Here is a 56,174-nt window from a genome sequence, read left to right as displayed (position 1 = left end):
CGATGCAGCAGCGCCGGGTCCGGGCTCTGGACGACCTGCGGGCAGCCCTGCTGGAGGCCGTCGCCGCGGACGCCGCGGACCTGCCCGTGGACGTCGTCGCCGCGTGCCTCCTCGGCTCGGGGATCGCCGAGCAGGTGTCCTTCCAGGTGATGGCCCTGGACGACGCGGTCACCTGCCGGGTGCGGGTCTGGCCAGACCACCACGCCGAGCAGCGGCTGCTGGTGCTGGCACCCGCGGAGTGGGCGAGCGCCCACCCCGTGGCGCGCTGGCAGCTGGGCGGCGGTGCCCCGGCGGTCCTGGGACCGGAGGAGCTGTCCCCGCGGTGGCGCCGCTCGCACCCGTACCAGGTGGTGCGGCAGGCGGTGGGCATCACCGAGCAGCTGTGCTTCCCCGTCGAGGTGCGTCCCGGCCGCGCCGTGACCGGGTTCGGGGTCGGACGCGACGGGCGGGCCTTCTCCGCCGGCGAGCGCGAGCACGTCGAGCGGGTGCGGCGGGCGGTGGCCGCCGCCCAGACGACCCTCGCCCGCACCCGCCGGCTGCGCCGGGAGCTCGAGCGCGCGCTGCGGACCGGCAGCGGTCCACGTCCCGGCGAGCACCCCGGCCCCGCCCGCCAGGACGCCCCGGCCGCCGCCGCGCTGACGGCCCGGGAGCGGCAGGTGGTCGCGGCCGTCCTGAGCGGGGCCGGGCGACGCGCCGCGGCGCGCGAGCTGGGCGTCTCCCCGCGCACCGTCGACAAGCACCTCGAGCACGTCAACGCCAAGCTCGGCACCACCTCGCTGCTCCAGGCGGCCCACCGCCTCGGCGTGGTCCTCGGCCGGGCGGGGGACGACGGTGAGCGGTGGGGGCCCGGCGTCGACGACCGGTGAGCCGCCGCCTCGTCCCTGGCACGCTGGTGGCGTGATCCTCCCGGCGGTCCGCGACCCGCGGCTGGTGACGGTCCGCCGCGGCGGGACGCTGACCGACGAGGACCACCGGCTCCTGGCCCTGTGGGCCGCCGACTGCGCCGAGCACGTCCTGCACCTGTTCGAGGACGAGCACCCCTGCGACACCCGGCCGCGCGAGGCCGTCGGGGCGGCGCGGGCGGCGGCCGCGGACGGTCCCGCTGCCGGGCTGCTGGAACGCGACTGGCAGCGCGACCGGCTCCCGGAACGGGTCCGGGCCCTGGTGCTCGAGGACCAGGCCCGGCGCGACGCGATCTGCTGGTCCGTCTTCGGCGGCTGACGGGACCCGGCGGTGGTCCACCACCGCGAGGCGTCGGGGACTCCCCGCGCCCGGCAGCGCCTGCGGCTCCCGGGGGTCCTCAGGCGGGTGGGGCGCCGGCGCGGCCGGCCGTCGTCTCGCGGACCACGAGCCGGTGCCCGACGACGACGCTGCGCGGGCCGGGGTCCTCGCCGTCCCGCACGTCGATGCGCTCGGCGAGGCAGCGCACGGCTTCCCGCACGAGCGCCCGCTTGTCCGGCGCGACCGTGGTCAGCGACGGGGTGGCGTAGCGGCCGTCCTCGACGTCGTCGAAGCCGACGACGGCCACGTCCTCCGGCACGCGCAGGCCGTGCTCGTGGAGGACGCGCAGGGCTCCCAGCGCCAGCTGGTCGGTGAAGCAGAAGAGCGCGTCCACGGGCGGCCCGCCGGCGAGCAGTCGGCGCGCGGCCGCGGCGCCGTCGGCCCGGTGCAGGGCGTCGACGGGCAGTTCCAGGCGGGGGTCGTGGTCCACGCCGGCCGCGGCGAGGGCGCTGCGGTAGCCGTCCAGGCGCAGCCGCGCGGTGTCCTCGCCGACCCGGGAGCGCGCGCCGACCGCGGCGACGCGGCGCCGGCCCAGCGCGAGCAGGTGCGCCGTCGCTCCGGCGGCGGCGGCGACGTTGTCGACCACCACGTGGTCGGCGACGCCGTCGCCCACCCGCTCGCCGAGGAGGACGAGGGGGGCGGTGTCGCGCCGGTGCGCCAGGTCCTCGCCCCGGAGCGACCACGGGCTGAAGACGACCCCGTCCACGAGCTGCGCGCGCACGCCGTCGAGCAGGTGCCGCTCGCGCTCGCGGTCGCCGGAGGTCTGCTCGATGAGCAGGGTCCACCCCCGCTCCTCGGCGGCGGCGCTGAGCAGGGCGGCGATCTCCCCGAAGTAGGGGGAGTCGACCTCCGGCACGACGAGCGCGACGAGGCCCGAGCGGCCGCGGCGCAGGCTGCGGGCGGCGGCGTTGGGCCGGTAGCGCAGCGCGCGCAGGGCCTCCTCGACGCGCGCGCGGGTCGCGGGGGCCACGGGCACCGCGCCGCTGACGACGTTGGAGACGGTGCGCGGGGAGACGCCGGCGAGCGCCGCGACGTCCTTCATGCTCGGCCCCACCCGACCTCCTCCCCGCTGCCCGGCGGCCCATCGTGCCAGCTCCGGTGCCCGGTGCGAGGTCGGCCGCGTCCCTGTTGCCACGTGGCAATGCCACGTGGCAAGGTGGTCCGCGCCCGGACCACGACGTCGAGGAGGACACCGTGACGCTGACCGTGACGCGCACCACCGACGAGCTGCCCGTCCCCCCCGGGGCGGACGAGGAGACCGCCGAGGTCGTCCGCGGCCTCTACACCGACGGGATCGTCGCCCGCAGGGGGGCGTTCTCCCGCGAGTGGGTGACGCAGGTGCGCGAGGACCTCGAGGCGGCGTTCGAGGAGGCCCGCGGCCGCGAGGGCGGGACGGTCGGCCGCGGCCCGAACCGCTGCTACGTCGAGATCCACCCCGAGCAGCTGCGCGGGTTCGTCGAGCTCGTCGACCACCCGTGGGTCCGCACCGTCTGCGAGGCGGTCCTGGGACCGGACTACCAGGTCGTCGAGCTCGGTTTCGACGTCCCGTTCGCCGGGGCGGTCGACCAGCCGTGGCACCGGGACTTCCCCATGCCGGAGGAGACCCGCGCGGGCGGGCGGCTGACGTCCCTGGCCTTCAACCTCACCGCGGTCGACACCGAGGAGGACATGGGCCCCTTCGAGGTGGCGCCGGGGACCCAGTGGGACTGGTCGGAGGAGTTCGACCACGGGATGTTCCCGCCGAAGTCCCTGTACCCGCGCTACCAGGAGCGCGCGGTGCGCAAGTACCCGCGGATGGGCGACATCTCCGCGCGCTCCGCGCTGACGGTCCACCGCGGGACGCGGAACCTCTCCCAGCGGTCGCGGCCGGTCCTCGTCCTGGGCGTCGACGCCCCCGGCGCCGGCAACGCCGAGCACCACGACATGGCCGTGACCCGTGAGTTCCACGCGCAGCTGCCCCAGCGAGTGCGCGACCACCTCGGGTGCCCGGTCGTCGACGAGCTGACGCCGATCGTGCAGAAGCACACCATCGAGGGCCTGGTGATGGGCGAGGCCTGAGCGCCGCGGCGCTGGGCCCGTCCACCGGACCACGTCACAGCGCGGCGCCGCGTCACTACACTCCCGTGCACAGCGGGGGAGCCGGTCCTCCCGGGGCCGGGACCTCCCGCACCGCCACGGAGGGGGAGCCCCATGACGTCGGCCGCGCGCACGTTCGCCGCGATCTCCTCTCCCGCCCCGCCTCCCGGGAACCCCGTCCGCCTGGGGCGGGCCGTCGTGCTGGGCGGCAGCGTGGCCGGTCTGCTCGCCGCCCGGGTGCTGGCCGAGCACGCCGAGCGCGTGGTCGTGGTCGAGCGCGACCCGCTGGACACCGGTCCGGTGGCGCGGCGCGGCGTCCCGCAGGGCCGGCAGGTGCACGCCCTGCTGCGCGGCGGCGCGCAGCAGCTGGAGCGGTGGTTCCCCGGTTTCGCCGACCGCGCCGTCGCGGCCGGCGCCCAGCGCGTCCTGCCCGCGCAGCAGGCGCTCTACACCGACGGCGTGGGCAAGCCCGGTGTCTCGCAGGTGCTCTGCGCGACCCGGCCCTTCGTGGAGCACCAGGTGCGCGAACTCGTCCGGGACCTGCCGAACGTCGAGTTCCGCACCGGGCGCGCCACCGGGCTGGACGTCTCCGGCGGCGCGGTGCGGGCGGTGCGCGGGGAGTCCGGCGGGGTGGGGTTCCGCGAGCCGGGCGACCTCGTCGTCGACGCCAGCGGGCGCGCCAGCCGCGTCCCCGACCAGCTCGCCGCGGCCGGCTGGGACGTGCCGCCGCTGACGCGGCAGGCCACCGGCATCGACTACGCGACCGCGCTGTTCCGGCGGCCGCCCGGTCAGCACGACGAGCACGGGGTGCGGGTGGCGGCGGCGCTCGTGAGCCCCGGCACCGGCAGCGTCCTGGGCGGTGGCGCGTTCACCCCGGTCGAGGGGGACCGGTGGATCGTCCTGCTGGCCGGTTACGGCACCCGCCCGGGCGGCACCGCCGAGGAGTTCGTCCGGCTCTGCCGCCGCGACCTGCCCGCGCCGTTCGGGCGGGTCGCGGCGAACGAGCTGCTCGGCGACGTCGTCACCCACCACCAGGGTGACAGCCGCCGCCGGGACTGGACCGCGGCCGCGCGCCTGCCCGCGCGGCTGCTGGCCGTGGGGGACGCGGTGTCCTCGTTCAACCCGGTGTACGGGCAGGGGATGTCCTCGGCGGCCCTGCACGCGTCCTGCCTGTCGGCGTTCCTGCGCTCCGGCGCCGACCTCGACGACCCGGCCCGCCGCTTCTTCGCGCTGCAGCGGGTGGTGGTGGACGCGGCGTGGACGGTGTCCACCGGCGGCGACCGCGCCCGCACCGGCGTCCCGCCGCGCGGCCCGGAACGCCTGGCCGCCGGACTGCTCGGCCTCGTCGTCGACGCCACCGTCGTCGACCCCGTGGTGGCGCGCGCCTTCGACGACGTCACGCAGATGGTCGAGCACCCCGCGACGCTGCTGTCGCCGGGCGTCGTGTGGCGCTCCGTGCGGGCGCGGCGCCGACCCCGCCCCCGACCCGTCCCGCCGCTGGAACCCGCGGTCCTGCTCGGGCCCACGGCGCTCCCGGCGCGCGGGGCGGGGTGACCCCTCTCCGGTGAGCGCGGTCGCGGCCGACGGTCCCCGCGCGGGTCAGCGGCCGACGAGCCCGTTGTCGTGGGCCAGGACGACGGCCTGGACGCGGTCGCGGAGCCCGAGCTTGGTGAGGATGCCGGTGACGTGCGACTTCACGGTCGTCTCCGCCAGGTGCAGCTCACGGCCGATCTCCGCGTTCGAGGCGCCCCGCGCGAGCACCAGGAGGACGTCCAGCTCCCGGGGCGTCAGCGCGTCCAGCCCCGGTGCCCGCGGACGCTGCCCGGCGGGCGGGTGGGCGACGTAGCTCTCCGCCAGCCGCTGCACCACGCTGGGTGCGAGCTGCAGCTCGCCCGAGGAGCACGCCCGGACGGCGCGCACGAGCTCCGACGGCGGCGCCGTCTTCAGGAGGAACCCGGACGCGCCCGCCCGCAGCGCCCGGAACACGTACTCGTCCAGGTCGAAGGTCGTCAGCACCAGCACGCGGGTCGCCGGGCCGTCCGCGAGGATCCGGTCGATGGCGCTCAGGCCGTCCCCGCCGGGCATCTGCACGTCCAGCAGGACCACGTCGGGGCGCAGCTCCCGCGCGGCGCGCACCGACGACGGCCCGTCGGCGGCCTGCCCGACGACGCGCACCCCGTCGGCGGCGCCGAGGAGCGCCACGAGACCGGCGCGCAGCACCTCGTGGTCGTCGACCACCAGCACCCGCAGCGCGCCGCCGCTGCCCGCGGGGGCGCTCACGCCCCGACCTCCGCAGGCAGCCGGGCCCGCACGCGGAAACCCCGTCCGCCGGGACCGGGGCCCGTCTCCAGCCGGCCGCCGACGCGCTCGACGCGTTCGGCGAGCCCGACGAGGCCGTAGCCGCGGCGCGCGCCCGCACCCCGCCCCGGCCCGTCGTCCACGACGTCCACCAGGACCTCGCCCGGCCGGGTGGTGACCTCCACGGCGACCGACGAGCCGGGGGCGTGGCGCGCGACGTTCGTCAGGGACTCCTGGACGACCCGGTAGACGACGGTCGTCAGCGCCGCCCCCACCCCGGGCCCCAGCGGCTGCACGGTCAGGGAGACGTCCAGCCCCGCGCCGCGCACGCGCTCGACGAGGGCCGTCACGTCGCCCGGGCCGTGCTCCACGGCGCCCGGTGGTGCCGGGGACCCCAGCGCTCCGCGGTCGATGACCGCCGTGAGCTCGTCCAGCTCCCCGAGGGTCTCCGCCGTCGTGCGCCGCACGACGTCCAGGGAGGCGCGGGCCGCCGCCGGGTCCTGCTCCCGCAGCGCCTCGGCCGCGCCAGAGTGGACCACGACGACCCCCACCGCGCTGGAGACGAGGTCGTGCAGGTCGCGCGCGACGCTGAGGCGCTGCGCGCGCACCGCCTCCTCCGTCGCCCGCGCCAGCTGGTCCGCGCGCTCGCCGGCGCGCCGGCGCGCCCGCTGACCGCTGCGCGTCGCGCCGCGGACCGCGAGGCCGCCGGCGGCGCTGCCCACGAGGGCGACGACGACGACCGGTGCGTTCGACGGGTCGTCCGCGGCGAGGGAGGCGCCCGTCCCGGCCAGCAGGAGGACCACTCCCGCCAGGCCCTCGGGGAGGCGCTCCTGCCGCGCCGCGCAGGCCCAGGCCAGGACCCCCACGACCGCCAGGACCCACAGGCCGGGGGAGACGGGCGAGCCGGTGAGGTGCCCGGCGGTGAACACCCCTCCGCACGCGGCCGCCCCCAGCGACGGCCGCGCCCGCCGCGCCAGGACCGTCCCCGCCGCCAGCGCGGTCAGCACGGCCCCCGCCGCGCCTCCGGCGACCTGCACGCCGTAGAGGGTCCGCTCGGCCAGCGCCAGCGCCACCAGCGCCGCGGCCAGCGGCACGTCCCCGCGCGGGAGCGCCGTCGCGGGCGCCGGGCCCGCCACCGCGGCGGGGTCCGCCTGCTCGGACTCCCGCAGGAGCCCGAGCAGGCGCCGCAGCTCCAGCGCCGCCCGCTCGCCCTCGGCCTGGACCTCCCGCAGCGCCGGGCGGGGGTCGCGGTCCCAGTCCCGCTGCGCCACCTCGGCCGAGGCGGTCATCCGCAGGACGGCCGAGCGGACCACGGCCTCGATGTCCGCCGCGAGCCGCCCGCGCTCCACGACGACCGCCCGCCGGGCCACCTCCTCCGCGGAGGTCCCCGCCAGCCGGCGCGCCCGCCCGCGCTCGTCCAGCGCCCGCGCCCCCGCCCGCAGCGCCAGTCGCAGCAGCGTGAGGAGGCCGGCGAGCAGGCAGGCCCCGAAGACCACGTCCCACGGGGCGGAGGCCGCCGGGTCGAGCGCGACCCCCGCGGCGGCCCCCGCCACCGAGACGCCCACGACCAGGGCGTGCCCGCCCCGAGACCCCATCCGGCGACGGTAGCCAGCCCCGGTCGCCCCGCGCCTCCTCCTCGAGGAGGAGGCCGGTCCCGACGTCGCGCAGCACGACCGTGTCCGCCGCGGACGAGGCGGCCGGGGCGCGCGCCCGCCTAGCGTCCGCGGGACAGACGGCCGGCTCCGGGCCGCCGTCCAGGACCGGGAGAAGATCGTGGACGCACTCGGACGGGCTGCCCTCACCGCAGCGGTCTGCGCCTCCGCCGTCGCCGTCGGGGACGCCGTCGTGCTCGGCCTGACCGGCGACAACCTCGTCGACGACGACTCGGTGCGCTGGTGGTCGGGCGTCGTGGACGTCGTCCACGCGGCGGCCTACGCGCTGCTCGCGGCCGGTCTCGTCCGCGCGGGCGCCGCCGCCGACGCCGGCTCGCGCGCCCGCCGGGTGCTGCGGCGGGTGGTCACCGCGGCGCTGGTGGTGCTCGCCGTCTGCTTCGCGGTCGGCGCCGTCGCCGGCGGTGCTCCGGCGCTGCTGGAGGTCCCCGGCGGGACGGCGTTCCTGCTGCTGTTCCTGGCCGGCGCGGTGCTGGGGGTGACGCTGCTGCGCGTGCCCGGGGCCGGGACGGCGGGCGCGCTGATGGCCGCGCCGGTGCTCCTGCTGGGACTGGCCGTCGCGGCCGGCGCGCTGGCCCCCCGGTGGGCGCACCCCGGGTACGCCGAAGCCGCCCTGTACGTCGGCCTCGCGCTGCTCGGCGCCCGCCGCGCGGACGCGGTCGTCGCGGGCCGCGGCGCCGCGACCCTCAGGAACCCGGCAGCAGCACCGTGACCCCGGCGGCGGCGGCCGTGCCCACCTCCGCGAGCGCCCGGGGCCCGTCGGCCAGCGGCAGTTCCCGCGTCACCAGCTCCGCCAGCGGGAACGCGCCGCCGTCGACGAGCTCCAGCAGCCGCGGGTAGTCGTGGGCGGCCATCCCGTGGCTGCCCAGCACCCGCAGCTCGAACGCGACGACGCGGTCCATGGGCACCAGCGGGCGCCCGGACGCCGCGGGCAGCAACCCGACCTGCACGTGCCGCCCGCGCCGGCGCAGGGACCGCACCGACGCCTCGCACGTGGCCGCCAGGCCCACCGCGTCCAGGGAGGCGTGCGCGCCGCCGCCGGTCAGCTCGGTGACGGCCTCCACGACGTCGACGGCGGCCGGGTCCACGACGTGCGCGGCGCCGAAGCGGCCGGCCAGCTCCCGCGCCGCGGGCGAGGGGTCGCTGGCGACCACGCGCGCCCCGCACGCGGCGGCCACCGCGACGGCGGACAGGCCCACCCCGCCGCAGCCGTGCACGGCGACGGTCTCCCCGGCGCGCACCTGCGCGACGTCCACGACGGCGCGGAACGCCGTCGCCACCCGGCAGCCCAGCGCCGCGGCGGACGCGGCGGGGCGCTCTCCGAGGGTGACGAGGTTCGTGTCGGCGTGGTCCAGGGCGACGAGCTCCGCGAACGAGCCCCACCCGGTGAAACCCGGCTGGGTCTGCTCGCGGCACACCTGCTGCTGCCCGGCCGCGCACTCCGGGCACGTCCCGCACGCGGTGACGAACGGCGTCGTCACCCGGTCCCCGGCGCGCCAGCGGCGCACGTCGCGCCCGGCGGCGACGACCCGACCGGCCAGCTCGTGCCCGGGCACGTGCGGCAGGACGACGTCCTCGTCGTGGCCCTGCCAGGCGTGCCAGTCGCTGCGGCACACCCCGGTCGCCTCGACGGCGACGACCACGCCGTGCGGGGCGGGGGAGGGGTCGGGCACCTCGGCCACGCGGGCCGGGGCGCCGAAACCCTCGACGAGGACCGCGCGCACGTCAGCCGCGGGGTGCGTCGAGGACGTCCACCAGCGCGGCCGCGTCGCCCGTGTACGCGCCGGGGGTCAGGTCCGCCAGGCGCGCGGCCTCGTCGGCGGGCAGGCCGAGACCGGCGACGAACTCGCGCAGCTTGGCCTGGTCGACCCTGCGCCCGCGGGTGAGCTCCTTGAGCCGCTCGTACGGCTCGGGCAGCCCGTGCACGCGCATCACCGACTGCACGGCCTCGCCGAGCACCTCCCACGTGGCGTCCAGGTCGGCGGCCAGCGCCTGCGGCACCGCGTCCAGCCCGGCCAGTCCCTTGCGGGCGTTCTCCACCGCCAGCAGCGAGTGCCCGAACGCGACACCGATGTTGCGCTGCATCGAGGAGTCCGTCAGGTCGCGCTGCAGGCGCGAGGTCGTCAGCGTCTCCTCCAGCACCCGGAACAGCCCGCCGGAGACCTCCAGGTTCGCCTCGGCGTTCTCGAACCGGATGGGGTTCACCTTGTGCGGCATCGTCGAGGACCCCACGGTGCCCTGCCCGCGCACCTGCGCGAAGTACCCGTAGGAGATGTACGTCCAGACGTCGGTGCACAGGTTGTGCAGCACGCGGCCGTAGCGGGCGACGTCGGCGTACAGCTCCGCCTGCCAGTCGTGCGACTCGATCTGCGTCGTCAGCGGGTTCCACGTCAGGCCCAGGGAGGTGACGAACTCGCGCGAGACGGCCGGCCAGTCGGTGCCGGGAACGGCGGCGCGGTGCGCGGCGTAGGTGCCGGTGGCGCCGTTGAACTTGCCCAGGTACTCCGCGCGCGCCACGCGGTCCAGCTGGCGGCGCAGGCGGTGCGCCAGGACCGCGAGCTCCTTGCCGAGGGTGGTGGGGGTGGCCGGCTGCCCGTGGGTGCGGGCCAGCATCGGCAGGTCGCGCAGCTCGTGCGCCATCCGCGCCACGTCGTCGGCCAGCGCGCTCGCCGCGGGCAGCCACACCAGGCGCACGGCGTCGCGCACCATCAGCGCGTAGGAGAGGTTGTTGACGTCCTCGCTGGTGCAGAACAGGTGCGTGAGCTCGGCGACGTCGGCCAGCGACGTGCCCTCCAGCCGCCGCTTGACCCAGTACTCCACGGCCTTGACGTCGTGCACGGTGACGCGCTCGATCTCGGCGAGCTCGGCCACGGCCGCGGCGTCGAACGCCAGCGGCAGGGAGCGCAGGAACGCCACCTCGTCGCCCGTCAGGCGCCGCACGCCGGGCACGACGTCGTGGGTGCCCAGGTGCACCAGCCACTCGACCTCGACGTGCACGCGGCGGCGGTTCAGCGCCGCCTCGGACAGGTGCTCGGCCAGCGGGGCGACGGAGCGCCGGTAGCGGCCGTCGAGGGGGCCGAGGGCGGGTCCGCCGAGGTCGGCGGGCCGCGGGTCGGTCGGGACGTCGGCGGTGGTGGGCTCCGTCACGCGCGTCATGGTCCCACGCGGGCCGGGGCGCCCCCGCCGCCCGGGCGGCCCGTCGGGGGCCGTCCGGGCCGCGCTCGGGCCCCGCTCAGGCCTTGTCGACCGAGGACTCCTTGTGGGCGGCCTCCTTGCCGGACTTGTCGCTCTCCACGACGACCTGCGGGTCGTCGTCGGAGGCCCGGCGCTGCTTGCCGTCCAGCTCGAAGTCGTCGGTCTTCCGGTCCACGACCTCCCCCTCGGTCTTGCCCTGGGAGGTGTTCCACTCGACGTGGTCGCCCTTCTTCACCATGGACCCACCCTGGCGCCGCCCACCCCGGTGCGCACCCCGGCGCGGGCGGGCTTCACTGCAGCGGTACCCGCCGCAGGACGGCCTCCCCGGCGCGGGCGGCGTCCAGCGGCACGGACGAGCGCAGCGTCGCCGGCCCGCGCGACAGGCGCCCGCTCGTGAGCGGCGTGCAGCGCAGCCCGCCGCGCCCGCGCAGCGCCCGGTGCGCGCCGGGGGCGACCACCCGGTCCATCCACGCGCACGGGTTCGCCGGGCGTCCGCCGTGGAAGAGCACCGACCCGGCCGCCGTCTCGAGCAGGAAGTCCGTGCCGCGCAGCGGGTCCAGCTCCAGCCCGCGCACCACGAGGTTGCGCCGCGCCAGCAGCGGGTCGGGCACGGCGCCCAGCCGCAGGTCCGCGGCGACCGCCTCCCACGCCTCCACCGCCAGGAACGTGACGGCGGCGTCCATGTGCGCGGCCTTGCCGAAGAACCGGTCCCCGACGATCCCCTTGCCCGCCACCACCTCCACCTCGTCGGCGTCGGTGGTCGGCACGTCGGCGGCCCCGTCGCGGGGACGGCCGAAGTAGGCGTGCTCGGGCGAGACGAGCAGGTGCAGCAGCTCCACCCGCGCCGCGTGCGGCAGCTTGGCCGCGGCCGGGTGCCCGGCGGCGTTCACAGCGCCGCGCAGGCGCTCGCCGCGCGCACGGCCTGCGCCGCGTACCCGCCGCCGAACAGGACGGTGTGCACCAGCAGCGGGTGCAGCTGGTGCAGCGGCACCCGCTCGCGCCAGCCGTCCGGGGTGCCGGCGGCCTCCGCGTGCGCGGCCAGGACGCGGTCCAGGTGCGGGGCGCCGAACAGCGCCAGCATCGCCAGGTCCGTCTCCGGGTGCCCGCCGTGCGCGGCCGGGTCGATGAGCACCGCGCCGCCCGCCGACCACAGCACGTTGCCCGACCACAGGTCCCCGTGCAGCCGCGCCGGGCGCTCGCCGCCGGCGACCAGGGCCCCGTCGCCGTCCTCCAGCCGGGCGCAGACCCGCTCCACGACCGCGACGTCGTCGGCGTCCAGGGCGCCCGCGTCGCGCGCGGCGCGCAGGTACGGCTGCAGCCGGTGCCGGGCGTAGAAGGCGCCCCAGGGCAGGTCCTCGCCCTCGCGCGTCATCGGCAGCCGCAGCGCCGCGATCCACGCGTCGCCCTCCACCCCGGGCGGGGGCGCGCCGAAGCGGGGCGCGCCGGCGGCGTGCGTGCGGGCCAGGTCCCGCCCGAAGCGCTCGGCGGCGGCCGGGGTGGCCCGGGTCTCGACGACCCGGTCGAGGACGAGCTCGTCCTCGTCCACCGCGTGCACCCGCACCACGGCCGCGCCGCCCGCGGCGGCCAGCCAGCGCAGCCCGGCGGCCTCGGCGGCCAGCGCGCCCGGGGCGCGGTGCGCGGCGGGCAGCCGCTTGACGTGCAGGTCCGGGCTCGCGCTCACGGCGCCCATGCTGCCCGGCGCCGCCCGCTGCCGCCCGGTCGCGCCGCGGGACCCACAGGCCGGCCCGGTCCCGCCCGTCCACAGGCCGCGACCGCGGGCGGAGTCCCGCACCGGCCCGCTGCCTAGCGTCCCGCGGGTGTCGGGACCGGGTCGGGGTGCGGGAGGTGCGGGCGGATGCCGGTGGGTGTGACGGGCGTGGAGGTCGCGGCGGGTGCCGGGGCGGGGCTGCGGGGCGAGCTGGCCGAGCAGGTGCGGGAGCTGGCCGTGCGCGCCGACGGCGGCGCCCACCGCGCCGACGTCGTGGCGCAGCGGCTGCGGGCGCTCGCGGCGGACGGCGGCACCGGGTGGCAGGGACGGGCCGCGGCCGCCTTCGCCGGGCGGGCCGCGGAGCGCGAGGGTGCGGCGCGCGCCCTCGCGCGGGCGTGGGAGGACGTCGCGGCGGCCGCGCGCGCCCACGCCGCCGCGGTGGAGACCGGCGCGTGAGCGCGGGCGGCGCAGGGGCGCTGCACGTCAGCACCGGTGGCCCGGCGGTCGTGGACCTCGCGCTGCTGGAGGGGACGGCGGCCGCGCTGGGCGCGGCGGCCGAGGAGCTGGTGCTGCTGGGCGCCGACGCGGTCCGCTGGGCGGCCTCCCCGCAGCTGCTCGTCAGCGCCCCCGCGGCACCGGCCTCGGCGTGGACGCTGGCCGCGGCGGTGCACGACCTGCTGCTCGGCCCGCGCAACGCCGCCGCCGTCGCGGCGGAGACGATCGCGCTGGCCGGCCGGCTGCGCTTCGCGGCGCTGCGCTACCGCGTCGGGGACGAGGCCGCAGAGGCGGTCGTGGCGGCCGCCCGGCGCGCCACCGCCGGGCTGGTCGTCGAGGCGGCGCCGGGCCTGGCGGCCGGGGCCGCCGCCGTCGTGGCCGCCGACGCCCTGCGCCGGGTCGACGTCGTCACCGGCGCGGTCGCGGTCGAGGCGGTGCGCCAGGCGCGGACGGGCGACCTGGACACCGCCCGCCTGGAGCGGGTCGCGGCCGACACCGCCCGCGAGCAGCTGGCCGACGCCGAGCACGACGCGCGCGCCCTGGCCGTCGACGTGTTCGCCGCCCACCCGGGGCTCACCCGCGAGGTCGTCGCGCTGACCCCGCACCTCCTCGCCGCCGCCGGGCAGCGCCAGCCGCTGCTCGGCGCGGCCGCGCAGGTGCTCGCGCCCGGCGCGGACGACGACGTCGCGGGCGTGGCCGGAGCCGTCGTCGCGGCCGGCGGGCTGGCCGGCGCCCTCGGCGGCGGGCGCCGCACCGACGCCGTCACCGTCCGCCCCGTGGCCGGTCGCGCCGCGCCCGTGCGGCCCGCGGCCGGGCTGGCGGAGCTGCTCGACGGGGTGGCGCAGCAGTCGACGGGCTGGCCGCCGGGCCGGGAGAGCCTGGGCGGGCGGGTGCCGGGGGCGACGACCCCGCCACCGGGGTCCCTGCGCGTCGAGCGCGTCACCGGCGCCGACGGGCGGGTCGCCTGGGTCGTGGCCGTGCCGGGCACCCAGGAGTGGAGCCCGGTGCCCGGCGCCAACCCGATGGACCTGACGACGAACGTGCGCGCGGTGGCCGGGCAGGAGACCGCCACCGCGGGCGCCGTCGTGCAGGCGCTGCGGGCCGCCGGCGCCGCACCGGGGGAACCGGTGCTGCTGGCCGGGCACAGCCAGGGCGGGCTGACGGTGTCCGCCGTCGCCGCCGACCCGGCCGTCCGCGAGGAGTTCACGGTCACCCACGTCGTCACCGCCGGCGCGCCCACCGACACCACCGCCGTCCCGGCGGACGTGCGCGTCCTGTCGCTGGAGCACGTGGACGACGTCGTGCCCTCCCTCGACGGGGCCGACGCGCCGTCCTCGGACAGCCGCACCGTCGTGCGCCGCGACACCGGCGCGTCCGGCGGCCTGGACCCGCTGGCGGCGCACGCCTCCTCGGCCTACGTGGCCACCGCGGCGCTCGCCGACCGCAGCGACGACCCCGCCCTGGTCGTGTTCCGGGCGTCGGCCGCCCCCTTCCTCGACCGCCCCGGCGCCCGCGTGGAGGTCTTCGACTACACCGCCGAGCGGCTGCCGCGAGCGGCCGCACCGTGAGCGGCCGCCGCCCGCAGCACCGGTCCCCAGCGCTCGGCGTAGGCCTCCAGCGCGGGCGAGCCCGCGCCCTCGGTGTCGAGCAGGTACAGCCCCGGCGCCGGCAGCGCGGCGCCCAGCTCGGCCAGGACCGGCTTGAGCAGCAGGTCCGCGGCCAGCGCGTGCGCGGGACCCGCCCCGAGCATCAGCGGCACCGCGGTCACGTCGCGCAGCCCCTCCCCGCCGGCGAAGCGGTCCAGGAACAGCTTCAGCAGCCCCGTGTAGGTGGCCTTGTAGGTGGGGCTGGCCACCACCAGCAGGTCGAGGGCACCGACCTCCTCGACGGCGCGGCCCACGGCCTCGTCGCCCCAGCTCAGCAGCCCCGGGCCGAGGGTGGTCACGTCCACGACGAGGTCGGGCGCGCGCCCGGACAGCAGCTCCACCGCCCGCACGGCCGCCGCCAGCGTCCGCGAGGCGGGCTTCGGGTTGCCGACCACCACGCCCGTGCGCGGCGCGGGCGCCTCCCGCCCGCCGGCCGCGCTCACGCGCCCACCCGCGGCTGCAGCGCCCGGAACCCGCTGCCGTGCCACACCAGCGGCTCCAGGTCGGCGTCCGTGGCCATCTTGTGCACCTGCAGCAGGACGACGTCGTGGTCGCCGGCGGGGAACTGCGAGTGGACGCTGCACTCCAGCCACACCGGCGCCCCGTCGACGAACAGCGACCCCTCCGGGGTGGTCGTCGTCGGGATCCCCGCGAACCGGTCGCCCGCTTTGGAGGCCATCTGCCGCGCGGCGGTGTCGTGGGCCTCCCCGAGCACCGAGATCCCGATGCGCGGCACCGTCGCCAGCTTCGGCCAGCTCGTCGAGGTGTGCTGCACGGCCACGAGGACCAGCGGCGGCTTGGCCGAGATGCCCACCTGGAAGGAGGAGGCGACGAGCACGACGGGGTTGCCGTCCACGACGGCCGACAGCGCCGCCACGCCGGAGGGGAAGAGCGCGAAGGTGGCGAAGAGCGCCTTGGGGTCGTCGGAGTAGTCGATGAGCTCAGGCATCAGGTCCGTCCACGTTCGCTGGGGCAGGGTCGGCCGGCGCCGGGGGGCGCGGCCGACGGCACGCACCACCGGCACCCGCCCCGTCGGCCCGTGCTGGGCCCATCGTGCACCCCCGCGCCGCTCCCGGCACCGGAGCGGGCGGGGCGCTGGCGGGACGCGGGCGAGCCCCCGGCCGGCGGCCGCCGCGGCCTAGCCTGGGGCCATGCCCAGCACCCCGTCCGCCCCGCGGCTGCGCCCGCACCTGGAGAAGGTCCCCGCCTACGTCGCCGGCAAGCCGGCGCTCGCGCGGGAGGGGCTGCGGGTGTGGAAGCTGTCGTCCAACGAGAACCCCTACCCGCCGCTGCCGAGCGTGGTCAGCGCCGTCGCCGAGGCCGCGGCCGGCCTCAACCGCTACCCGGACCCGGCGGCCGCGGAGATGCTCGCGGCCGTCGCGCGGCGCTGGGACGTGCCGGCCGAGCAGCTGGTCGCCGCCACCGGCAGCGTGCGGCTGCTGGCGCAGCTGGCCGAGACGACGTGCGGGCCCGGCGACGAGGTCGTCTACGCGTGGCGCTCCTTCGAGGCGTACCCCGTCACCGCGGCGCTGGCCGAGGCGACCGCCGTGCAGGTGCCGCTGACCGCGGACGCCCGGCACGACCTGCCCGCGATGCTCGCCGCGATCACCCCCCGCACGCGCCTGGTGGTGCTGTGCTCGCCCAACAACCCCACCGGCCCGGCGCTGCGCAGCGGCGAGCTGACGGACTTCCTGGACCGCGCGCCCGGCGACGTGCTCGTCGTCCTCGACGAGGCGTACCGCGAGTTCGTCGACGACCCCGACGTGCCGGACGGTGTCCAGCTGTCGCGCCGGTACCCCAACCTCGTCGTGCTGCGCACCTTCTCCAAGGCGTACGGGCTGGCCGGGCTGCGCGTGGGCGTGGCCCTGGCCGAGGCGCGCGTGGCCTCCGCGCTGCGCCGCTCCTCCACGCCCTTCGGCGTCTCGGGCGTCGCCCAGGCCGCGGTCGTGGCGTCCCTGCGCCCGGCCGCGGAGGCCGAGCTGATGGAGCGCGTCGCGGCGCTGGCCGCCGAGCGCCGCCGCGTCCTCGGCGGGCTGCGCGCGCAGGGCTGGGACGTGCCCGACGCGCAGGGCAACTTCGTGTGGCTGCCCGTGGGGGAGCGGGCGCTGGAGCTGGCCGACGCCTTCGCGGTGGAGGGCCTCGTGGTGCGCCCGTTCGCGGGCGACGGGATCCGCGTCACCGTCGCCGAGACCGCCGCCAACGACCGCCTGCTGGAGGTCGCCGCCGGCCTGCGCTGAGGCGGCCGCCGCGGTGGCGGGTGCCCGCGCGGCTCAGCCGGGCAGCCGCACCGGGGTCCCCGAGGTGGCGCGCCGTCGGCGCTTGTCCTCGTACATGGCCGCGTCGGCCCGTCGCACCAGGTCCTCGGGGTCCACGGGGGCGGTGGTCGCGGCGGTGCCGGCGCTCGCGCCGACGCCGCAGGTCCTGCCGGACCCGTCCAGGGGGACGGGGGCGACCAGCGCGGCGCGCAGCCGCTCCGCGAGGGCCGCGGGCGCTGCGGCTGCGGACCCGCGCAGCACGACGACGAACTCGTCCCCGCCGGTGCGCGCCAGTGCCGCGCCCGCCGGGACGGCGGCCGCCAGGCGCGCGGCGACCTGCACCAGCAGCCGGTCACCGGCCTGGTGGCCGTGCACGTCGTTGACGAGCTTGAACCCGTCGAGGTCCAGGTAGACGAGGGCGGCGGGCTCCCGCGGGCTCGCGGCCCGGACGGCGGCGGCCAGCGCCTCGCCGGCCCCGCGGCGGTTGAGCAGGCCGGTCAGCGGGTCGTGCAGCGCCGCGTGCAGCAGCTCGTCGTGGCGCCGGCGCTGCTCGGCGGCCAGCGCCTCGGCCGCGCGGCGCTCCCGCGCGGCCAGCCGGGTGACGCTCAGCAGGACCGTGACCGACAGCGTCAGGAGCACCAGGGCGGCCACGTGCGACAGCGCCGGCGGCAGGGTCAGCCACAGCCACCCCGCGTGCACGGCGCCCTCGACGGCCAGCGTGCCGACGACCGTGGTCACCACACCCGCGACCGTGGTGCGCGGGCCGGGTTCGCGCTGGGCGACGTGCGCGGCCAGGGCGGCGGCCAGGAAGGGGTAGACGAAGGGCAGCCCCGTCGAGGCGGACGCCACGGCCAGGGCGGCGGAGACGACGACGAGGCGCAGCTCCACCCGCCGGTGCGGCGAGCGCCCGGCCACCAGGTCCTGCACGTCGTCGGTGAACAGGACGGTCGCCACGCCCCACGTGAGCAGCTGGCTGCCCAGGCTGGCCCGCGGCGCGTCCAGGACGCCGGCCAGCCACCACGCGAACAGGACGCACAGCAGGTAGGAGGCGGTGAAGGCGGTCACGCGCAGCACGCGCCAGCCCGGCGCGCGGGAGGTGCGCAGTGCCCGACGCCACGTCTCGACGTTCACACCCCTCCATCGACCGGTGCGCGCCACGCCTCGACCACCCCTCACCCGGTCGGCGCCCGTCGGCGCGTCGACGTCGCACCTGCTTCCGCGTAGGGTACGCAGGCGTAAGGTACGCGACCGTAGGTTCGGCTCCTCCGCCCGCCGGGGCGGTCCGGGCGGGACCCGCCCAGGACCCGGACGAGGGGGAGCACGTGAGCGACGCGGCGGCCGGCCCGGCCCGCACCGAGCCGATGGTGCAGCTGCTCGACCCCTCGGGGGTCCGGCGCCACCACCCCGAGCACGACGTGGACCTCGCGCCGGACGAGCTGCGCGACGTCCTGCGCGACCTGGTGCTGCTGCGCCGGCTGGACGCGGAGGCGGAGGCGCTGCAGCGCCAGGGCGAGCTGGGCCTGTGGGCCGGCAGCCGGGGCCAGGAGGGCGCCCAGGTCGGCGCCGCCCGCGCGACCCGCCCGCACGACCAGGTCTTCCCCACCTACCGCGACCACGGCGCCGTCCTGGGCCGCGGCATCGACCCGCTGCACGTGCTGAGCCTGTACCGCGGCACCGACCACGGCGGCTGGGACCCGGCCGCGCACCGCGTGCACCCGTACACGCTCGTCATCGCCGCGCAGCTGCTGCCGGCCGTCGGCTACGGCATGGGGATCCAGCGCGACGGGGCCGTCGGCACCGGCGACCCGGCCCGCGACACCGCCGTCATCGCCTACCTGGGCGACGGCGCCAGCTCGCAGGGCGAGACCGCGGAGGCGCTGAGCTGGGCGGCGGTGTTCAACGCCCCCGTCGTGTTCTTCTGCCAGAACAACCAGTGGGCCATCTCCGAGCCGGTCGAGCGCCAGACCCGCGTGCCGATCCACCGCCGCGCCGAGGGCGCCGGGATGCCGGGCGTCCTCGTCGACGGCAACGACGTGCTGGCCTGCCTGGCCGTCGTCCGCTCCGCCCTGGACCGCGCCCGCGCCGGCGGCGGGCCCACGTTCGTCGAGGCGTACACGTACCGGATGGGCGCGCACACCACCTCCGACGACCCGACCCGCTACCGCAGCGCGGCCGACGTGGACGCCTGGCGCGACAAGGACCCGATCGACCGGTTCCGCGCGCACCTCGCCTCCGAGGGCCTGCTCGACGAGGCGTTCGAGACCGCGCTGGCGGCGGAGGCCGACGCGTTCGCCGAGCGGCTGCGCGCCGGGGTGCGCGCGCTGCCCGAGCCGGACCCGGCGGCGATGTTCGACCACGCCTACGCCGAGCCGCACACCCAGGTCGTCGAGGAGCGCGACGAGTTCCTCGCCGCGTGGGCGCGCCACGACGAGGAGTCCGCCGCGATCACCGGAGGAGCACGCTGATGGAGCGCATGGCGCTGGGCAAGGCGATCACGGCGGGTCTGCGGGCGGCGATGGACCGCGACCCGCGCGTCGTCCTCATGGGCGAGGACATCGGCAAGCTGGGCGGGGTCTTCCGCGTCACCGACGGCCTGCAGAAGGACTTCGGCGAGGACCGCGTCATCGACACCCCGCTGGCCGAGGCCGGCATCGTCGGCACCGCGACCGGCATGGCGCTGCGCGGGTACCGGCCCGTCTGCGAGATCCAGTTCAACGGGTTCGTGTACCCGGCGGTGAACCAGATCGTCACGCAGCTGGCGAAGCTGCGGGCCCGCTCGCGCGGGCGCCTGAGCGTGCCCGTCGTCATCCGGATGCCCGCGGGCGGGGGGATCGGCTCGGTCGAGCACCACTCCGAGAGCCCCGAGGCCCTGTTCGCGCACGTGGCCGGCCTGCGCGTGGTCACCCCCGCCTCCGCGCACGACGCGTACTGGATGGTGCAGCAGTCGATCGCCTCCGCGGACCCGGTGCTGTTCCTGGAGCCGGAGCGCCGCTACTGGGAGAAGGGCGACGTGGACGTCGACCTGGCTCCCGGGCAGGTCACCCCCCTGCACCGCGCGCGCGTCCTGCGCGCCGGCACCGACGCGACCGTCGTCGCCTACGGCCCCACGGTGCGGCTGGCGCTGGACGCCGCCGCGGCCGCCGCCGAGGACGGCACGCAGCTGGAGGTCGTGGACCTGCGCTCGATCTCCCCGATGGACGTGGACACCGTCGCCGAGTCGGTGCAGCGCACCGGCCGGCTGGTGGTGGTGCAGGAGGCGCCGACGTTCTTCGGCGCCGGCGCCGAGCTGGCCGCGCGCGTGCAGGAGCGCTGCTTCTACTCGCTGGAGGCGCCCGTGCAGCGCGTCGGCGGTTTCCACGTGCCGTACCCGGTCGCCCGCGTCGAGGAGCACTACCTGCCCGGGATCGACCGGGTGCTCGACGCCGTCGACCGCGCGCTCGCCGCCTGAGCGCGGCCCGGACGACCGCAGGAACCCCAGGAAACGCCCGAGAGGAACCCGTGGACCAGCGCTTCGCCCTGCCCGACGTCGGTGAGGGGCTCACCGAGGCGGAGATCGTCTCCTGGAAGGTCCGCGAGGGCGACCTCGTGGCCGTCAACGACGTCCTCGTCGAGATCGAGACGGCGAAGTCGCTGGTGGAGCTGCCCAGCCCGTACGCGGGCACGGTGGCGCAGCTGCTGGTCCCCGAGGGCGCCACCGTCGAGGTCGGCGCGGACATCGTCGTGGTGCGCACCGGCAGCACCGAGGCCCCCGGGCCCGTGGACCCGCCGGCCGCCGAACCCGCCGCCGCGGCCGCGGACGCCTCCGGCGCGACCCTCGTCGGCTACGGCACCCGCGAGGCCGCCCCGCGCCGGCGCCGCTCCTCCCCGGCGGCCCCGCAGCCGGCCGCGCAGACCGTCGCGCGGGAGACCGCTGCGCCGCAGCCGGTCCCGCCGGAGCCGGCCACCGCACCCGCCGCCCAGCGCGTGCTGGCCAAGCCGCCCGTGCGCAAGCTGGCCCGCGACCTCGGCGTCGACCTGGCCGACGCCACCCCCACCGGCCCCGGCGGCACCGTGACCCGCAGCGACGTCCTCGCCCTCGTGCCCGGCGCCCCCGAGGAACCCGCGCGCCGCGTGGAGCGGCACGAGCGCGAGCACCACGTGCCGATCCGCGGGGTGCGCAAGGCCACGGCCGCCGCGATGGTCGAGAGCGCGTTCTCCGCCCCGCACGTCACGGTGTTCACCACGGTCGACGTCACCCGCACCATGAAGCTGTACCAGCGGCTGAAGCAGGACCGGGAGTTCGAGGGCGTGCGCGTCTCCCCGCTGCTGCTGGTCGCCAAGGCGCTGCTGGTCGCGGTGCGCCGCAACCCGGACGTGAACTCCACGTGGGACGAGGCCAACCAGGTCATCGTCGTGAAGAACTACGTGAACCTCGGCATCGCCGTGGCGACCCCGCGCGGGCTGCTCGTGCCGAACGTCAAGGACGCCGACGCCATGACGCTCAAGGAGCTGGCCGTCGCGCTGGGCGAGCTGACGACGACCGCGCGCGCCGGCAAGGCGTCCCCGCGGGACCTGGCCGAGGGCACCATCACCATCACCAACGTCGGCACCTTCGGCATCGACACCGGCACCCCCATCCTCAACCCGGGGGAGGCGGCGATCCTGGCCGTCGGCACCATCGCCGAGCGCCCCTGGGTGCACCGCGGCAAGGTCAAGCCGCGCTGGACGGTGACCCTGAGCCTGTCCTTCGACCACCGGATGCTCGACGGGGAGAGCGGCTCGCGCGTGCTGGCCGACATCGCCGCCGTCCTGGAGGACCCGGCCCGCGCGCTCGTCTGGAGCTGACCCCGCAAGTCTCGCCGGGCCGTCGTCCGGCCCGGGCGGTCGCCCCCCTCCCGGACGGCCGCGCCCTCCCCGATGGTTGCTCGGGTTCACGAACGGGTAGGGGTCCTGCGGAACGGGTCGGCGACGGGAGGAGGACGGCGTGCCGGGGTGGCTGGAAGCCGGGGCGTGGGGGTTGTTCGGCGGGGCGGCGCTGGTCGTCGGCGCGCTCGTGGCGTGGTTCGCGCCCGTGCCGCGCACCGTCGTCGCGGGCGTCATGGCGTTCGGGTCGGGCGTGCTCATCTCCGCCCTGGCCTTCGACCTGGCGCAGGAGGCCGCCGACACCGGCGGGCTGGCCGTCACGGTGGGCAGCCTGCTGGCCGGGGCGCTGCTGTACGTGGCGGCGAACGCGGCCCTGGCCCGGCACGGCGCCCGGCACCGCAAGCGCTCCGGCGGCCAGCAGCCGTCGGAGTCCGAGCAGGGCGGCAGCGGCGCGGCGATCGCGGTCGGCGCCCTGCTCGACGGGGTGCCCGAGTCGGTGGTGCTGGGCCTGGGGCTGCTCGGCGGGGGCGGCGTGAGCACCGCCGTCGTCGCCGCGGTCGCGATCTCCAACGTGCCGGAGGGGCTGTCCAGCGTGGCGGGCATGAAGCGCGCCGGCCGCAGCGCCCGGTACGTGTTCGGGGTGTGGGGCGGCATCGCCCTGGTCAGCGGGCTGGCCGCCGCGCTGGGGTACCTGGCGCTGGGCGGGGCCTCCCCGCAGGTCGTCGCGGCCATCACGGCGCTGGCCGCGGGCGCCATCCTCACCATGGTCGCCGACACGATGATCCCCGAGGCGTTCGAGCGCACCGGCCTGCTGACCGGGCTCGTCACCACGCTCGGCTTCGTCCTCGCCTTCGCGGTCAGCCGTTCCGGGGGGTGAGGCGGCGGGTGAGGCGGGGGAGGGGCTGACCGGGGGCTGGGGCCGCCGCTAGCGTCCGGGCGACGGCCGCCCGCGAGGGCGACGACGCGAGAGGCGGAGCCCCGTGACCCACACCCCGACCGGACCGCTGCCGGCGCGCCCGGGACCGCTGCCGCGCATCAGCGTGCCGGTGCCGCACGTGGCCCAGCCGCTGCGGCGGTTCCTGGCCACCGAGTCCGGCGGGGCGGTGCTGCTGCTGACCGCGACGGCCGCCGCGCTGGTCTGGGCGAACCTGCCCGGCTCCGGGTACGAGGAGTTCTGGCACACCGAGGGGTCGGTGCGCCTGGGCGGCTGGGAACTGGCCCTGGACCTGCGGCACTGGGTCAACGACGCCGCGATGGCCGTGTTCTTCCTCGTCGTCGGCCTGGAGATCAGCCGCGAGGTCACGGTGGGGGAGCTGCGGAACCCGCGCTCCGTCGTCGTGCCCGTCCTCGGCGCGCTGGGCGGGCTGGCCCTGCCCGCGCTGCTGTACCTGGCGGTCAACCCCAGCGGGCCCGCGGCGGTCGGCTGGGGCATCCCCATGTCCACCGACACCGCGTTCCTCGTCGGCGTCCTGGCGCTGTTCGGGCCGCGCTGCCCGGACCAGCTGCGCCTGTTCCTGCTGACGCTGGCGATCGTCGACGACGTCGGCGCCGTCACCGTGATGGCCGTCTTCTACAGCGACGAGGTGTCGCTGGGCGCGCTGGCCGTCTCGGCGGTCCTGGTGGCGGTGCTCGCGCTGCTGCGCTGGGCGGGGGTGTGGCAGCTGACCCCGTACGTGCTCGTCGGGATCGCGCTGTGGCTGGCCGTGTACGCCTCCGGCGTGCACCCCACCCTGGCCGGCGTCCTCGTCGGCGTCCTCGTCCCGGCCGCGCGCGTGTCGCCCGAGCAGCGCGAGCGGGTGCGCACCTACGGGCGGGCCCTGCTGGAGCGGCCCACCCCGTTCCGGGCGCGGATGGCGACGACGGCGGCGCGCGCCGCGGTGCCCGCCAACGACCGCCTGCAGGACGCCCTGCACCCCCTGAGCGCCTACGTCGTCGTCCCGCTGTTCGGGCTGGCCAACGCCGGTGTCGTCCTGGACGGCGAGGCGCTGCGCACGGCGCTGACCTCGCCGGTGACCGGCGGGATCGTGCTGGCCCTCGTCGTCGGCAACGGCGTGGGCATCTCCGTGGCCGCCGCTCTCGCCCTGCGCACCGGGCTGGGCGACCTGCCCGGCCGCGTGCGCTACGGGCACCTGGTGGGCGGGGCGCTGCTGGCCGGGATCGGGTTCACCATCTCCCTGTTCATCACCGACCTGGCCTTCGACGACGCCGCGCTGCGCGACCAGGCGAAGATCGGCGTGCTCGCCGGCTCGCTCGTCTCGGCCGTCCTGGGGTCGCTGGCGCTGCGCGTCCTGGGCGAGCGGATGCCGCTGTGCACCGTGGACGAGGACCAGCTGCCCGAGCTGCCCGCCGGGCCCTGGCTGGACCCCACCCGGGCGTGAGGCGGGCGGACGGGCCTCAGCGGTGCAGGCCCAGGTTGGTGCGCAGCGCGGACACCTCGACCCGCCCGGTGTAGGCGCGGCCGTCGACGAACAGGGTCGGGGTGCCGCGCGCGCCGTCCGCCGCCCCGGCGCGGTAGTCGGCCTCCACGGCCGGGCGGTGCGCCTGCGCCGCCGCGCCGACCACCTCGCCGACCGCTCCGGCCCGCTGGGCGTAGGCGGCCAGGTCGGGGTCGGTCAGCCGGTCCTGGTGGGCGAACAGCAGGTCGTGCAGCGGCCAGAACGCCTCCCCGGCCGCCTCCGCGGCCAGGGCCGCCGTCAGCGCGAACGGGTGCTTGGTGAACAGCGGGAAGTGCCGGAACACCAGCCGCACCCGGCCCGCGGACCCCTCGACGACCTCGCGCAGCACGGGGGCGGCGGCCGCGCAGTAGGGGCACTCGAAGTCGCCGTACTCGACGATCGTCGTGGCCGCCGCCGGGTCGCCCAGCACGTGCCGGTCCAGGTCCACCGCCACCGGGGCGCCCGCGCCCGCCGCGTCCGCCGTCCCCGTCGCGGGCGCCTCGCCCGGTCCGCTCGCCGTCACGGCCCGGACCGTAGCGCCGCGGCGGCGGCCGGTCGAGCCCCGCCCGCCGTGCCCGGCCCCGCGCCGGCCCCCCGCTCAGCCTGGTCCTGCCAGGCCCTCCCGCGGGAACGGCGGCGGGGTTACCGTCAGCGCTGGCGAGCGCTCCCACGGGTCCGTCCCGCGCGAGCGCCCACCGCCCGGTCCGCCCGTCCCGTCCGCCGGAGGTCCCGTGACCACCACCGCCGACAGCCCGCCCGCGCCGCTCGCGGCGCCCGGTGGCGGGCCCGTCGAGGAGGCCCGCCGCCCCGTCATCCTCTGCGTCGACGACGACCCCGGCGTCGTGCGCGCCGTCGCCCGCGATCTGCGCCGCCGCTACGGGCACAGCCACCGCGTGGTGCGCGCCGACTCCGGCCGCGAGGGCCTGCGCGCCCTGGAGGAGCTGGTCGTGCGCAACCAGCCCGTCGCCGTCGTCATGGCCGACCACCGGATGCCGTCGATGACGGGCGTGGAGTTCCTCGAGGAGGCGATGGACGTCGTCCCGGCCGCCAAGCGGGTCCTGCTGACCGCCTACGCCGACACCGACGCCGCGATCCGCGCCATCAACGAGGTCGACCTCGACCGCTACCTGCTCAAGCCGTGGGACCCGCCGGAGGAGCGGCTGTACCCGCCGCTGGACGAGCTGCTGGCCGACTGGCAGGCCGCCACCCGCCCGGCCGCCGCGGGGCTGTCCGTCGTCGGGCACCAGTGGTCGGCGCAGACGCAGGAGCTCAAGGAGTTCCTGGCCCGCACCTCCCTGCCGTACCGGTACGTCGACGTGCGCAGCGCCGAGGCGCAGCGCCTGCTGCGCATCGCCGGCCTGGACGACGGCCCGGACGCCCTGCCCGTCGTGTTCCTGCCCGACGGCGGGACCGTGCCCGCGTGCCGCCCGCGCGAGCTGGTGCAGCGCCTGGGGTTCCCCACGACCGCGGCCGCGCCCTTCTACGACGTGGTCATCGTCGGCGGCGGCCCCGCCGGGCTGGGCGCGTCGGTGTACGCGGCCAGCGAGGGGCTGCGCACCCTGCTCGTGGAGCGCTCGACGACGGGCGGTCAGGCCGGGCAGAGCAGCCGCATCGAGAACTACCTGGGCTTCCCCAAGGGCGTCTCGGGCAACGAGCTGGCCCAGCGGGCCCGCGACCAGGCGCTGCGCTTCGGGGTCGAGGTGGTGAAGACGGTCGAGTGCGTCGGCGTCGAGGCCGCCGGCGACGGGCGCCGCGTCCGCCTCGACGACGGGTCGGCCGTCGCCTGCCACGCCGTCGTCCTGGCCACCGGCGTGACGTACTCGGCGCTCGCCGCGCCCGGCCTGGCCGAGTTCACCGGCCGCGGCGTGTACCAGGGGGCCGCCGCCCACGAGGCCGCGAACTGCGCCGGGAAGGTCGTCCACGTCGTCGGGGCCGCGAACTCCGCGGGGCAGGCGGCGCTGTTCTTCTCCCAGCACGCCTCCGAGGTCGTCGTGCTGGTGCGCGGGGACTCGTTGCGGCGCAGCATGAGCGAGTACCTGGTGGCGAGGATCGAGGCGACGCCGAACATCCGGGTGCGGCTGCGCACCGAGATCACCGGCGCCTCCGGCGACGGGCACCTGCAGCGGCTGTCGCTGTGCGAGCGCGCCACCGGCCGCGAGGAGGTCGTCGACACGGAGCACCTGTTCGTGTTCATCGGCGCCGCCCCCCGCACCGACTGGCTGGGCGAGGCGTTTGTCCGCGACGCCAAGGGGTTCCTCGTCACCGGACCGGACCTGCTCGACGAGCGGGGCCGCCCGCCCGCCGGGTGGGACGTCCCCCGCGACCCGTACCTGCTGGAGTCCAGCGTCCCCGGCGTGTTCGTCGCCGGCGACGCCCGCGCCGCCTCGATCAAGCGGGTCGCCTCCGCCGTCGGCGAGGGCGCCCTGGCCGTGAACCTGGTGCACCGCTACCTGGAGGGGCTGTGAGCGTCGAGGAGGCCGCCGGGCCGGCCACCGTCGGGGTCGAGGAGCTGCGCACGCTGTTCCTGTTCGAGCACCTGGACGAGGAGGACGTGCGCTGGCTCGCCGGGCGCGGCGACCGGCGCACCTACCCGGCCGGCGCGACCGTGTTCGCCACCGGCGAGCCCGCCGGGCACCTGTGGGTGCTGCTGGAGGGGGAGGTGCGCCAGGAGAAGCAGGTCGGCGGCCGGCCCGTCGTCCTGGGCACCACCAGCCAGCGCGGCGCCTACGCCGGGGCCGTGCGCGCCTTCGTCGACGAGGGCCAGCAGGTCTACGCGAACACCCTGTCCACCACGACGACCACGAGCCTGTTCCGCCTGCCCGCGCGGGACTTCGCCGCGTTCGTGCGCACCCGGATGCCGATGGCCGTGCACCTGCTGGACGGGCTGTACGTGGGCCTGCGCAACACCGAGGCCACCGTGCGCCAGCAGGAGCACCTGGCCCGCCTGGGGCACCTGTCCGCCGGGCTGGCGCACGAGCTGAACAACCCCGCCGCGGCCGCCGTGCGCGCCGCCTCGCAGTTCGGGCGCGTCCTGGGCGTGCTGGCCGACCCGCCGCCGGTCGTGGACGGGCTGGCCGGCGCCGCCGCCGAGGTGCTGGCCGCGGCCCGCGAGCGCGCCCGCGACGGCGGCGGGGTCGCGCTGGGCGCGCTGGAGCGCGCCGACGCCGAGGACGAGGTCGCCGACGTCCTGGAGGACGCCGGGGTCGCCGAGGCGCAGGAGGCCGCCGTCGTCCTCGTCGCCGCCGGGCTGGGCGCGGACGAGGTCGCCGCCGCGGTGGAGCGGCTGCGCGGGCCGGGCCTGTCCGAGCGCGTCGGCTGGCTGGCGGCCGTCCTGGAGGCCGACGCCCTGGCCCGCGAGATCGGCACGGCCACGCAGGCGATCTCGGCGCTCGTCGCGGCCGTCAAGGCGTACAGCTACCTGGACTCCGGCAGCGCGCAGGACGTCGACGTGCACGCCGGGCTGGACAGCACCCTGACGATGCTCGGGCACAAGCTGCGCGACGTGCGGGTGGTGCGCGAGTACGCCGACGGCCTGCCGCGCGTCAGCGCCCACGGCGCCGAGCTGAACCAGGTGTGGACGAACCTGCTCGACAACGCCGTGCACGCCGTCGGCGGGCGCGGCACCGTCGTGCTGCGCACCCGCGCCACCGGCGACGGGGTGCGCGTGGAGGTCGCCGACGACGGCCCCGGCGTCGACGAGGCCGTGCGCGACCGGCTGTTCGACGCGTTCGTCACCACCAAGGGCCCCGGCGGCGGCACCGGCCTGGGCCTGGACGCGTGCCGGCGCATCGTCGAGGACCGCCACCACGGCCGCATCTCCTTCACCACCGGGCCCGGCGGCACGACCTTCGCGGTCGACCTGCCGGTCGTCCGGCCCCGCTGAAGAACCCGCTGGACCCTGCGAGAGACCGGAGGACGTCGTGAGCGCCACCACCTGCGGGCACCTGGACACCGTCGACGAGGCCGCGGCGCCCAGCGCGCCCGGCTGCGAGGACTGCCTGGCGGCCGGGGGCCGCTGGGTGCACCTGCGGATGTGCAGCGGGTGCGGGCACGTCGGCTGCTGCGACTCCTCGCCCGGCAAGCACGCCACCGCCCACCACCGCGGCACCGGCCACCCCCTCGTGCGCTCCTACGAGCCGGGCGAGGAGTGGTTCTGGTGCTACCCCGACGAGCTGCTGTTCGAGCTGCCCGACGCCCCGCCCGCCCCCTCCCACCCCTGAGCGGGGGCCGGTCCACCGTCGCCGGGGTCCGGGGTCCGGGGTCCGGGGTCCGGGGTCAGGGGTCAGCAGGTGTGGACGCGGTCGCCGCCGGCGCCCTTGGACACGTACACGGCGCGGTCGGCGCGCTGCAGGGCGTCGCTCGGCGCGTCGTCCGGGCGCAGCACCGTGTACCCGACGCTGGCCGTCACGCCGTGGGGGCGGCCCGCCGCGGCGACCGCGGCGCGCAGGGCCGCCGCCAGCCGGGCCCGCTCCGGCTCCTCGCGCTGGCGGCACAGCACGGCGAACTCGTCACCGCCGAGGCGGGCGACGCTGTCCACCTCGCGCGCCACCGCGCGCACCGCCGCCGCGACGGCCACGAGCACCTCGTCGCCGACGTGGTGGCCGCAGGTGTCGTTGACGGCCTTGAACCCGTCCAGGTCGACCACGTACAGGGTGGAGACGGGGCGCGGCTCGGCGATCCCCACCTCCAGGCGGGCGGTGAAGGCCCGTCGGTTCAGGCACCCCGTCAGCGGGTCGGTGGCCGCCAGGGTCTCCAGCGTGCGGGCCATCAGCGCGCGCTGGTGCTGCGCGTCGGCCTGGTTGTGCGCCGCCCACACGGCCATCGCGGTGGCGGTGGACATCAGCGCGGTGTGCACGACGGCGGTGCTGAGCTGGGCCTCCGGCCCCGACAGGTGCACCAGGCCGTCGGCGACCACCATGACCGCGCCGAGCGCGCCCACCGCGACCGGGGGGTAGGCCACGGCGGCGTAGGTCAGGGTCAGCACGAGCAGGAGCGTCAGGGCGCTGCCCGCACCCCCGTCGTACACCGCCAGCGCGCTCACCACGGCGGTCAGGGCCAGGCTCCAGCCGTAGAAGAACGGCCCGCCCCAGCGGCCGAGGACCAGCGCCCGCACGGGCACGCGCAGCAGCGCCAGGGAACCGGCGAAGATCGCCGACCCCACCGCCACCAGGCCGCCGCGGTGGGGGCCGGCCGCCGTGGACGTGGCGTAGACGAGCACCAGCAGCGCGCACGTGCAGCTGAGGACCACCCCGATGCGCTGGTGGCGCTGCCAGAAGCGGGCCTGCACCTCGTCCTCGGCCAGCGGCCGCAGCAGCGCGGCGCGCCAGCGCGCCGCGGCGGGGGTGCCACCGGGTCCACCGCGGGGCGGGGCGCGCGGTCCCGGTCCACGCCGACGAGGTGGCCGGCCCCGCCCACAGCGAGCGTCCGGGCGGCCCGGCGCTGCCAGTCGCGCACGACCGCCTCCTCCCGACGTCCGACGCGCCCGGTGGCCGCACCGGGCGGGCCGGTGCTGCGCGCCGCGCGGACGCGGACCGGCCACCTCCTCATCGGCCGGCCGGGACCGGGGCCGCAGCGCCGCGCGCCGCGGTCAGCCGTCCGGCGCAGCGGCGGCCCGCCCCGCCCGCCGCGGTGGGGGACGCCGTCGGCGGCGCGGTGGGGGCCGGGTCACCCGTCGCCGCGGCTGCGCAGGGCCAGGACGAGCGCCACCCGCCCGTCGAAGGACGCCGGGTCCGCGCCCGCCAGCTCGCGCACGCGGGCCAGCCGGTTGCGCACCGAGTTCGGGTGGACGGACAGCGCCTGCGCGGTGGCGCTCAGCGAGCCGTCCAGGGCCAGGTAGGTCTCGACCGTCGTCACGAGCCGGCTGCCGTGCCGGGCGTCGTAGCGCACCAGGGGTCCCAGGACGTGGTCGGCGAACGGCGCGAGGTCCTCGGCCGTCATGCGCTCCAGCAGCCCGGAGAACGTCGCCAGGTCCCGCGGCCCCGCCGGCGAGCCGCGCCGCGCGGCGATGGCGAAGGCCGCCAGCCCCTCGCGCACCGAGCGGGCGACGCGCGGCAGCGGCCCGGGCCCGCCCGTCGCGTGCGGCACGGGCGGTGACGCCGCGGCCAGCGCGGCCGCGCCGGCGGCCACCGCGCCCGCGGCCGCGACGACGACCGCCACCTCGCCGATCCACCCCTCCACGTGCGGGCCCGCGACCGGGCAGGCGCGGCCCGCCGGCAGGCACAGGACGGCCAGGTCGCCGTCGAGGACGTGCGCGGGCAGCCGGTCGCGCAGCACGCCGGCGCTGGCCAGGCCCCGGCGCACGTAGTCCAGGACCCGCCCGTCCTCCCGGCGCTCGCGCCGCGCGCTCCGCGCCGCGTCGTGGACCTCCTGCAGCCTCTCGGTGAACGCGACGAACGGCAGGGTGTTCGGCACCGTGAACAGCGGCAGCCCCGCCCGCCGCGCGTCGTCCGCGAGCTCCAGCGGCGGTTCGTGCCCGCTCACGCCGACCGCCAGGCCGATGCCCGCGGCGCCCGCGCGGACCAGGGCGTCGACGAACGCGCGGCGGTCGGCGGCGGTGCGCAGGTCCGAGCCCACCGTGAGGATCAGCTCCCCGCCGCGCAGGAACGCCGACGGGTCGACGAGCTCCGTCGGGTGCGCCAGGCGCACGGCGCGGTCCAGCCCGGCCCCGCCCGTGAGCACCCGCACGTCGAAACCCGGCCACGACACGACGTCCCGCACGGTCACCGCCGGGGCGCCGCCGGGGCCCGGGAGCGCGGCGTCGGACGTCATCACCGGGAAACACTAGGGCCGCCGTGTGACGCCGGTGTTTCCGCCGGGTGTGGGCGCGCACACCCCGGCGCGGCGGCGGCTGTGGGCGCCGTCAGGAACCTCCCGCGCGGGCGCGCGGCCAGCCTACGGTGACCGCCGGTCCGCCCCCCGCCCCACCGGATCCCGCCGAGAGGAACCCGATGGCCACCACCGGAACCCCCGCCCCCGCCGGCGCGCCGCCCGGCGTCGACACCGACTACCCGCTGAGCCCGGTCCCCGCCGCGGCCCGCAGGAGCACGACGTCCGTCGTGGTCGTCGTCCTCGGTTTCCTGTTCTTCACCCCCACCATGATCACCGGTGGGCAGGTCGCCGTGGCGTTCGACTTCCCCCGCTTCCTGCTGCTGGCCGCGGCGGCCGCCGCCGTGCTGGCCGTCTACATCGGCCTGATGGGCGCCATCAGCGCCCGCACCGGCCTGACGACGGTCCTGCTGGCGCGCAGCGTGTTCGGCCGCGCCGGCGGCAAGTGGGCCTCGATCGTGCTCGGCGGCACCCAGGTCGGCTGGTACGGCATCACCCTGGCGACGCTCACCGACCTCGTCGGCCGCGCGCTCGGCGTGCAGACCACGTGGCCGCTCGCCGTCGTGGCCGGCGTCGCCATGGCGGCCAGCGCCTACCGCGGGTTCCGCGGCATCGAGGTGCTCAGCTGGATCTCCGTGCCGCTCATGCTGGCCCTGTGCCTGTGGGTCCTCGTCCTCGCCGTCGGCGAGACCGGCGGCCCCGGTGACCTGCTGGGCCTGGAGGGCGCGGGCGGGATGAGCACCGGCGTCGCGCTCACCGCGATGATCGCCACGTTCGTCTCCGGCGGCACCCAGATGGGCAACTGGACGCGGTTCGCCCGCTCGGGCCGCACCGCGTTCGTCAGCACCGCGGTCTGCGTCCTGCTGGCCCAGTTCGCCATGCTGGCCTTCGGCGGCGTGGGCGCCGCCGCGTTCGGGCAGGCGGACTACGCCGAGCTGCTCGTCCAGCTCGGCATCGTCGGCGCCGGCCTGCTGCTGCTGGTGCTGAACCTGTGGACCACCAACGACAACACCGCCTACGCGTTCGGCGTCGCCGGTGCCGAGCTGTTCGAGCGCCCCGACAAGCGCCCGTTCGTCGTCGGCGGCGTGGTCCTCGGCATCGCCATCGCCGTCAGCGACCTCGGCGGCGCCCTCGTGCCCTTCCTCGTCCTGCTGGGCGTCGTCATCCCGCCGCTGGGCGGTGCGCTCATCGGCTGGTTCTTCCTCGTCTGGCGCGGGCACGCCCCGGCCACCGACCTCGCCGCGCAGCCGCTCGTGCGCTGGAGCGCCCTGGCCGCCTACGCGGCCGGCACCGCCGCCGCCTGGGCCGGGTCCGCCTTCGACGTCGGGATCCCCGCCCTGCAGGGCGTCGTCGTCGCGGCGCTCGCGGCGCCCCTCGCGGCCGCCGTCGCCCGCCGCGCGACCCGCGCGGAGGTGGCCGCGTGAGCGCCCCCACCCCGGGCCCCACGGGGTCCCCGGGCACCTTCGTCCGCGCCGCCCACGTCATCACGATGCACGCCCGCACCGGCAGCCGCCCCGTCGTCGCGAACGTGCGGTTCGCCGACGGCGTCCTCACCGGGATCGGCCCGGACGTGCGGCCGGAACCCGGCGACACGGTCCTCGACGGCACCGACCGCCTCGTCACCCCCGGGTTCGTCAACGCGCACACCCACTCCTGGGAGGCGCTGTTCAAGGGCCGCTACGACAACCTGCCGCTCGAGCTGTGGATGCTGTTCTCCTACCCGATCCTCGGCGACGCGCGGGTGTCCCCGGACCTGGTGCGCCTGCGCAGCCGGCTGTTCGCCGCCGAGTCGCTCAAGGCGGGCGTCACCACCCTCGTCGACGACGTGCTGGAGACGCCGGGGCAGGAGTTCGACCAGCTGGACGCCGTCGTCGACGCCTACGACGAGGCCGGCGTGCGCGCCAACGTCTCCGGGCACGTCATCAACCGCCCGTTCACGGACACCCTGCCGTTCCTCGGCGAGCTGCTCGACCCGGCCGTCGCCGAGCGGGTGCGGCGCGCGCCCCTGCTGAGCGCCGAGGAGTACCTGACCTTCAGCCGGGAGGCGTTCGACCGCTACCGCGGCCGCGCGGGCGGGCGGCTGCGGTACATGGTCGCCCCGTCCGGGCCGCAGCGCTGCACCGACGACCTGCTCGCCGGGGCGACGGAGCTGGCGCTGCGCGAGGGCGCCGAGTGCCACGTCCACGTCCTGGAGACCAAGACGCAGGCCGTCACCGGGCAGGAGTCCTACGGCGCCACCCTCGTGGAGCACATGGCCCGGATCGGCGCCCTGTCGCCGGTGACGACCTTCGCGCACGGCATCTGGGTCACCCCCTCCGACGTCGAGCTCATGGCGGCGCACGGGGTCTCCGTCTCGCACAACCCCGTGTCCAACATGAAGCTCGGCTCGGGCATCGCGCCCTGGCGCGCCTACCACGACGCCGGGGTGCCCGTCGGGCTCGGCAGCGACGGCTGCTCCTCCAGCGACAGCCCGCGGATGCTCGACGTGCTCAAGGCCGCGGCCCTGCTGCACAAGGTCAGCGGCCCGGACTTCACGCGGTGGCCGACGGTGGAGGAGGTCCTGCGCGCCGGGACGGTGGGCGGTGCGCGGACCGCGCAGCTGCACACCACGACCGGCTCGCTGGAGGTGGGCAAGCGCGCGGACCTGCTGGTGTGGGACCTCGCCACCCTGGCGTTCACACCCCGCAACGAGCTGGACCTGCAGCTCGTGCACTCCGAGAACGGCAGCTCCCTGGAATCGGTCTACGTGGACGGCCGGCTGCTCGTCGACCGCGGGCGCCTGACGACCCTCGACGAGGCCGCGCTCGTGGCCGAGCTCGCCGAGCGGCGCGAGGAACTGCGCTCCTGGCAGGAGGGGCTGGGCCGCCTCAACGAGGTCTTCGTCCCGGCGTTCACCGCGATGCACCACCGCGCGGCCGCCCGCGACGTCGGCGTGGACCGCTGGGCCGACCGCGAGGCCCAACCCGTCGGCTGAGCCCCGCCCGCCGCCCGCCGCGCCCGGCCGGCCCGCTACCGGCGGGCCAGCAGGCGGCGGCGGGCGGCGACCAGGTCGGCGACGGCCCGCTGCTCGGACGTCGTGCGCAGCTCGCCGTCCTCCACCACGACGCGGCCCTCGACCAGGAGCAGCCGCAGCGGCGGGGTGGGGCCGATGACCAGCGCGACGACGGGGTCGTCCAGGTCGGCGTGGCCCAGCCCCGTCAGGTCCCACACGGCCAGGTCGGCGCGCTTGCCCACCTCGAGGGACCCGACGTCGTCGCGGCCCAGGCACGCGGCGCCGCCCGCGGTGGCCGCCCGCAGCGCGTCGCGGGCGCTCATCGCCGCCGGGCCGCCCCGGCCGCGGGCGCTGTAGACCATCTGCCGCAGCTCGTCGACGAGACCGCCCTGCTCGCTGGAGGCGGCGCCGTCCACCCCCAAGCCCACGGGCACCCCGGCGTCCAGCAGGTCGCGGGCGCGCGCCACCCCGGCGCCCAGGCGGGCGTTGGAGCTGGGGCAGTGGGCGACGGCGCTGCCGGTGCGGGCCAGCACCGCGACGTCCGCGTCGGACAGGTGCACGCAGTGCGCGAGCCACACGTCCGGGCCCAGCCACCCCAGGTCCTCCATCACCTGCACGGGGCGGGCGCCGAAGACGCGGGCGCAGAACTCCTCCTCGTCCGCGGTCTCCGCCAGGTGGGTGTGCCGGCGGATCCCCAGCTCGGCGGCCTGCGCGGCCGTCTCGCGCAGCAGGTCCGCGCTCACCGAGAACGGCGAGCACGGAGCGGCGCCGACGCGCACCATCGCGCCGGGGGAGGGGTCGTGGTGGCGGGCCACCGCCTCCGCGGTCGCGGCCAGGACGGCGTCCACGCCCTCGACGACGGAGTCCGGCGGCAGCCCGCCCGCCGAGGCGCCCAGGTCCATCGACCCGCGCGTCGGCGCGAACCGCAGGCCGACCGTCCGCGCCGCCTCGACCGTGGCGGTGAGCTGGTCCCCGCCGTCGCGCGGGTGCAGGTAGTGGTGGTCGGTCGTGGTCGTGCAGCCGGTCAGCGCCAGCCGCGCCAGCCCGGCCCGGGCCGCGGCCTCCACGTCCTCCGCGCGCAGGCCCGCCCACAGGGAGTACAGCGTCGTCAGCCAGTCGAAGAGCCCGGAGTCCACCGCGAAGCCCCGCGTGGCCCACTGGTAGAGGTGGTGGTGGGTGTTCACGAGGCCGGGGGTCACGAGGTGACCGCGCAGGTCCAGCTCGCGGGTGCCCACCGGCAGCCGCGCCCGCAGCTGCGGGGACGGGTCCCCGGCGCCGACCGCCGCGACGACCCCGTCCTCCACGAGGACGTGGCCCGCCGCGTGCTCGGTGCCCGCGGCGTCGACGGTGGCGACGGCGGCTCCGGTCAGCAGCAGGCTCGGCATGCTGGGATCATGTCAGCGGGGGACCGTGACCGGATCGTTCACGACCGGTCACGCAGAACGACTACGCCGTCCGGGTGGGGCGGCCGATGATGCGGGCGTGGGGGGACTGTTCGTGAGGGGTGGGGGCGCCGACGCGCGCCGCGCGACGCGGCGCACCGTCGTCAGCGGGCTGCTGGGCGCGGGGGCGCTCGTGCTGGGCAGCGGCTTCGCGCAGCCGGGCGACGTCACCGGGCCGGTCGCCGCGCCCACCGGCGCGCCCGAGCCGGAGCAGCCGTACGACCCCGGACCGCGCCTGCCCGCGGCCGAGCCCTCGCACGGCGGGGTGGTCTACGAGACGTTCACCAGCGCCGCGCGCGGGCGCGAGGTGACGTGGGGCCACTACGTGCCGCACGGCTTCGTCCCCGTCGGCCTGCCCGTCGTCGTCACCCTGCACGGGCGCGGCGGCGACGCCCGCTCCAGCTTCGAGTACCTGCGGATGCAGGACGCGCTGGAGCAGCACGTCGCCGGGGGCGGGGCGCCGTTCGCGCTCGCCTCGGTCGACGGGGGGCTGACGTACTGGCACCCGCGCGCTGACGGCGACGACCCCCTGCGGATGGTCACCGAGGAGCTGCTGCCGCGCCTGGCCGGCCTCGGGCTGGACACCTCCCGCTACGGCGTGCACGGCATCTCGATGGGCGGTCTCGGCGCGCTGATCATGGCGCGGGAGGCGACCGCGGGCCGGTTGCGCGGCGACGGCGAGCTGGTCGCCGTGGCCGCCTCCAGCCCGGCGCTGTTCCCGGCCCTGGACTGGGCCAGCGAGGGGGCCTTCGACTCCGCGGCCGACTTCGCCCGCTGGGGGGCGCTCGCGTCCGCGCCCGGCGTGCGGGGCCTGCCGATGACGGTCTCGTGCGGGTCCAGCGACAAGTTCGCCGGCCCGACGGCGACCTACCGGTCGCTGGTGCGGCCCCGCCCCGAGGGCGGCATCTCCCGCGGCGACCACACCGAGTCCTACTTCCGCGCCCGCTTCCCCGCCCAGCTCGCCTTCCTCGGCAGCCACCTCGGCGCCTGACGGCCCGCCCTCCGGGCGGCGCCGCGCCAGGCGACCGGCACCCCGTCCCTCCCCACCGTGATCGTGCACGGTTGAGCACTCACCCCTCCACGATCACCGTGATCTCGCTCGGACTCCCTGCGAGATCACGGCGGGGAGGAGAGGTGGGGAGGGGAGGGGCGGGGTCCTCCGGAGGGCGGCGGGTCAGTTCTGGGCGCCGAGGGGGTCGGCGACCGGGGTGCCCGGGGCCGTCGGCAGGCCGGCGTGCCGGCCGTGCGGGGTGGTGGCGTCCTCGCCGAGCGCCTGCTCGATGGAGCCCTCGTCCAGCCCGAGGTCGCGCAGGTGCTCCACGGCCGCGGTCAGCCGCTGCTCGCGGCGCACGGCCTCCTCGGCGAGCTCGCCGACCGCGCGCTGCGCCGACTTGGCCTCCTCCACCCCGGCCCGCACCTGCTCGGCCAGGTCGGCGCCGCCGGTGTCGCGGCCGGTGGGCTCGCCGGGCACGGGCGCGCCCGTCGTGGCGCGCGTGTCGGCCGCCGCGCGCTGCTGCACGACCGGCGCGCCGGCCGCCGCCTGCGGGGAGGCGGCCGCGTCGGCGCCCTGCACGGCGCCCGCGGGAGCGGTGCGCAGCGGCAGGCCCGGCAGGAACAGCACGATGACGAAGCCGACGACCATGACGGCCGCGGCCACCAGGTAGATCAGGCTCGTGGAGTCCGAGAACCCGACCTTGAACGGGTGCGACAGGACGGCCGGCAGGCTGGAGACGACGGAGGTGTCGTCCGCGGCGCGGGCCAGGACGCCCTGCAGCCCCGCCTGGTCCAGCCCCGCCCGCTGCAGCCCGGCGGCGAACTCCGGGTCGCCCGCCGCGCCGGCGTAGGCGTCGGAGACGTTGCGGCCCAGCGTGGAGAACAGGATCGACAGGAAGACCGCCGTGCCCAGCGTGCCGCCCATCTGGCGGAAGAACGTCACCGAGGAGGTGGCCACGCCGATCGCGCGCGGGTCGGCGGCGTTCTGCACCGCCAGGATGATCGGCTGCATGTTGCCGCCCAGGCCCCAGCCCATGACGACCATCACGAGCATGGTCTGCCACACGGGGGTGTCGGCGTCCACGCGGCTGAAGAGGAAGAGGGCGAGCACCATGAGGCCGGTGCCGACGATCGGCAGCGGGCGGTACCGGCCGGTGCGGGAGATGAAGCGGCCGGCGAACGCGCTGGCCGACATGATCCCCAGCACGAGCGGCAGCATCTGCAGGCCGCCCTCGGTGGGCGAGGAGCCCTTGACGACCTGCAGGTACTGCGGCAGGACGGCCATGGCGCCGAACATGCCCATGCCCAGGACGAGGCTGCCGAGGCTGCCGACGACGAAGGTGCGGCCGGAGAACATCCGCAGCGGCAGCAGCGCCTCCTCGCCGAGCGCGCGCTCGGCCAGGACGAAGGCGACCAGGCCGAGGGCGGACAGGGCGTAGCAGGCCAGCGCGCCCGTGGAGCCCCAGCCCCACTCGCGGCCCTGCTCGGCGACGATCAGCAGCGGGACCAGGCACAGGACGAGCGCCAGCGCGCCCGGCCAGTCGATGCGGTGGCGGGTGGAGCGGCGCGGCAGCTTGAGGTTGCGCAGCACCACGGCGAGGGCGAGGGCGCCCAGCGGCACGTTGATCCAGAAGATCCAGCGCCAGCCGGCCAGGCCGAGGATCGTCTCGTGGCCGGCGAAGAAGCCGCCCGCCACGGGCCCCAGGACGCTGGAGGTGCCGAAGACGGCCATGAAGTACGCCTGGTACCGGGCGCGCTCCCGGGCGGGGACGATGTCGGCGATGATCGTCAGGGCGAGCGACATGAGGCCGCCCGCGCCCAGGCCCTGCAGCGCCCGCCAGGCGGCGAGCTCGTACATCGACTGCGAGATGCCGCACAGGGCGGAGCCGATGACGAAGACGACGATGGCGGTGATGAAGAACGGCCGCCGGCCGTACATGTCGGACAGCTTCCCGTACAGCGGCGTGGAGATCGTCGAGGTGATGAGGAAGGCCGTCGTCGCCCACGCCTGCAGGGAGAACCCGTCCAGGTCGTCGGCGATGGTGCGGATGGCGGTGGCCACGATCGTCTGGTCGAGGGCGCCGAGGAACATCCCCAGCAGCAGCCCGGACAGGATCGCGAGGACCTGCCGGTGGCTGAGGGCCGGCGCCGCGGGGGCGCCGGGGGCGGTCGTGCTCATGCGGTCTCCCGGTGGTCCTGGACGGGGCCGGGGACGGAGGTCCCCGGGAAGCGGGTGGGCGGCGCGGTGCAGCCCAGGAGGTCGGCGCGGGCCTCGTCGAGGCCGTCGCTGAGGCGCTCCAGCAGGCGGGTGAGGGTGGTGACGTCCTCCTCGCTCCAGCCGTCGACGGCGCGGGCGACGAGGTCGTTGCGGCGCCGGCGCAGCGTGTCGACCAGCTCGGTCCCGGCGGGGGTGAGCGCCAGCAGGCTGGCCCGCCCGTCGGAGGGGTCGGGGCGGCGCTCGAGCAGCCCGCGGCGGACCAGCTCGGCGGTCTGCCGGCTCGTGGTGGAGGGGTCGGTGCCCAGCCGCTCGGCGAGGGTGCCGGCGCGGGCGGGGCCGAGGTGGGTGAGGGCGAAGAGCACGGTGTGCACGGCGCGCTCGGCGTCGTCCTCGCCCCGGCCGAGGGCGGTCTTGAGGGCGGTGGCGGCGCGCAGGTGCCGGACGAGCTGGTCGCCGAGGGCGGCGACGCGTGCGGTCACGAGGGGGCTCCGGTCGGGTGGAGGGGGTGGGGCGAGCGGGTGGCGGGCGCGGCCGTCCCGGCGTGTCGGGGCGGGTCCGGCCGGCGGACCGTGTAACGGGCGGTGGTTCGACGGCGAAGTACTCCCCGGGACGGCGTCCGCCCGGGCGGGATCCTTGAGTGCCGCACGCAACAAGTTAGCAGTCACGAGCACCGCCGGGGAGGCGAGAGGATGTCCTGGTGCGCGACGACCCGCTCCACTGCTCCGGACGGGGGAGGCTGCGCTACGGTGCTTGACAACCCTCAGTGTCGGGAGAGTCACTCTGTGTCGTCTGTGAACTGGTCGTGCGTGACGACGCTGCCCCCTGAGCCCCTGTCCTCCCGCGCCGCCCGGCACGTCGTGACTGACTGGTGCATCACCGAGGGGCTCATCGGCGACGTCGTCGACACCCTCCTGCTCCTCACCGCCGAGCTCGTCACCAACGCCGTCATCCACGGCCGCAGCGACGTCGAGCTGTGCCTGGGCCGCAGCGGCGCCCGCGTGCGCGTGGGCGTCGGCGACGAGAACACCCGGATGCCGCAGCGGCGCACCTCCGACCCCGACGCCCTCGACGGCCGCGGCCTCGCCCTCGTCGAGGCGCTCGCCGACGCCCACGGCATCGAGGTCACCGCCATCGGCAAGGTCGTCTGGTTCGAGGTCCTCACCCACGCCGGCCCCGCCCGGCGCCTCGCCACCGCCTGACCCTCCACCGCCGGGTCCCCGGCCCCGCTCGTCCGCAGGGTCCCCGGCCCCCCTCGTCCACGCCCCGCTGCGCCGCCCCCGTGCCACCACGAGGTCCAGCCGTGATCATGGATGGTCGAACGCTCACCCGTCCACGATCACCGTGATCCCGCGGGGACCACCTGCAAGATCACGGTGGGGAGGAGGGTGAGGGACGGGGGAGCGCGGGGCGGGCCTGCGGAGGGGGCGGGAGGGCCCGCGGGGTGACGCGGGGAACACCTCCCGCGGGCGGAGGGGCCGCGGACGGCGACCTACCCTGGACGGGTGGTGACCTCCCGCCGACCCGCCGCACCAGCCCCGGCGTCACCGGCCGCCGGCCGGCTGCGGCTCACCGCTCCCGGTGCGGCCGCCACCACGGCGGCCGTCCTGCTCGCCGCCCTCGCCGTCGCGCTGCTGGCGCTGGCCGCCTCGGGCGGGCTGGTGCCCCCGGCCCTCGGCGACCCCGGCGAGCTCGTCCGCTACGGCCTGCCCGTGGCGCGCACCGTCCACGACCTGGCCGCCGCGCTCACCGTCGGCTGCGCCGTCGTGGCCACCGTCGTCCTGCCGCACCCCGGCCCCGCGTGGACGCGCGCCGTGCGCGCAGGGGCCGTCGGGGCCGGGGTGTGGGCGCTGGCGGCGCTGGTGGTGCTCGTGCTCACGGCGATGGACGTCGTCGGCGCCGCCCCCGGCGCGGAGGGCTTCGGCGCCCAGTTCGCGCAGTTCGCCCAGGAGGTCGACCTGGGCCGGGCGCTGCTGGTGACCACCGTCCTGGCCGCCGTCGTCGCCACCGTGGGGGCCGCGGCCACCACGCCCACCGGCGCCACCTGGACGGCCGTGCTGTCCCTGGTGGCGCTCGTGCCGCTGTCGCTGTCCGGGCACGCCGCCGGCTCGGCCTCCCACCAGACGGCCGTCACCTCGCTGTTCCTGCACCTGGCCGGCGTGACCGTCTGGGTGGGCGGGCTGGCGGCGCTGCTGCTGGTGCTCCCCCTGCTGCAGCGCCCGCTGGTCGCGGCGCAGCGGTACTCGGCGATCGCCCTGGCCTGCTTCGCGCTCGTCGCGCTGTCCGGCACCGTCAACGCCTGGGTCCGCCTGGGCGGCCTCGAGGGCCTGGGCACGCCCTACGGGGCGCTCGTCGTCGGCAAGGTCGTCGCGCTGGTGGCCCTGGGGGTCCTCGGCTGGTGGCACCGCCGGCGCACCCTGCCCCTGCTGGCGCAGCGGCCGCGGGCGTTCTGGCGGATCGCCGCCGGCGAGCTGGTCCTCATGGGCGCGGCCACCGGCCTGGGGGTGGCGCTCTCGCGCAGCCCGACGCCCGTGCCCGCGGACGACCCGGCGACGTCGGTGGCCGCCTCCCTGCTCGGCGAGCCCGTCCCGCCGCCGCTGACGACCGCGCGCTGGTTCACGCAGACGTCGCCGGACCTGCTGTGGCTGCTCATCGGCGGCCTCGTGGTCGTGCTGTACCTGCTGGGCGTGCGCGCGCTGCGCCGGCGCGGGGACCGCTGGAGCACGGGCCGGACGCTGTGGTGGCTGTTCGGCTGCGCGCTGCTGCTGTTCGTCACCAGCGGCGGGCCGGCCGCCTACGGCCGGACCTCCTTCAGCACGCACATGCTCCAGCACATGCTGCTGACGATGGCGGTGCCGCTGCCGCTGGTCCTCGGCGCGCCGGTCACCCTGGCGCTGCGCACGCTGCCCGCCCGCCGCGACGGCTCCCGCGGCCCGCGCGAGCTGCTGCTGGGGCTGGTGCGCTCGCGCTGGCTGGCCGTCGTCGGCCACCCGCTGTCCGCGGCGGTGCTCTTCTCCGGCAGCCTGATCGTCTTCTACTACTCGCCGCTGTTCGAGCTGGCGCTGCGCACCCACGTCGGGCACGAGCTGATGATGTTCCACTTCATCGGCACCGGGTACCTGTTCGGCTCGGTGCTCATCGGCGTGGACCCGGGCGCCCACCGGCCCGCCTACCCGCTGCGCCTGATCCTGCTGCTGGCCACCATGGGCTTCCACGCCTTCTTCGGCGTCTCGCTCATGCAGGGCACGCAGCTGCTGGCCGGCGACTGGTTCGCGGCGGTCAACCCCGGCGCGGACCTGCTGGCCGACCAGCACCGCGGCGGGGACATCGCGTGGGGCATCGGGGAGGTGCCCACGCTGGCGCTCGTGCTGGCCGTCGCGATCAGCTGGGCGCGCTCGGACGCGCGCGAGACCAAGCGCCGGGACCGCGCCGCCGCCCGCGACGGGGAGAAGGAGCTGGCCGACTACAACGCCATGCTGGCCCGCTACGCCGAGCGCGACGGGAGCGGCGGCGGGCGCCGCTGAGGCGCCCGCCGCGCGCGGCCCGCCCTCAGGCGACCCGGACCTCCAGGGCGCCGTCGTCGATGGTCTTGGTGAAGGGGCAGATCGCCAGCGCCTGCTGGAGCACCGCGTCGGCGTCGTCCACCGACGGCAGCGTCACCGCCAGCGCGTAGCGGGCGTCGTAGCCGGTGCCCTCGGCCTCGGCGAGGGTCACCCGCGCCTCCACGCGGGCGTCGTCGACGGACCCGCCCGTGCTCGTCGCGGCGATGCGCAGCGACTCCATGAGGCAGGAGCCCAGCGCCGCCGCCATCAGCTGCTCGGGGTTGACGCCCTCGCCGCTGCCCTTCAGCGACGTGGGCTCGTGGACGGCCAGCTCCAGGGCGCCGTCGTCGGAGCGGGCGGAGCCGTCCGTCGCGGTCACCACGGCCGTGTACAGGTCGGAAGCCATGCCCGAGACGCTAGGGGCCACCGGCGCGCCACGCTCGGTGATCATCGTGGGGCCGTGACCCCCGGGGGCCGCCCCGGCGTGACGGCGCCGGAGGACGCCCGGAGAATGGGCGGCGACCCGGGGACCCCCCGCCGAGCGAGAGGACCAGCGCGCGCATGGACAACGGCAGCAGCAAGGGCCAGGCCATCGACTTCACCGTGGAGACGCTCGGCCCCTGCACCGTGGACTCGCCCCTGGCGTCGCGGCTGTCGGCGCGGCGGACGACGCAGCACTACATCGACGAGAACGACCGGGTGCTGTTCGACGACACCGTCTCCAAGGTCTCGCGCCGCGACTGGTCCGAGACCGGCGAGCTGCCCGACCTGCCCAGCCTGGAGCCCGTCGGCCCCCGCAAGAAGATCTTCTTCGACCCCGCCAAGACGCGCGTCGGCATCGTCACCTGCGGCGGGCTGTGCCCGGGCATCAACAACGTCATCCGCGGGCTGGTCTCGACGCTGACCAACCACTACGGCGTCCGGCGCATCTACGGCTTCAAGAACGGCTACCAGGGCTTCGTGCCGCGCTACGGCCACGACGTCGTGGACCTGACGCCGCAGGCCGTGGAGCGCATCGACGGCGAGGGCGGCACCATCCTGGGCACCTCGCGCGGCGAGCAGGACCCCGTGGAGGTCGTCGACTGCCTGGAGCGGATGGGCATCACCGTCCTGTTCGCCATCGGCGGGGACGGCACGATGCGCGGCGCGCAGCGCATCAACGCCGAGGTCAAGGAGCGCGGCCTGAAGGTCGCCGTGGTCGGCATCCCCAAGACGATCGACAACGACATCCCGTTCATCGACCAGAGCTTCGGGTTCCAGACGGCGTTCTCGGAGGCGACCCGCTCGATCCTGGCCGCCAAGGTGGAGGCGCGCACCGCGCCCAACGGCGTCAGCGTCGTCAAGCTCATGGGCCGGCACTCCGGTTTCATCGCCTGCTACGCGGCGCTGGCGCAGAACGACGCCGACTACGTCCTCATCCCCGAGGTGCCGTTCGTCCTCGACGGGCCCGGCGGGTTCCTGGAACACTTGCGGCGCAAGGTGTCCGAGCAGGGACACGCGCTGGTCGTGGCCGCCGAGGGCGCCGGGCAGGAGCTGTTCGACGACATCGAGGACCAGGGCCGCGACGCCTCGGGCAACAAGAAGCTGCAGGACGTGGGCCGCCTGCTGCGCCAGCGCATCACCGAGGACTTCGCCGCGCACGGCATGGAGCTCAACATGCGCTACATCGACCCCAGCTACGTCATCCGCAGCGTCCCGGCGAACCCGTACGACAGCGTGTACTGCATCCGCCTGGCGCACGCGGCCGCGCACGCGGCGATGGCCGGGCGCACGAACATGGTCGTCGGCCGCTGGCGCCGGCGGTTCGTGCACATCCCCATCTCGCTGGCCGTCTCGGCGCGCAACCAGGTCGACCCGCACGGGGACCTGTGGTGGTCGGTGCTGGAGGCGACGGGGCAGCCGTGGTCGTTCGGCGAGGCCGACGCCCCCGAGCAGGTGACGGTGTTCGGCGGCCAGTGACGGGCGGGTGAACCCGCGGAGCCCGCGAGTTCGCCCGATCCTCCACCGAGGGTCACCGGAAGGTCACGGGAACCGCACAGGATCGGGGGCGGCGCCGCGCGGACGCGGGCGCCGAGGACCCCCGAGAGGACCCCCCGTGCGATCCAGGACGTCCCCCCGCACCCTCGCCTGGTCGGCGGCGCTGCTCGTCGGGGCCGGCGCGCTCGTCGCCGCCGTGCCCGCGGTCAGCTCCCCCGAGGCCCCCGCCGAGCCGGCCGGCGCCGCCTACGTCGCCGACGTGGAGGTGCTGCGCGAGGCCGGTGCCACGACCAGCTCCACCGGCGAGCAGGTGCTGCGCGGCACCGTGTTCGAGGACGGCGACCGCGACGGCCGCAGCGACGGCGAGACCGGTGTGCCCGGCGTCGCCGTCTCCAACGGCCGCGACGTCGTCGTCACCGACGAGCGCGGCCGCTACGAGCTGCCCGTCTTCGAGGGCATGACGGCCTTCGTCACCCAGCCCGCCGGCTGGCAGGTCCCGGTCGACGAGGACGGCGTCGCGCGGTTCCACTACACGCACCTGCCGAACGGCACCCCGCAGGACCTGCGCTTCGGCGGCCTGGAGCCCACCGGCCCGCTGCCGTCCGCGGTGAACTTCCCGCTGGTGCGCGGCGGCGCCGCCGAGGGCGAGGCCGCCCGCTGCACCGTCACCGCCGACTTCCAGACCTACAGCGGCCGCGAGCTCGGCTTCGCCCGCGACGGCCTCATGGCCGACCTGGCCCGCAGCTCCAACACCGAGTGCGGCGCCCTGCTGCTCGGCGACGTCGCCGGCGACGACCTGGGCCTGTACCCGCGCATCAAGGAGGTCCTCAGCCTCGCGGGCGTGCCGCTGCGGTTCGTCCCGGGCAACCACGACCTCGACCTGGACTCCACCGACCCCGAGCACTCGATGGACACGTTCCGCCAGCACGTGGGGCCGGAGACGTACTCCTACGACGTCGGCGACACCCACTTCGTCGCGCTCAACAACGTCAAGTACCCGTGCACGCCGGAGGACAACGCCGACGGCGCGCGCCCGCACTGCGACGACCCGGAGAACAGCCCCCGCTACAACGGCGAGCTGGGCGAGCGGCAGCTGGAGTGGCTGGAGAACGACCTGGCCCTCGTCCCCGAGGACAAGCTGGTCGTCGTCGCCACCCACATCCCGCTCGTCTCCTTCGCCGACGCGGCCTCCACGCAGCACTCCACCCGCGACGTGCAGAAGCTGTACGAGCTGCTCGAGGGGCGCAAGGCGCTGTCGATGTCCGGGCACACCCACTCCACCGAGCGCATGGTCGCCGGCGACTCCTACGCCGGGTGGCAGGAGGCCGTCGGCGTCTCCGAGCTGCCGTTCCCGAACATCGTCGCCGGCGCCCCCAGCGGCGACTGGTACTCCGGCGACCTCGACGTCGACGGCCGGCCGATGGCCCTGCAGCGCGACGGCGCCCGCCCCGGGTACCTCACGCTCGACCTGCAGGGCGGGGAGTTCCGCGACACCTGGCGCACGATCGGCGAGTCCGACGACGAGCAGCTGGCCGTCGCCGTGAACTCCCCGCGCTGGCGCGAGTGGTTCGACACCCTGAACACCTGGGCCGACGAGCGCGACGCCGGTGACCACCGCACCCCGCCGCCCGTCAACGTCAACGACCTCGGCGACCCGGGCGTCGTCACCCGCGACGACCTCGCGAACCGCACCTGGCTGACCGCGAACGTCTGGTACGGCTCCAGCGACACCACCGTCGAGGTCTCCGTCGACGGCGGCGAGCCCGTGGTCGCCGAGCGCACCCAGCAGGCCGACGGCGAGGCCCCGCGCGTGGGCGCCGAGTGGGCCGACCCGGCCGCCGCGACCCGCCAGCTGCAGGTCGCCCGCCACGCGTTCGAGTCCACCTCCGGCGACGAGTACGCGCAGGGCTTCGAGCTGTACGCCGGGAACACCTACGGCCCCGGCCCGGCCCAGCCCGGCAACAACGTCGCCGACCGCACCACGCACCTGTGGCGCTACCAGCTGCCCGCCGACCTCGCGCTCGGCGTGCACAGCGCCGAGGTGACGGTCACCGACCACCTCGGGCGCACCTACAGCGAGACGCACACCTTCGAGGTGCGCGAGGAGGTCCCGCAGCAGGGCTTCCGCACCGAGCTGTTCTCCGACGGCGACGAGGACTGACCCCCGCTCGACCGTCCGGCCGCCGTCCCGCGTCGCACGACGCGGGGCGGCGGCCGCGCGTCCGGGCGCCTCAGCCCGCCGCGCGCGCCAGCCGCCAGAACTCGCGCACCGCGGGCGCGGCGGGCGTCCCGGCCCGGCGCACCAGCTGCACCCGCGCCCGCAGCGCCGGGCGCACGACCCGCAGGACCCCGCAGCGCGCCGGGTCCAGCCCCGCGGCCAGCGAGGCCGGCACCAGCGCCGCCCCCAGCCCGCCGGCGGCCAGCTCCACGGCCGTGGCCGGCGAGCTGGCCTCCACCGCCACCCGCGGCACCAGGCCCGCCGCCGCGCACGCCTCCTCCAGCACCGCGCGGATCCCGCCACCGCGCGGCGGGCACACCAGCGGGTGCTCCAGCAGGTCCACCAGGGGTGTCGTGCGCCGCCGCGGCGGCAGCGCGCCCGCCGCCAGCACCGCCACGACCTCCTCCTCGGCCAGCACCTGACCCGTCAGCCCGGCCGGGGTGCCCGGGCCCGTGGCGACCCAGGCCACGTCCAGCGAGCCGTCGAGGACCGCCCGCTGCAGCGCCGCTGCGTCGGCCTCCACGACCGTCAGCTCCACCCCGGGGGCGCGCTCGCGGAAGGCGCGCAGCACCCCGGTGAACGGCTCGGGGGCCGAGGCCAGCAGCAACCCCACCCGCAGGCTGCCGCGCAGCAGGCCGCTCAGCTCGGCCACGTGCTCGCGCACCGCGGCCGCCGCGGCCAGCGCCGCCCGCGCGTGCGGCAGCGCGGCCTCGCCCGCGGCGGTCAGCCGCACCCCGCGCGGGGTGCGCTCCAGCAGCGGCTGGCCGACCTCCCGCTCCAGCTTGCGCACCTGCACGCTCACCCCGGGCTGCGCCACCCGCAGGTGCGCGGCCGCCGCCGTGAACCCACCCCCGTCGACCACCGCCACGAAGTGCTCCAGCTGCCGCAGCTCCATACCGGGAGGTTATGGCAGCGGTCACGAACCGGTCGTGGACGTCTGGGCTGCCCGGGGGCACGGTGGAGGCGTGGACACCACCGACGAGACGACCACGACCCCGACCACGACCCCGACCACGACCCCGGGCGACCCCGCCGCGACGGCCCGCGCCGTCGCCACCGCGTACCTCGCCGCCTGGCAGGACGGCGACCTCGCGACGCTGGAGCGGCTGCTCGCCGATGACGTCGTGTTCACCGGGCCCGGCGGGTCCCTGGCCGGGCGCGGGCCGTGCCTGGAGGGCCTGCGCGCGATGGCCGGCAGCGTCGAGCGCATCGACGTCGTCCGCCAGGTCGCCGAGGGCGAGGAGGTGGTGACCTGGTACGACATGACCCGCACCGGTGGCGTGGTCGTGCCGACCGTGAACTCCTCGCGCGTGCGCGCCGGCCGCATCGAGGAGATCCGCGTCCTGTTCGACACCGGGCCCCTCGGCTGACCCCCGCCGGGGCAGACTGCCCCCGCAGCCGCCCGCCCGGGCCGGCGCGGGGGAGGGGGACCGGTGCCGGACGAACCGACGCGGGTGGTGCGCTGCGACCGCGGCGACGTGGAGCTCCGGTTCGCCGGGCCTCGCGGCGCCGACGTCGTCCTGCTCCTGCACGGCGGGCACTTCCGCGCCGGGCTGCCGCTGGGGGAGGCCGCGTTCCTCGCCGCCGGGCACCGCCTCCTCGTGCCCTCCCGGCCCGGCTACGGGCGCACCGCCCCGGCCGCCGGACCCGGCCCGGAAGCCTTCGCCGACACCCTCGCCGAGCTGTGCGAGCGCACCGGGACGGGGACGCTGCGCGCCGTCGTCGGCGTGTCCGCGGGCGGGCCCACCGCCGTCGCCCTCGCCGCCCGCCACCCCGGCCTCGTGCGCTCCCTCGTCCTGCACTCCGCGCGCGCCGACCTGCCCTTCCCCGACGGCGCCGCCCGGATCGCCGCGCGGGTCGCGTTCACCCCCCGCACCGAGGCCGCCACGTGGGCGGCGAGCGGGGCGTTCCTGCGGCGGTTCCCCGGCGCGGGGCTGCGCTCGGTGCTCGGGCCGCTGTCCACCCTGCCGGCCGGGCGGGTCCTCGCGGACCTGACCGGCGCCGAGCGCGCCGAGCTCGTGGACGTGCTCTCGCGCATGCGCTCCGGCGCCGGGTTCGCCGCCGACCTGCGCGAGCGCGTCGACCCCGGCCCGGCCCGGGCGGTGCGCGTGCCGGCGCTCGTCGTCGCCTCCCGCACCGACGGGCAGGTGCGCTTCGCCCACGCCGAGCGGTGGGCCGCGCTCGTGCCCGGCGCCGTCCTCGCCGAGAGCCCGGCCCTCAGCCACCTGCTCTGGTACGGCTCCGGCGCCGCCGAGACCGCCCGGCTGACGGAGCGGTTCCTCGCCGCCGCGTGAGCCTCAGCCGCCGTCGGCGACGCGCGCCAGGACCTCCGCGAGGTCGCCCGGGCGCGACCACATCGGCCAGTGCCCCGTCGGCAGGTCCACGTACGCCGGGTGCTCCAGCTCGGTCAGGCCCGCGAGGAACGGCACCCCCTGCGCCACCAGGTCCCGCACCTGCCGGGACGTCATCGAGCAGCACACGACCGTCGTCGGGACGCCGCGCCGGGAACCGTCGCCCAGCGGCGGCGCCTCGCGCAGCGCGGCCCCCGGCTCCGGCACCGCCCGGCGGCGGAACTCCGCCCGCTGCTGCGGCGACAGCCCCGCCAGGCTGCTGCCGTCGGCCTCCAGCTCCTCGTCCGGGGGCAGCGGGTGCTCGGCGTCCGGGAACCCCTCGCCCAGCGCGCCCGTGCCCGGGCCGGAGTCGACGTAGACGACGGCCGCGAGGCGGTCCGCGACCCGGTCGGTGGCCGCGTACCCGGGGAAGCCCGCGCCGCTGTGCAGCACCAGCACCGCGCGCTCACCCGTGCGGTCCGCGGCGTCCGCCACGGCCGCGGCGACCGCCCCGACGTGGTCGGCGATCCGCACCGCGCCCCGGTCGGGGTGGTCCGGTTCCAGGCCCGGCAGGGTCAGCGCGGTGACGTCGTGGCCCGCGGCGCGCAGGGCGGCGGCCACCTCGTCCCACGCCCACGCGCCCAGCCAGAACCCGGGGACGAGGACCAGCGGCGCGCTCACCAGCGACACGGTAGGGACGGTGCGCGGGCGGGGGAAGGTCCTGCGCGGCGGAGCTGACAGCCCGCCGGGAAGCCGCCGCCCGCCGCGCGCGTTGCACCCCGTCGTGGGCGAGGACATCCGGGTGGGGCCGCGGCTGACGGTCCCCGCGAGCGAGCTGGGCGTGCGGTTCTCGCGCGCCGGCGGCCCCGGCGGTCAGGGCGTCAACACCACCGACAGCCGCGTCGAGCTGTCCTTCGACGTCGCCCGTTCCACCGCGCTGCCGGAGCCGCTGCGCGAGCGGGCCCTGCAGCGCCTCGCCGGCCGCCTGTCCGGCGGCGTCCTCACCGTCGTGGCCGCCGAGCACCGCTCCCAGCTGCAGAACCGCCGCGCCGCCGGCGAGCGCCTGGCCGCCCTGCTCGCCGAGGCCGTCGCCCCCGGCCCGCGCGCCCGCCGGCCCACCCGGCCCACCCGCGGTTCGCAACGCCGCCGCCTGGACGGCAAGAAGCGCCGCGGCGAGGTGAAGCGGCTGCGGCGCAGCGCGGACGACTAGCCGGGCAGCCGGGCCGGGGTCAGCGCACCGCGGCGGTGACGATCTCGCCGAGGAGCCGGGTGTTGGGCTCGACGGTCAGGACGGAGTCGAAGTAGAACCGGTGGGAATCGTCCTCGCGGACGTCGACGACCCCTCCGGCGCGGACGACCTCCAGCGACCGGAAGACGTCCGAGGCCTTCAGCTCCGGGGTCCCGTCGGTCTCCGGGCCGAAGTTCAGCAGCAGCAGCAGGTCGCCGTCCGCCAGGGGGACGTTCTCCGCGGACAGGAGGTTCACCGCCTCGCCCGCGGTGTCCGGGGCGGGCAGCGGCGCCAGGCCGAGGGCGGCGGCGGCCTTCCCGAGCGGGGAATCGCTGTTGAGCAGGTAGACGCTGCCGTCGGGGAACGCGGTCAGGGCCTGCACGCGAAGGCCCCGCGCCTCCGCGGGCATCCCGGCGGCCAGCGCCGCGACGGCCGCGTCCCGCTCGCCCAGCAGCTCCTGCGCCCGCTCCTCCCTCCCCACCGCCGCGGCCACCTGGCGCAGGTTCTCGCGCCAGTCGATGAAGCTGGTGGCGACGGTGGGGGCGATCGCGGAGTAGAGGGGCATCGTCTCGTCGGTGGCGAAACCGTCCTGCACGAGCAGCAGGTCCGGCTGCCAGACCGCCAGGCGCTCGAAGTTCGTCTCGCCGCTGGCCAGGGGGTAGGTCTCCACACCGGCCGCGAGGTCGCGCACCCAGGGCCGCAGGGGGTCGTTGCGCTGGCCGAAGCCGACCGGCCGCACGCCCAGCGCGAGCAGCGAGCACAGCTCGCCGCCGTCGGTGCCGCAGACGACGCGCTGCGGCGCGGCGGGCACCTCCGTCTCCCCGAGCTCGTGCCGCACCGTCCGCGGGAAACCGCCCGCCGCCGCGGCGACGGCGCCCGGGGGTGTCGCGCGCTGCTCCCCGCACGCGGTCAGGCCCGCGAGGGCGGCGGAGCCGAGCAGCAGGGAGCGGCGGGACAGCACGGGCGCCTCCGGGCGGGTGGGGCGACGGGTCGTCGCGCCGACGGGAACGGTCCCGGCGCGGGTCGACCGCCGGGAACCGGAGGTGAGGCTAACCTACCTCTCACACCTCCGACCAGCGCCGCACCACCGACGCCTCGGCGACGAACCGGGCCCCGCTGCCCGGCGCCCACCACCCCGCGGCGGCCGTCAGCGCCCGCTCCAGCAGCGCCACCGCCCGCGCGGCGTCCGCCTCCGGCACGTGCAGCAGCAGCTCGTCGTGCAGGCACAGCACCACCCGCCCGCCGGTGCCCGCCAGCCCGGCGCGCACCGTCACCGCCCACGCCTTGAACAGCTCCGCCGCCGAGCCCTGCACGACGGCGTTGCGGGCGAACCGCCCGCGCGCGGCCACCGCCTCCGCCGAGGCGGCCGGCGCCCCGCCCGTGCGCACCAGCCGCCCGCCGTGCGTGCGCACCGAGCGGCCCTCCCGGCCCGCGGCCTCCGCGGCGCGCAGGTGCGCCAGCGCCCGCGGGTAGGCGCGCTCCATCCGCTCCAGCGCCCGGCCCGCCGCCCCCGACGTCTGCCCGTACATCGCCGCCAGCACCGCCACCTTCGCCGTCGGCCGGTCCACCCCCAGCGCCGCCGCCACGGGCGCGTACAGGTCCTCGTCGGCGGTGGCGCGCAGCAGGCCCTCGTCGCCGGAGACCGCGGCCAGCACCCGCGGCTCCACCTGCCCCAGGTCCGCGCGCACCAGCACGTGCCCCGGCTCGGCGGCCACCACCGGGCGCAGCTCCGCGGGCAGGTTGTGCAGGCCCGCCTGCGCCGTCATCCGCCCCGCGGCCGCGTCGGCCGCCGACCAGCGCCCCCGCAGCCGCCCGTCGGCGCCCACGTGCGCGTCCAGCCACGCGTACCCGTACGTCGTCGCCACCCGCTCGGCGCGCCGGTGGTGCAGCAGCGCCCGCGCCAGCCGGCCCGTCGCCGGGTCCGCGGTCAGCCGCTCCAGCCGCCACGAGCGGGTGTCCGGCAGGTCCACGCCCCGCGCGCGCAGCGCCGCGAGCACCGCGGCCGGCGAGCGCAGGTCCACCGCGCCCGGCTCGACGCCCAGCGCCGCCAGCACCGGGGCGTCGCGCGCGGCGCGGGCGGCGCGCTCCTCGGCCTCCGAGCGCGGGCGCGGACCCACCAGGGCGCCCAGCAGCTCCTCGGCGGCGCGCACGTCCACCGGCAGGCCCGTCACCTCCAGCTCCACGGCCAGCAGCGCGGCCGCCGACTCCGACCACGCCGTGGACAGGGCGTGCCCGTCCAGCGCCGCGCGCTGCCGGGCGGCCACCTCCAGCGCCAGCTGCGCCCACCGGAGCGCCCGCTCTGCGCGCACGGCGGCGGGCTCGTCCGCGGCCAGCGCGCGCCCCGACGTCCACGCCGCCGTGAGGGCGCCGTCCGGGCCCACCGGCCCGTCGCCGCCGCCCCCGCCGTCGAGGTCCAGCTCCAGCAGGCCCGTGCCGTGCGCGGGGCGCGGGCGGCGCGAGGGCTCCGGCGGTTCGGGCAGGCCGTGCGCGGCCGCGTGCACCGTCGCCGGGTCCTCCCGCCCACCGCCGTGCAGCAGCCGGTGCACCGCGGCCAGGTCGTGCGCGCGGGCCAGGTGCAGCCCCGCGCCCACCAGCGGCGCCGCCCCGCGCGCGGACCACAGCACCCAGCGCGGCCCGTCCGCCTCCCGCGCGGCCACCGCCGCCGCCAGCGCGTCCGGCCCGCCGTGGACCACCTGCGCGTCCCCGTCCCCGGCGAGCACCGCCAGCCCGTCCAGGGCGACGAGCGCGAGGGGGGCGGGGGCCGGGGGCACCGGCCCATCCTGTCGGCCGTCCCCGACAGCTCCCTCAGGAGGCGCGGGGCAGCAGCTCCCGCGCCTGCCGGGCCGCCCGCCACAGCGGGTTCGCCGACTGCGAGGCCATCTGGAACGTCGCCGAGCGCCCGCCCAGCGACCGCTTGAAGCGGCGCACGCCCTCGTCGACCGAGCCGACCAGGTCGACGCGCCGGTACCCGCGGGCCACCGCCCAGCGCACCAGGTCCGCGTGCAGCGCCACCTCCGCGCCCGCGCGCCGGCCCGCCGCGAAGCTGCCGCCCGCCCACTCGTAGACCGTGTCGCCCTCCGCGAGCGAGACCAGCAGGCCCGCCGGCTCCCCGTCCGCGGTGACCGCGGCCCGCGCGCGCGCGGTCTCCGGGCGGGCGCGCAGCAGCTGCCACACCGTCCGCCCCACCCCCGGCGGGTACGGGCAGGGCTCGCCGTGGTGGGCGTAGACCTGCTCCAGCAGGTCCGGCAGCCACGCCACGACCTGCCACTCGCCGGCGTCCTCCACGCGCAGCCCGTCGCGCTCGGTGTGCCGCAGGGTGCGGCGGGCGGACTTGTGCAGCTGCCGCAGCGCCGTCTCCTCGTCCTGCAGCACGCCGCCCGGGGCCAGGTCCACGACGAACGTCTCCCCGAGCTCCACGGAGGCGTGCACGGCGCGCAGCACCTGCGGGTCCGCCGGGGCCTGCGGCGGCAGGTCCAGGCGCGCGCCCACCACGCCGTGCCGGCGCGACCAGCCCGCCAGCGCTCCCAGCACGTCGCCCAGCTCGCCGTCCAGGACCACCGGCCCCGCGTACGGGAACGGCACCGGCGCCGCCCGCCACACCGGCCCGCGCCGCGTCAGCAGCAGCGGCACCGCCCCCACGACCCACCCCGAGCGCTCCACGAGGAGCGGCTCGAAGCGCCACCCGTGCAGCTCCGCCTGCGTCGACAGCCAGTCCCAGCGGTGGAACGGCGTGGTCGCCGCCCGCCCGTCCAGGAACCCGTCCCACTCGGCCCGGTCGGCCGCCCTGCGCACGTGCACCCTGAGATCGTGCGCGCCGTCGCGCGGCGTGTCGACGCGGTGACCGGCTCCTCACCCTCCCGGGTGACCGGCGCCCACCGGGTGGAGCAGCATGGGGCCGTGAGCGCGTGGGAGGACGTGGACGAGTACCTGGCCGGGACGCTGCTGGGCGAGGACGAGGTCCTCGAGCAGGTCCTCGACGAGAACCAGGCCGCCGGGCTGCCCGAGATCGACGTGTCACCGCTGCAGGGGGCGCTGCTGACCGTGCTGGCGCGCGCCGTCGCCGCGCGCCGCGTCCTGGAGGTCGGCACCCTCGGCGGCTACAGCACCGTCCACCTGGCCCGCGGCCTGGCGCCCGGCGGGCGGGTCGTCACGTGCGAGCTCGACCCCCGCCACGCCGAGGTCGCCCGGCGCAACCTCGAGCGGGCCGGGGTGGCCGACGTCGTGGACGTGCGCGTCGGGCCCGCGCTGGACACCCTCGACGCGCTCGTCGCCGAGGGCGCCGCGCCCTTCCACCTCGTCTTCCTCGACGCCGACAAGCAGGGCAACCCCGACTACCTGGAGCGGGCGCTGCGGCTGGTCCGGCCCGGGTCGCTGATCGTCGGGGACAACGTCGTGCGCGACGGCCGCGTCGCCGACGCCGGCAGCGACGACCCGGCGGTCACCGGCGCGCGGCGGTTCCTGCAGGCGCTGGGGGAGGACCCGCGCCTGGACGCCACGGCCGTGCAGACCGTGGGCGCCAAGGGCTGGGACGGCTTCGCGATCGCCGTCGTGCGCTGAGCCGGTCTCCCGCCGCCCCGACCCTTGCCGTGATCATGGATGGTGCGACGCTCAACCGTCCATGATCACGGCGGGGAGGGAGAGAGAGGGCAGGGGTCAGGGGGTCCCGTCGAGCAGGCCCGCGTCGTGGGCGACGATCGCCACCTGCACGCGGTTGTGCGCGTCGAGCTTCGTCAGCAGGCGCGAGACGTGCGTCTTCACCGTCGCCTCGCTCATGAACAGCTCCCGGCCGATCTCGGCGTTCGACAGGCCGCGGCCCACCGCGCCCAGCACCTCGCGCTCGCGCTCGGTCAGCGTCTTCAGCCGCTGCGCGGCCTCGCGCCGGCGGGGGTTCACCGCGTCGGCGGCGAAGTGCCCCACCAGGCGGCGGGTCACCGTCGGCGACAGCATCGCCTCGCCCGAGGCCACCACCCGCACCGCCGCCACCAGCTCGCGCGGCGGGGTGTCCTTGAGCAGGAAGCCCGTCGCGCCCGCCTGCAGCGCCTGGAAGACGTACTCGTCCAGGTCGAACGTCGTCAGCATCACCACCGCCGGCGCCTGCGGGCGCGCGGTGATCTGCTGCGCCGCCGACAGCCCGTCCATCACCGGCATCCGCACGTCCATGAGCACGATGTCCGGGTGGTGCGCGGCCACGCCCTCCACGGCCTGCGCCCCGTTCTCCGCCTCGCCGACGACCTCGAGGTCCTCCGCGCTGGACAGGATCATCCGCAGCCCGGCGCGCACGAGCGCGTCGTCGTCCACCAGCAGCACGCGGGTGGGCCTGGGTCCTGCGCCGCTCGTCACGCCTGGCTCCGTCCGTCGTGGCGGGGGCTCGCAGCGCCGCCCGCCCGGGTGGCTGTGATCCTCGCATCCGGCGGCGTCCACGCGGCCCGCGCCGCCGCCGTCCCGGGCCGGGCGCCGTCCGGCCACGGCCAGGGCAGCCGCGCCCGCACCGCGAACCCGCCGTCCGGCTCCGGCCCGCTGGTGATCGTGCCGTCGGCCAGCCCGACGCGCTCCGCCAGCCCGACCAGCCCCGAACCCGCCCCCGGCAGCGCGCTGCCCGGGCCGGTGGGCCGCTCGTTGACCACGGCCACGACCAGCTCGCCGCCCACCTCGCCGGAGACCGTGACGACCGTGGGCGCCGACGGCGCGTGCTTGTGGACGTTCGTCAGCGCCTCCTGCACCACCCGGTAGACGGTGCGGCCCAGCTCCGGCGGCACCTGCGCGTGCACGGGCACGTCGGTGCGGAACCGCGCGGCCACGCCCGCCTCCCGGGTGGACTCCACCAGGCGGCGCACGTCCACCAGCGTCGGCTGCGGCGCCAGCTCCGTCGTGCCGGCCGTCCCCGGCGTGCGCAGCACCCCCAGCACCCGGCGCAGGTCCTCCAGCGCGGTGCGGGCCGTCTCGCGGATCGTCGCCGCCGTCGCCTCCACCTGCTCCGGGCCCACGTCCGGGCGCACCTCCAGGCCGCCGGCGTGCAGCGCCACCAGGGAGATGCGGTGCGCCAGGACGTCGTGCATCTCGCGGGCGATGCGGGTGCGCTCGGCCAGCCGCGCCTGCTCGGCGCGCAGCGCGTACTCGCTCTCGGCCCGCTCGGCGCGCTCGCGCCAGCTGGCCACCAGGTCGCGGCGGGCCCCCACGAACGCGCCCACCGACACGGCGAGGCCCGTGCCCAGCAGCGCGAACAGGGCCGCCGCGGTCGTGCTGCCCGTCGTCGCGCCGCGCAGGGCCGCGCTCACCGACGCCAGCGCCCCGGCCACGCCGAGCAGCACGAGCAGGCGGTCGCGGCGGCGCACCGCCAGCGTCAGCAGCGCCAGCCACAGCGCCGTGTCGTACGCCCAGACCACCGCCACCGCCAGCGACAGCAGGGTCAGCGCGACGGGGTGGGGCCGGCGGCCCCCCCCCGCCCCCCCCCCGGACCGCCCCCCCCCCCCCGCCCCCACCCGGCGGCTGGGCCGGGGCTCAACCACCAGCC

Annotated in this window: 52 protein-coding genes; 27 read left to right on the top strand and 25 right to left on the bottom strand. The window is 77.5% G+C overall.

What is annotated here, in order from left to right; genetic code table 11:
• Positions 1 to 2: 2 nt before the first annotated feature.
• Both AB8M62_RS00260 and AB8M62_RS00255 read left to right on the top strand, forming a co-directional pair.
• Complete coding sequence (locus AB8M62_RS00260; RefSeq protein ID WP_369068257.1) at positions 3 to 866, top strand: response regulator transcription factor; 864 nt, start codon at positions 3 to 5, stop codon at positions 864 to 866.
• 31 nt (positions 867 to 897) lie between these two features.
• Positions 898 to 1,221 (top strand): putative immunity protein, encoded by a 324-nt coding sequence (locus AB8M62_RS00255; protein WP_369055177.1) that lies wholly within the window; start codon positions 898 to 900, stop codon positions 1,219 to 1,221.
• A 79-nt stretch (positions 1,222 to 1,300) separates the two neighbouring features.
• Here the strand turns inward: AB8M62_RS00255 and AB8M62_RS00250 are convergent, their stop codons facing one another.
• Positions 1,301 to 2,335 carry a LacI family DNA-binding transcriptional regulator gene (locus tag AB8M62_RS00250; protein ID WP_369068256.1) on the bottom strand — a complete coding sequence of 345 codons (1,035 nt, stop codon included), beginning with the start codon at positions 2,333 to 2,335 and terminating at the stop codon, positions 1,301 to 1,303.
• A 173-nt stretch (positions 2,336 to 2,508) separates the two neighbouring features.
• On the opposite strand from AB8M62_RS00250, the gene AB8M62_RS00245 reads away from it, so the two are divergent.
• Entirely contained in the window at positions 2,509 to 3,339 is an 831-nt protein-coding gene (locus AB8M62_RS00245) for a phytanoyl-CoA dioxygenase family protein (protein ID WP_369068402.1), read from the top strand.
• 132 nt (positions 3,340 to 3,471) lie between these two features.
• On the top strand, positions 3,472 to 4,911 hold the full coding sequence (locus tag AB8M62_RS00240; RefSeq protein WP_369068255.1) for an FAD-dependent oxidoreductase: 1,440 nt from the start codon (positions 3,472 to 3,474) through the stop codon (positions 4,909 to 4,911).
• A 45-nt stretch (positions 4,912 to 4,956) separates the two neighbouring features.
• Here the strand turns inward: AB8M62_RS00240 and AB8M62_RS00235 are convergent, their stop codons facing one another.
• Together AB8M62_RS00235 and AB8M62_RS00230 are read right to left on the bottom strand one after the other, a co-directional pair.
• Positions 4,957 to 5,637 carry a response regulator gene (locus tag AB8M62_RS00235; RefSeq protein ID WP_369055181.1) on the bottom strand — a complete coding sequence of 227 codons (681 nt, stop codon included), beginning with the start codon at positions 5,635 to 5,637 and terminating at the stop codon, positions 4,957 to 4,959.
• Complete coding sequence (locus AB8M62_RS00230) at positions 5,634 to 7,250, bottom strand: sensor histidine kinase (protein ID WP_369068254.1); 1,617 nt, start codon at positions 7,248 to 7,250, stop codon at positions 5,634 to 5,636. The genes AB8M62_RS00235 and AB8M62_RS00230 overlap by 4 nt, the downstream gene beginning before the upstream one ends.
• Before the next feature lie 178 nt (positions 7,251 to 7,428).
• Here AB8M62_RS00230 and AB8M62_RS00225 point away from each other — a divergent pair, with 178 nt between their 5' ends.
• Entirely contained in the window at positions 7,429 to 8,037 is a 609-nt protein-coding gene (locus AB8M62_RS00225; RefSeq protein ID WP_369068253.1) for a hypothetical protein, read from the top strand.
• Here AB8M62_RS00225 and AB8M62_RS00220 read toward each other — a convergent pair.
• The 5 genes from AB8M62_RS00220 to AB8M62_RS00200 all read right to left on the bottom strand — a co-directional run bounded on the left by AB8M62_RS00220 (position 8,012) and on the right by AB8M62_RS00200 (position 12,210).
• Positions 8,012 to 9,049: a zinc-binding dehydrogenase gene (locus tag AB8M62_RS00220; protein ID WP_369055185.1), complete on the bottom strand. Its 1,038-nt coding sequence runs from the start codon at positions 9,047 to 9,049 to the stop codon at positions 8,012 to 8,014. The genes AB8M62_RS00225 and AB8M62_RS00220 overlap by 26 nt on opposite strands.
• A gap of 1 nt (position 9,050) precedes the next feature.
• Positions 9,051 to 10,481, bottom strand: coding sequence for an adenylosuccinate lyase (purB, locus tag AB8M62_RS00215; protein WP_373694815.1), 1,431 nt, complete (start codon positions 10,479 to 10,481; stop codon positions 9,051 to 9,053).
• Positions 10,482 to 10,557: 76 nt separating this feature from the next.
• Positions 10,558 to 10,758 carry a hypervirulence associated TUDOR domain-containing protein gene (locus AB8M62_RS00210; RefSeq protein ID WP_369055188.1) on the bottom strand — a complete coding sequence of 67 codons (201 nt, stop codon included), beginning with the start codon at positions 10,756 to 10,758 and terminating at the stop codon, positions 10,558 to 10,560.
• Positions 10,759 to 10,810: 52 nt separating this feature from the next.
• The gene (locus tag AB8M62_RS00205) at positions 10,811 to 11,410 is read right to left on the bottom strand and encodes a molybdenum cofactor biosysynthesis protein (RefSeq protein WP_369068252.1); all 600 of its coding nucleotides are present in this window, start codon (positions 11,408 to 11,410) and stop codon (positions 10,811 to 10,813) included.
• Positions 11,407 to 12,210 carry a fructosamine kinase family protein gene (locus AB8M62_RS00200; RefSeq protein ID WP_369055190.1) on the bottom strand — a complete coding sequence of 268 codons (804 nt, stop codon included), beginning with the start codon at positions 12,208 to 12,210 and terminating at the stop codon, positions 11,407 to 11,409. Before AB8M62_RS00200 ends, AB8M62_RS00205 begins: the two co-directional genes overlap by 4 nt.
• Before the next feature lie 165 nt (positions 12,211 to 12,375).
• Here AB8M62_RS00200 and AB8M62_RS00195 point away from each other — a divergent pair, with 165 nt between their 5' ends.
• Together AB8M62_RS00195 and AB8M62_RS00190 are read left to right on the top strand one after the other, a co-directional pair.
• Positions 12,376 to 12,684 (top strand): hypothetical protein, encoded by a 309-nt coding sequence (locus tag AB8M62_RS00195; protein ID WP_369055191.1) that lies wholly within the window; start codon positions 12,376 to 12,378, stop codon positions 12,682 to 12,684.
• Positions 12,681 to 14,291 (top strand): hypothetical protein, encoded by a 1,611-nt coding sequence (locus tag AB8M62_RS00190; protein ID WP_369055192.1) that lies wholly within the window; start codon positions 12,681 to 12,683, stop codon positions 14,289 to 14,291. The genes AB8M62_RS00195 and AB8M62_RS00190 overlap by 4 nt, the downstream gene beginning before the upstream one ends.
• On the opposite strand, the gene AB8M62_RS00185 is transcribed toward AB8M62_RS00190, so the two are convergent.
• Together AB8M62_RS00185 and AB8M62_RS00180 are read right to left on the bottom strand one after the other, a co-directional pair.
• A complete protein-coding gene (locus tag AB8M62_RS00185) occupies positions 14,252 to 14,812 on the bottom strand; it encodes an NADPH-dependent FMN reductase (RefSeq protein WP_369055193.1) in 561 nt (186 codons plus the stop codon). The genes AB8M62_RS00190 and AB8M62_RS00185 overlap by 40 nt on opposite strands.
• Complete coding sequence (locus AB8M62_RS00180; protein WP_369055194.1) at positions 14,809 to 15,318, bottom strand: flavin reductase family protein; 510 nt, start codon at positions 15,316 to 15,318, stop codon at positions 14,809 to 14,811. The genes AB8M62_RS00185 and AB8M62_RS00180 overlap by 4 nt, the downstream gene beginning before the upstream one ends.
• A 202-nt stretch (positions 15,319 to 15,520) precedes the next feature.
• Between AB8M62_RS00180 and hisC the strand changes: the two genes are divergently transcribed.
• Entirely contained in the window at positions 15,521 to 16,606 is a 1,086-nt protein-coding gene (gene hisC / locus AB8M62_RS00175) for a histidinol-phosphate transaminase (protein WP_369055195.1), read from the top strand.
• 33 nt (positions 16,607 to 16,639) lie between these two features.
• Here hisC and AB8M62_RS00170 read toward each other — a convergent pair whose 3' ends face one another.
• Positions 16,640 to 17,755, bottom strand: coding sequence for a sensor domain-containing diguanylate cyclase (locus AB8M62_RS00170; RefSeq protein WP_369055197.1), 1,116 nt, complete (start codon positions 17,753 to 17,755; stop codon positions 16,640 to 16,642).
• Positions 17,756 to 17,946: 191 nt separating this feature from the next.
• Here AB8M62_RS00170 and pdhA point away from each other — a divergent pair, with 191 nt between their 5' ends.
• From pdhA to nhaA, 5 genes are all read left to right on the top strand, one after another.
• Complete coding sequence (pdhA, locus tag AB8M62_RS00165; protein ID WP_373694814.1) at positions 17,947 to 19,089, top strand: pyruvate dehydrogenase (acetyl-transferring) E1 component subunit alpha; 1,143 nt, start codon at positions 17,947 to 17,949, stop codon at positions 19,087 to 19,089.
• Positions 19,089 to 20,072, top strand: a complete 984-nt coding sequence (locus tag AB8M62_RS00160; RefSeq protein ID WP_369055199.1) for an alpha-ketoacid dehydrogenase subunit beta — start codon at positions 19,089 to 19,091, stop codon at positions 20,070 to 20,072. The genes pdhA and AB8M62_RS00160 overlap by 1 nt, the downstream gene beginning before the upstream one ends.
• 50 nt (positions 20,073 to 20,122) lie before the next feature.
• Positions 20,123 to 21,448 carry a dihydrolipoamide acetyltransferase family protein gene (locus AB8M62_RS00155; RefSeq protein ID WP_369055200.1) on the top strand — a complete coding sequence of 442 codons (1,326 nt, stop codon included), beginning with the start codon at positions 20,123 to 20,125 and terminating at the stop codon, positions 21,446 to 21,448.
• Between the two features lie 139 nt (positions 21,449 to 21,587).
• Positions 21,588 to 22,343 (top strand): ZIP family metal transporter, encoded by a 756-nt coding sequence (locus AB8M62_RS00150; protein WP_369055201.1) that lies wholly within the window; start codon positions 21,588 to 21,590, stop codon positions 22,341 to 22,343.
• 103 nt (positions 22,344 to 22,446) lie between these two features.
• Positions 22,447 to 23,844: a Na+/H+ antiporter NhaA gene (nhaA, locus tag AB8M62_RS00145; RefSeq protein ID WP_369055203.1), complete on the top strand. Its 1,398-nt coding sequence runs from the start codon at positions 22,447 to 22,449 to the stop codon at positions 23,842 to 23,844.
• A gap of 16 nt (positions 23,845 to 23,860) precedes the next feature.
• On the opposite strand, the gene AB8M62_RS00140 is transcribed toward nhaA, so the two are convergent.
• Complete coding sequence (locus tag AB8M62_RS00140) at positions 23,861 to 24,424, bottom strand: DsbA family protein (RefSeq protein ID WP_369055204.1); 564 nt, start codon at positions 24,422 to 24,424, stop codon at positions 23,861 to 23,863.
• 289 nt (positions 24,425 to 24,713) lie between these two features.
• Here AB8M62_RS00140 and AB8M62_RS00135 point away from each other — a divergent pair, with 289 nt between their 5' ends.
• The 3 genes from AB8M62_RS00135 to AB8M62_RS00125 are packed head-to-tail and all read left to right on the top strand — an operon-like array spanning position 24,714 to position 28,121.
• Positions 24,714 to 26,366, top strand: a complete 1,653-nt coding sequence (locus AB8M62_RS00135; RefSeq protein WP_369055273.1) for an NAD(P)/FAD-dependent oxidoreductase — start codon at positions 24,714 to 24,716, stop codon at positions 26,364 to 26,366.
• A complete protein-coding gene (locus tag AB8M62_RS00130; protein WP_369055206.1) occupies positions 26,363 to 27,784 on the top strand; it encodes an ATP-binding protein in 1,422 nt (473 codons plus the stop codon). Before AB8M62_RS00135 ends, AB8M62_RS00130 begins: the two co-directional genes overlap by 4 nt.
• Positions 27,785 to 27,821: 37 nt before the next feature.
• Complete coding sequence (locus AB8M62_RS00125; protein WP_369055208.1) at positions 27,822 to 28,121, top strand: UBP-type zinc finger domain-containing protein; 300 nt, start codon at positions 27,822 to 27,824, stop codon at positions 28,119 to 28,121.
• Positions 28,122 to 28,183: 62 nt separating this feature from the next.
• Here the strand turns inward: AB8M62_RS00125 and AB8M62_RS00120 are convergent, their stop codons facing one another.
• Together AB8M62_RS00120 and AB8M62_RS00115 are read right to left on the bottom strand one after the other, a co-directional pair.
• Positions 28,184 to 29,188, bottom strand: a complete 1,005-nt coding sequence (locus tag AB8M62_RS00120) for a GGDEF domain-containing protein (RefSeq protein WP_369068251.1) — start codon at positions 29,186 to 29,188, stop codon at positions 28,184 to 28,186.
• Between the two features lie 377 nt (positions 29,189 to 29,565).
• Entirely contained in the window at positions 29,566 to 30,669 is a 1,104-nt protein-coding gene (locus AB8M62_RS00115) for a PucR family transcriptional regulator (protein WP_369055211.1), read from the bottom strand.
• Between the two features lie 179 nt (positions 30,670 to 30,848).
• On the opposite strand from AB8M62_RS00115, the gene codB reads away from it, so the two are divergent.
• Positions 30,849 to 32,150 carry a cytosine permease gene (gene codB, locus AB8M62_RS00110; protein WP_369068250.1) on the top strand — a complete coding sequence of 434 codons (1,302 nt, stop codon included), beginning with the start codon at positions 30,849 to 30,851 and terminating at the stop codon, positions 32,148 to 32,150.
• Positions 32,147 to 33,700 carry an amidohydrolase family protein gene (locus tag AB8M62_RS00105; protein ID WP_369068249.1) on the top strand — a complete coding sequence of 518 codons (1,554 nt, stop codon included), beginning with the start codon at positions 32,147 to 32,149 and terminating at the stop codon, positions 33,698 to 33,700. The genes codB and AB8M62_RS00105 overlap by 4 nt, the downstream gene beginning before the upstream one ends.
• 35 nt (positions 33,701 to 33,735) lie before the next feature.
• On the opposite strand, the gene AB8M62_RS00100 is transcribed toward AB8M62_RS00105, so the two are convergent.
• Positions 33,736 to 35,103: an 8-oxoguanine deaminase gene (locus tag AB8M62_RS00100; protein ID WP_369068248.1), complete on the bottom strand. Its 1,368-nt coding sequence runs from the start codon at positions 35,101 to 35,103 to the stop codon at positions 33,736 to 33,738.
• A 97-nt stretch (positions 35,104 to 35,200) separates the two neighbouring features.
• Between AB8M62_RS00100 and AB8M62_RS00095 the strand changes: the two genes are divergently transcribed.
• Positions 35,201 to 36,151, top strand: coding sequence for an alpha/beta hydrolase-fold protein (locus AB8M62_RS00095; RefSeq protein ID WP_369068247.1), 951 nt, complete (start codon positions 35,201 to 35,203; stop codon positions 36,149 to 36,151).
• 183 nt (positions 36,152 to 36,334) lie between these two features.
• Here the strand turns inward: AB8M62_RS00095 and AB8M62_RS00090 are convergent, their stop codons facing one another.
• A complete protein-coding gene (locus AB8M62_RS00090) occupies positions 36,335 to 38,332 on the bottom strand; it encodes an MDR family MFS transporter (RefSeq protein ID WP_369068246.1) in 1,998 nt (665 codons plus the stop codon).
• The gene (locus AB8M62_RS00085; protein ID WP_369068245.1) at positions 38,329 to 38,850 is read right to left on the bottom strand and encodes a MarR family winged helix-turn-helix transcriptional regulator; all 522 of its coding nucleotides are present in this window, start codon (positions 38,848 to 38,850) and stop codon (positions 38,329 to 38,331) included. Before AB8M62_RS00085 ends, AB8M62_RS00090 begins: the two co-directional genes overlap by 4 nt.
• A gap of 327 nt (positions 38,851 to 39,177) precedes the next feature.
• On the opposite strand from AB8M62_RS00085, the gene AB8M62_RS00080 reads away from it, so the two are divergent.
• A complete protein-coding gene (locus AB8M62_RS00080) occupies positions 39,178 to 39,570 on the top strand; it encodes an ATP-binding protein (protein WP_369068244.1) in 393 nt (130 codons plus the stop codon).
• Between the two features lie 303 nt (positions 39,571 to 39,873).
• A complete protein-coding gene (locus AB8M62_RS00075) occupies positions 39,874 to 41,892 on the top strand; it encodes a bifunctional copper resistance protein CopD/cytochrome c oxidase assembly protein (protein WP_369068243.1) in 2,019 nt (672 codons plus the stop codon).
• A 25-nt stretch (positions 41,893 to 41,917) separates the two neighbouring features.
• On the opposite strand, the gene AB8M62_RS00070 is transcribed toward AB8M62_RS00075, so the two are convergent.
• Positions 41,918 to 42,316, bottom strand: coding sequence for an OsmC family protein (locus AB8M62_RS00070; protein ID WP_369055222.1), 399 nt, complete (start codon positions 42,314 to 42,316; stop codon positions 41,918 to 41,920).
• Between the two features lie 155 nt (positions 42,317 to 42,471).
• Between AB8M62_RS00070 and AB8M62_RS00065 the strand changes: the two genes are divergently transcribed.
• Positions 42,472 to 43,869 (top strand): ATP-dependent 6-phosphofructokinase, encoded by a 1,398-nt coding sequence (locus AB8M62_RS00065; RefSeq protein WP_369055224.1) that lies wholly within the window; start codon positions 42,472 to 42,474, stop codon positions 43,867 to 43,869.
• A gap of 136 nt (positions 43,870 to 44,005) precedes the next feature.
• Positions 44,006 to 46,048 carry a calcineurin-like phosphoesterase C-terminal domain-containing protein gene (locus AB8M62_RS00060; RefSeq protein ID WP_369055225.1) on the top strand — a complete coding sequence of 681 codons (2,043 nt, stop codon included), beginning with the start codon at positions 44,006 to 44,008 and terminating at the stop codon, positions 46,046 to 46,048.
• A 70-nt stretch (positions 46,049 to 46,118) separates the two neighbouring features.
• Here the strand turns inward: AB8M62_RS00060 and AB8M62_RS00055 are convergent, their stop codons facing one another.
• Positions 46,119 to 47,000 (bottom strand): LysR family transcriptional regulator, encoded by an 882-nt coding sequence (locus AB8M62_RS00055; RefSeq protein ID WP_369055227.1) that lies wholly within the window; start codon positions 46,998 to 47,000, stop codon positions 46,119 to 46,121.
• A 70-nt stretch (positions 47,001 to 47,070) separates the two neighbouring features.
• Between AB8M62_RS00055 and AB8M62_RS00050 the strand changes: the two genes are divergently transcribed.
• Both AB8M62_RS00050 and AB8M62_RS00045 read left to right on the top strand, forming a co-directional pair.
• On the top strand, positions 47,071 to 47,475 hold the full coding sequence (locus AB8M62_RS00050) for a nuclear transport factor 2 family protein (protein ID WP_369055228.1): 405 nt from the start codon (positions 47,071 to 47,073) through the stop codon (positions 47,473 to 47,475).
• Between the two features lie 63 nt (positions 47,476 to 47,538).
• Positions 47,539 to 48,399: an alpha/beta fold hydrolase gene (locus tag AB8M62_RS00045; protein WP_369068242.1), complete on the top strand. Its 861-nt coding sequence runs from the start codon at positions 47,539 to 47,541 to the stop codon at positions 48,397 to 48,399.
• Between the two features lie 3 nt (positions 48,400 to 48,402).
• On the opposite strand, the gene AB8M62_RS00040 is transcribed toward AB8M62_RS00045, so the two are convergent.
• On the bottom strand, positions 48,403 to 49,116 hold the full coding sequence (locus tag AB8M62_RS00040) for an alpha/beta fold hydrolase (protein WP_369055231.1): 714 nt from the start codon (positions 49,114 to 49,116) through the stop codon (positions 48,403 to 48,405).
• A 103-nt stretch (positions 49,117 to 49,219) separates the two neighbouring features.
• On the opposite strand from AB8M62_RS00040, the gene arfB reads away from it, so the two are divergent.
• A complete protein-coding gene (arfB, locus tag AB8M62_RS00035; protein WP_369055232.1) occupies positions 49,220 to 49,645 on the top strand; it encodes an alternative ribosome rescue aminoacyl-tRNA hydrolase ArfB in 426 nt (141 codons plus the stop codon).
• Positions 49,646 to 49,664: 19 nt separating this feature from the next.
• On the opposite strand, the gene AB8M62_RS00030 is transcribed toward arfB, so the two are convergent.
• The 3 genes from AB8M62_RS00030 to AB8M62_RS00020 all read right to left on the bottom strand — a co-directional run bounded on the left by AB8M62_RS00030 (position 49,665) and on the right by AB8M62_RS00020 (position 53,461).
• Positions 49,665 to 50,624 (bottom strand): ABC transporter substrate-binding protein, encoded by a 960-nt coding sequence (locus tag AB8M62_RS00030; RefSeq protein WP_369068241.1) that lies wholly within the window; start codon positions 50,622 to 50,624, stop codon positions 49,665 to 49,667.
• Between the two features lie 100 nt (positions 50,625 to 50,724).
• Complete coding sequence (locus tag AB8M62_RS00025) at positions 50,725 to 52,434, bottom strand: DNA polymerase (RefSeq protein WP_369068239.1); 1,710 nt, start codon at positions 52,432 to 52,434, stop codon at positions 50,725 to 50,727.
• A 34-nt stretch (positions 52,435 to 52,468) separates the two neighbouring features.
• Complete coding sequence (locus tag AB8M62_RS00020) at positions 52,469 to 53,461, bottom strand: lipid II:glycine glycyltransferase FemX (protein WP_369055238.1); 993 nt, start codon at positions 53,459 to 53,461, stop codon at positions 52,469 to 52,471.
• 99 nt (positions 53,462 to 53,560) lie between these two features.
• Between AB8M62_RS00020 and AB8M62_RS00015 the strand changes: the two genes are divergently transcribed.
• Entirely contained in the window at positions 53,561 to 54,220 is a 660-nt protein-coding gene (locus AB8M62_RS00015; protein WP_369068238.1) for an O-methyltransferase, read from the top strand.
• A 96-nt stretch (positions 54,221 to 54,316) separates the two neighbouring features.
• On the opposite strand, the gene AB8M62_RS00010 is transcribed toward AB8M62_RS00015, so the two are convergent.
• Both AB8M62_RS00010 and AB8M62_RS00005 read right to left on the bottom strand, forming a co-directional pair.
• Positions 54,317 to 55,003, bottom strand: coding sequence for a response regulator (locus AB8M62_RS00010; protein ID WP_369068237.1), 687 nt, complete (start codon positions 55,001 to 55,003; stop codon positions 54,317 to 54,319).
• The gene (locus AB8M62_RS00005) at positions 55,000 to 56,052 is read right to left on the bottom strand and encodes a sensor histidine kinase (RefSeq protein ID WP_369068236.1); all 1,053 of its coding nucleotides are present in this window, start codon (positions 56,050 to 56,052) and stop codon (positions 55,000 to 55,002) included. The genes AB8M62_RS00010 and AB8M62_RS00005 overlap by 4 nt, the downstream gene beginning before the upstream one ends.
• Between the last annotated feature and the right edge of the window lie 122 nt (positions 56,053 to 56,174).

The sequence above is a fragment of the Kineococcus terrestris genome, from assembly GCF_041020755.1.
GTDB classification, from domain to species: Bacteria; Actinomycetota; Actinomycetes; order Actinomycetales; family Kineococcaceae; genus Kineococcus; species Kineococcus terrestris.
This window is presented reverse-complemented; position numbering and strand designations above follow the sequence as displayed.

Excerpts from the sequence above, each read along its gene's own strand:
- AB8M62_RS00260 (WP_369068257.1), top strand. The coding sequence starts at position 3 with ATGCAGCAGCGCCGGGTCCGGGCTCTGGACGACCTGCGGGCAGCCCTG.
- AB8M62_RS00240 (WP_369068255.1), top strand. The coding sequence starts at position 3,472 with ATGACGTCGGCCGCGCGCACGTTCGCCGCGATCTCCTCTCCCGCCCCG.
- AB8M62_RS00230 (WP_369068254.1), bottom strand. The coding sequence starts at position 7,250 with ATGGGGTCTCGGGGCGGGCACGCCCTGGTCGTGGGCGTCTCGGTGGCG.
- purB (WP_373694815.1), bottom strand. The coding sequence starts at position 10,481 with ATGACGCGCGTGACGGAGCCCACCACCGCCGACGTCCCGACCGACCCG.
- AB8M62_RS00210 (WP_369055188.1), bottom strand. The coding sequence starts at position 10,758 with ATGGTGAAGAAGGGCGACCACGTCGAGTGGAACACCTCCCAGGGCAAG.
- AB8M62_RS00200 (WP_369055190.1), bottom strand. The coding sequence starts at position 12,210 with ATGGGCGCCGTGAGCGCGAGCCCGGACCTGCACGTCAAGCGGCTGCCC.
- AB8M62_RS00195 (WP_369055191.1), top strand. The coding sequence starts at position 12,376 with ATGCCGGTGGGTGTGACGGGCGTGGAGGTCGCGGCGGGTGCCGGGGCG.
- AB8M62_RS00180 (WP_369055194.1), bottom strand. The coding sequence starts at position 15,318 with ATGCCTGAGCTCATCGACTACTCCGACGACCCCAAGGCGCTCTTCGCC.
- hisC (WP_369055195.1), top strand. The coding sequence starts at position 15,521 with ATGCCCAGCACCCCGTCCGCCCCGCGGCTGCGCCCGCACCTGGAGAAG.
- AB8M62_RS00160 (WP_369055199.1), top strand. The coding sequence starts at position 19,089 with ATGGAGCGCATGGCGCTGGGCAAGGCGATCACGGCGGGTCTGCGGGCG.
- AB8M62_RS00115 (WP_369055211.1), bottom strand. The coding sequence starts at position 30,669 with ATGACGTCCGACGCCGCGCTCCCGGGCCCCGGCGGCGCCCCGGCGGTG.
- codB (WP_369068250.1), top strand. The coding sequence starts at position 30,849 with ATGGCCACCACCGGAACCCCCGCCCCCGCCGGCGCGCCGCCCGGCGTC.
- AB8M62_RS00100 (WP_369068248.1), bottom strand. The coding sequence starts at position 35,103 with ATGCCGAGCCTGCTGCTGACCGGAGCCGCCGTCGCCACCGTCGACGCC.
- AB8M62_RS00090 (WP_369068246.1), bottom strand. The coding sequence starts at position 38,332 with ATGAGCACGACCGCCCCCGGCGCCCCCGCGGCGCCGGCCCTCAGCCAC.
- AB8M62_RS00070 (WP_369055222.1), bottom strand. The coding sequence starts at position 42,316 with ATGGCTTCCGACCTGTACACGGCCGTGGTGACCGCGACGGACGGCTCC.
- AB8M62_RS00065 (WP_369055224.1), top strand. The coding sequence starts at position 42,472 with ATGGACAACGGCAGCAGCAAGGGCCAGGCCATCGACTTCACCGTGGAG.
- AB8M62_RS00055 (WP_369055227.1), bottom strand. The coding sequence starts at position 47,000 with ATGGAGCTGCGGCAGCTGGAGCACTTCGTGGCGGTGGTCGACGGGGGT.